The sequence below is a fragment of the Brevibacillus reuszeri genome, assembly GCF_001187725.1.
GTDB lineage: Bacteria > Bacillota > Bacilli > Brevibacillales > Brevibacillaceae > Brevibacillus > Brevibacillus reuszeri.
The window spans coordinates 2,010,863-2,068,533 of sequence record NZ_LGIQ01000009.1 but is presented as its reverse complement, the minus strand read 5'-3'; the positions used below and the strand labels follow the sequence as shown (position 1 = coordinate 2,068,533).

Annotated in this window: 54 protein-coding genes and 1 pseudogene (2 of these 55 running past the window's edge); 3 read left to right on the top strand and 52 right to left on the bottom strand. The window is 49.1% G+C overall.

Going from position 1 to position 57,671, the window contains the following annotated elements; all coding sequences use genetic code 11:
• From atpD to ADS79_RS23955, 25 genes are all read right to left on the bottom strand, one after another.
• A protein-coding gene (gene atpD, locus ADS79_RS24075; RefSeq protein WP_049740876.1) for a F0F1 ATP synthase subunit beta crosses the window boundary here: on the bottom strand, positions 1-1,192 show its 5' portion. It extends 218 nt beyond the left edge of the window; the window shows 1,192 of its 1,410 coding nt (coding positions 1-1,192); it begins with the start codon at positions 1,190-1,192; its stop codon lies beyond the left edge, outside the window.
• 49 nt (positions 1,193-1,241) lie between these two features.
• Complete coding sequence (gene atpG / locus ADS79_RS24070) at positions 1,242-2,105, bottom strand: ATP synthase F1 subunit gamma (protein WP_049740875.1); 864 nt, start codon at positions 2,103-2,105, stop codon at positions 1,242-1,244.
• Between the two features lie 74 nt (positions 2,106-2,179).
• A complete protein-coding gene (gene atpA / locus ADS79_RS24065; protein WP_049740874.1) occupies positions 2,180-3,691 on the bottom strand; it encodes a F0F1 ATP synthase subunit alpha in 1,512 nt (503 codons plus the stop codon).
• 44 nt (positions 3,692-3,735) lie between these two features.
• A complete protein-coding gene (locus ADS79_RS24060) occupies positions 3,736-4,263 on the bottom strand; it encodes a F0F1 ATP synthase subunit delta (RefSeq protein ID WP_049740873.1) in 528 nt (175 codons plus the stop codon).
• Positions 4,260-4,763, bottom strand: a complete 504-nt coding sequence (gene atpF / locus ADS79_RS24055) for a F0F1 ATP synthase subunit B (RefSeq protein ID WP_049740872.1) — start codon at positions 4,761-4,763, stop codon at positions 4,260-4,262. Before atpF ends, ADS79_RS24060 begins: the two co-directional genes overlap by 4 nt.
• 111 nt (positions 4,764-4,874) lie before the next feature.
• On the bottom strand, positions 4,875-5,096 hold the full coding sequence (atpE, locus tag ADS79_RS24050; protein ID WP_049740871.1) for a F0F1 ATP synthase subunit C: 222 nt from the start codon (positions 5,094-5,096) through the stop codon (positions 4,875-4,877).
• A gap of 56 nt (positions 5,097-5,152) precedes the next feature.
• The gene (atpB, locus tag ADS79_RS24045; RefSeq protein ID WP_049740870.1) at positions 5,153-5,974 is read right to left on the bottom strand and encodes a F0F1 ATP synthase subunit A; all 822 of its coding nucleotides are present in this window, start codon (positions 5,972-5,974) and stop codon (positions 5,153-5,155) included.
• A gap of 69 nt (positions 5,975-6,043) precedes the next feature.
• Entirely contained in the window at positions 6,044-6,412 is a 369-nt protein-coding gene (locus ADS79_RS24040; RefSeq protein ID WP_049740869.1) for an ATP synthase subunit I, read from the bottom strand.
• A gap of 11 nt (positions 6,413-6,423) precedes the next feature.
• Complete coding sequence (locus ADS79_RS24035) at positions 6,424-6,633, bottom strand: AtpZ/AtpI family protein (protein ID WP_084766038.1); 210 nt, start codon at positions 6,631-6,633, stop codon at positions 6,424-6,426.
• A 137-nt stretch (positions 6,634-6,770) separates the two neighbouring features.
• Entirely contained in the window at positions 6,771-7,961 is a 1,191-nt protein-coding gene (locus ADS79_RS24030; RefSeq protein WP_049740867.1) for an acetyl-CoA C-acetyltransferase, read from the bottom strand.
• A 141-nt stretch (positions 7,962-8,102) separates the two neighbouring features.
• Positions 8,103-8,921: a malonyl-ACP O-methyltransferase BioC gene (gene bioC, locus ADS79_RS24025; protein ID WP_049740866.1), complete on the bottom strand. Its 819-nt coding sequence runs from the start codon at positions 8,919-8,921 to the stop codon at positions 8,103-8,105.
• Positions 8,922-9,632, bottom strand: a complete 711-nt coding sequence (locus tag ADS79_RS24020; protein ID WP_084766037.1) for an alpha/beta fold hydrolase — start codon at positions 9,630-9,632, stop codon at positions 8,922-8,924.
• A 1-nt stretch (position 9,633) separates the two neighbouring features.
• Positions 9,634-10,869 carry an 8-amino-7-oxononanoate synthase gene (bioF, locus tag ADS79_RS24015; RefSeq protein WP_049740865.1) on the bottom strand — a complete coding sequence of 412 codons (1,236 nt, stop codon included), beginning with the start codon at positions 10,867-10,869 and terminating at the stop codon, positions 9,634-9,636.
• 14 nt (positions 10,870-10,883) lie between these two features.
• Complete coding sequence (bioB, locus tag ADS79_RS24010) at positions 10,884-11,879, bottom strand: biotin synthase BioB (RefSeq protein ID WP_049740864.1); 996 nt, start codon at positions 11,877-11,879, stop codon at positions 10,884-10,886.
• On the bottom strand, positions 11,876-12,622 hold the full coding sequence (gene bioD / locus ADS79_RS24005; RefSeq protein ID WP_049740863.1) for a dethiobiotin synthase: 747 nt from the start codon (positions 12,620-12,622) through the stop codon (positions 11,876-11,878). Before bioD ends, bioB begins: the two co-directional genes overlap by 4 nt.
• On the bottom strand, positions 12,619-14,007 hold the full coding sequence (gene bioA, locus ADS79_RS24000) for an adenosylmethionine--8-amino-7-oxononanoate transaminase (RefSeq protein WP_049741127.1): 1,389 nt from the start codon (positions 14,005-14,007) through the stop codon (positions 12,619-12,621). Before bioA ends, bioD begins: the two co-directional genes overlap by 4 nt.
• 124 nt (positions 14,008-14,131) lie before the next feature.
• A complete protein-coding gene (locus ADS79_RS23995) occupies positions 14,132-17,296 on the bottom strand; it encodes a phosphodiester glycosidase family protein (RefSeq protein ID WP_049740862.1) in 3,165 nt (1,054 codons plus the stop codon).
• A gap of 421 nt (positions 17,297-17,717) precedes the next feature.
• On the bottom strand, positions 17,718-18,866 hold the full coding sequence (wecB, locus tag ADS79_RS23990; RefSeq protein WP_049740861.1) for a non-hydrolyzing UDP-N-acetylglucosamine 2-epimerase: 1,149 nt from the start codon (positions 18,864-18,866) through the stop codon (positions 17,718-17,720).
• A 17-nt stretch (positions 18,867-18,883) separates the two neighbouring features.
• Positions 18,884-19,513 carry a uracil phosphoribosyltransferase gene (upp, locus tag ADS79_RS23985; protein ID WP_049740860.1) on the bottom strand — a complete coding sequence of 210 codons (630 nt, stop codon included), beginning with the start codon at positions 19,511-19,513 and terminating at the stop codon, positions 18,884-18,886.
• A gap of 150 nt (positions 19,514-19,663) precedes the next feature.
• Positions 19,664-20,914, bottom strand: a complete 1,251-nt coding sequence (locus ADS79_RS23980; protein ID WP_049740859.1) for a serine hydroxymethyltransferase — start codon at positions 20,912-20,914, stop codon at positions 19,664-19,666.
• Positions 20,915-20,968: 54 nt separating this feature from the next.
• Complete coding sequence (locus ADS79_RS23975) at positions 20,969-21,538, bottom strand: TIGR01440 family protein (protein ID WP_049740858.1); 570 nt, start codon at positions 21,536-21,538, stop codon at positions 20,969-20,971.
• On the bottom strand, positions 21,539-21,994 hold the full coding sequence (gene rpiB, locus ADS79_RS23970) for a ribose 5-phosphate isomerase B (RefSeq protein WP_049740857.1): 456 nt from the start codon (positions 21,992-21,994) through the stop codon (positions 21,539-21,541). It abuts the gene before it with no gap.
• Positions 21,995-22,134: 140 nt separating this feature from the next.
• On the bottom strand, positions 22,135-22,605 hold the full coding sequence (locus ADS79_RS23965) for a low molecular weight protein arginine phosphatase (RefSeq protein WP_049740856.1): 471 nt from the start codon (positions 22,603-22,605) through the stop codon (positions 22,135-22,137).
• Between the two features lie 49 nt (positions 22,606-22,654).
• Positions 22,655-23,215 (bottom strand): manganese efflux pump MntP, encoded by a 561-nt coding sequence (locus tag ADS79_RS23960; RefSeq protein ID WP_049740855.1) that lies wholly within the window; start codon positions 23,213-23,215, stop codon positions 22,655-22,657.
• Positions 23,216-23,272: 57 nt separating this feature from the next.
• Positions 23,273-24,364 carry an L-threonylcarbamoyladenylate synthase gene (locus ADS79_RS23955; protein WP_049740854.1) on the bottom strand — a complete coding sequence of 364 codons (1,092 nt, stop codon included), beginning with the start codon at positions 24,362-24,364 and terminating at the stop codon, positions 23,273-23,275.
• A gap of 227 nt (positions 24,365-24,591) precedes the next feature.
• On the opposite strand from ADS79_RS23955, the gene ADS79_RS23950 reads away from it, so the two are divergent.
• Positions 24,592-25,386, top strand: coding sequence for a DUF3298 and DUF4163 domain-containing protein (locus ADS79_RS23950; RefSeq protein ID WP_049740853.1), 795 nt, complete (start codon positions 24,592-24,594; stop codon positions 25,384-25,386).
• 71 nt (positions 25,387-25,457) lie between these two features.
• On the opposite strand, the gene spoIIR is transcribed toward ADS79_RS23950, so the two are convergent.
• The 15 genes and pseudogenes from spoIIR to ADS79_RS23880 all read right to left on the bottom strand — a co-directional run bounded on the left by spoIIR (position 25,458) and on the right by ADS79_RS23880 (position 39,601).
• Positions 25,458-26,231 carry a stage II sporulation protein R gene (spoIIR, locus tag ADS79_RS23945; RefSeq protein ID WP_049740852.1) on the bottom strand — a complete coding sequence of 258 codons (774 nt, stop codon included), beginning with the start codon at positions 26,229-26,231 and terminating at the stop codon, positions 25,458-25,460.
• Positions 26,232-26,372: 141 nt separating this feature from the next.
• Complete coding sequence (prmC, locus tag ADS79_RS23940; RefSeq protein WP_049740851.1) at positions 26,373-27,263, bottom strand: peptide chain release factor N(5)-glutamine methyltransferase; 891 nt, start codon at positions 27,261-27,263, stop codon at positions 26,373-26,375.
• On the bottom strand, positions 27,247-28,323 hold the full coding sequence (gene prfA / locus ADS79_RS23935) for a peptide chain release factor 1 (protein ID WP_049740850.1): 1,077 nt from the start codon (positions 28,321-28,323) through the stop codon (positions 27,247-27,249). The genes prmC and prfA overlap by 17 nt, the downstream gene beginning before the upstream one ends.
• A gap of 205 nt (positions 28,324-28,528) precedes the next feature.
• Positions 28,529-29,026, bottom strand: coding sequence for a sporulation protein (locus ADS79_RS23930; RefSeq protein WP_049740849.1), 498 nt, complete (start codon positions 29,024-29,026; stop codon positions 28,529-28,531).
• 103 nt (positions 29,027-29,129) lie between these two features.
• Positions 29,130-29,705: a thymidine kinase gene (locus ADS79_RS36560; RefSeq protein ID WP_169790284.1), complete on the bottom strand. Its 576-nt coding sequence runs from the start codon at positions 29,703-29,705 to the stop codon at positions 29,130-29,132.
• 99 nt (positions 29,706-29,804) lie between these two features.
• Positions 29,805-31,214 (bottom strand): annotated as a pseudogene (locus ADS79_RS23925) (cryptochrome/photolyase family protein); the annotation flags it as partial.
• An 81-nt stretch (positions 31,215-31,295) separates the two neighbouring features.
• Positions 31,296-31,496: a 50S ribosomal protein L31 gene (gene rpmE, locus ADS79_RS23920; protein WP_005827805.1), complete on the bottom strand. Its 201-nt coding sequence runs from the start codon at positions 31,494-31,496 to the stop codon at positions 31,296-31,298.
• Between the two features lie 105 nt (positions 31,497-31,601).
• On the bottom strand, positions 31,602-32,867 hold the full coding sequence (locus ADS79_RS23915) for a radical SAM family protein (RefSeq protein WP_049740848.1): 1,266 nt from the start codon (positions 32,865-32,867) through the stop codon (positions 31,602-31,604).
• A 70-nt stretch (positions 32,868-32,937) separates the two neighbouring features.
• Positions 32,938-33,840, bottom strand: coding sequence for a M23 family metallopeptidase (locus tag ADS79_RS23910; protein ID WP_049740847.1), 903 nt, complete (start codon positions 33,838-33,840; stop codon positions 32,938-32,940).
• A 71-nt stretch (positions 33,841-33,911) separates the two neighbouring features.
• Entirely contained in the window at positions 33,912-35,192 is a 1,281-nt protein-coding gene (gene rho, locus ADS79_RS23905; protein WP_049740846.1) for a transcription termination factor Rho, read from the bottom strand.
• A 63-nt stretch (positions 35,193-35,255) separates the two neighbouring features.
• On the bottom strand, positions 35,256-36,212 hold the full coding sequence (gene glpX / locus ADS79_RS23900; protein WP_049740845.1) for a class II fructose-bisphosphatase: 957 nt from the start codon (positions 36,210-36,212) through the stop codon (positions 35,256-35,258).
• A 28-nt stretch (positions 36,213-36,240) separates the two neighbouring features.
• The gene (locus ADS79_RS23895; RefSeq protein ID WP_049740844.1) at positions 36,241-37,524 is read right to left on the bottom strand and encodes a UDP-N-acetylglucosamine 1-carboxyvinyltransferase; all 1,284 of its coding nucleotides are present in this window, start codon (positions 37,522-37,524) and stop codon (positions 36,241-36,243) included.
• Between the two features lie 81 nt (positions 37,525-37,605).
• A complete protein-coding gene (gene fsa, locus ADS79_RS23890; RefSeq protein WP_049740843.1) occupies positions 37,606-38,250 on the bottom strand; it encodes a fructose-6-phosphate aldolase in 645 nt (214 codons plus the stop codon).
• Positions 38,251-38,265: 15 nt separating this feature from the next.
• Complete coding sequence (gene fba / locus ADS79_RS23885) at positions 38,266-39,120, bottom strand: class II fructose-1,6-bisphosphate aldolase (protein WP_049740842.1); 855 nt, start codon at positions 39,118-39,120, stop codon at positions 38,266-38,268.
• 106 nt (positions 39,121-39,226) lie between these two features.
• Positions 39,227-39,601: a response regulator gene (locus ADS79_RS23880; protein WP_049740841.1), complete on the bottom strand. Its 375-nt coding sequence runs from the start codon at positions 39,599-39,601 to the stop codon at positions 39,227-39,229.
• Between the two features lie 161 nt (positions 39,602-39,762).
• Between ADS79_RS23880 and ADS79_RS23875 the strand changes: the two genes are divergently transcribed.
• Positions 39,763-40,557 carry a lipid II flippase Amj family protein gene (locus tag ADS79_RS23875; protein WP_049740840.1) on the top strand — a complete coding sequence of 265 codons (795 nt, stop codon included), beginning with the start codon at positions 39,763-39,765 and terminating at the stop codon, positions 40,555-40,557.
• A 58-nt stretch (positions 40,558-40,615) separates the two neighbouring features.
• On the opposite strand, the gene ADS79_RS23870 is transcribed toward ADS79_RS23875, so the two are convergent.
• Positions 40,616-42,217, bottom strand: coding sequence for a CTP synthase (locus ADS79_RS23870; RefSeq protein ID WP_049740839.1), 1,602 nt, complete (start codon positions 42,215-42,217; stop codon positions 40,616-40,618).
• Between the two features lie 403 nt (positions 42,218-42,620).
• Complete coding sequence (rpoE, locus tag ADS79_RS23865; protein WP_049740838.1) at positions 42,621-43,181, bottom strand: DNA-directed RNA polymerase subunit delta; 561 nt, start codon at positions 43,179-43,181, stop codon at positions 42,621-42,623.
• Positions 43,182-43,426: 245 nt separating this feature from the next.
• On the opposite strand from rpoE, the gene ADS79_RS23860 reads away from it, so the two are divergent.
• A complete protein-coding gene (locus ADS79_RS23860; RefSeq protein WP_409362408.1) occupies positions 43,427-43,993 on the top strand; it encodes a DUF1572 family protein in 567 nt (188 codons plus the stop codon).
• Positions 43,994-44,147: 154 nt separating this feature from the next.
• Here ADS79_RS23860 and icmF read toward each other — a convergent pair whose 3' ends face one another.
• The 10 genes from icmF to kamA form a co-directional block, all read right to left on the bottom strand.
• Positions 44,148-47,399 (bottom strand): fused isobutyryl-CoA mutase/GTPase IcmF, encoded by a 3,252-nt coding sequence (gene icmF / locus ADS79_RS23855; RefSeq protein ID WP_049740836.1) that lies wholly within the window; start codon positions 47,397-47,399, stop codon positions 44,148-44,150.
• Between the two features lie 77 nt (positions 47,400-47,476).
• Entirely contained in the window at positions 47,477-48,109 is a 633-nt protein-coding gene (locus ADS79_RS23850) for a TetR/AcrR family transcriptional regulator (RefSeq protein ID WP_049740835.1), read from the bottom strand.
• A gap of 207 nt (positions 48,110-48,316) precedes the next feature.
• Complete coding sequence (locus tag ADS79_RS23845; protein WP_049740834.1) at positions 48,317-49,459, bottom strand: acyl-CoA dehydrogenase; 1,143 nt, start codon at positions 49,457-49,459, stop codon at positions 48,317-48,319.
• 68 nt (positions 49,460-49,527) lie between these two features.
• Complete coding sequence (locus tag ADS79_RS23840) at positions 49,528-50,670, bottom strand: acyl-CoA dehydrogenase (protein ID WP_049740833.1); 1,143 nt, start codon at positions 50,668-50,670, stop codon at positions 49,528-49,530.
• Positions 50,671-50,702: 32 nt separating this feature from the next.
• A complete protein-coding gene (locus ADS79_RS23835) occupies positions 50,703-51,554 on the bottom strand; it encodes a 3-hydroxybutyryl-CoA dehydrogenase (protein WP_049740832.1) in 852 nt (283 codons plus the stop codon).
• 13 nt (positions 51,555-51,567) lie between these two features.
• On the bottom strand, positions 51,568-52,746 hold the full coding sequence (locus tag ADS79_RS23830; RefSeq protein ID WP_049740831.1) for an acetyl-CoA C-acetyltransferase: 1,179 nt from the start codon (positions 52,744-52,746) through the stop codon (positions 51,568-51,570).
• 223 nt (positions 52,747-52,969) lie between these two features.
• On the bottom strand, positions 52,970-54,040 hold the full coding sequence (locus ADS79_RS23825; RefSeq protein ID WP_049740830.1) for a hypothetical protein: 1,071 nt from the start codon (positions 54,038-54,040) through the stop codon (positions 52,970-52,972).
• Positions 54,037-54,576, bottom strand: coding sequence for a sigma-70 family RNA polymerase sigma factor (locus tag ADS79_RS23820; protein WP_049741126.1), 540 nt, complete (start codon positions 54,574-54,576; stop codon positions 54,037-54,039). Before ADS79_RS23820 ends, ADS79_RS23825 begins: the two co-directional genes overlap by 4 nt.
• A 112-nt stretch (positions 54,577-54,688) precedes the next feature.
• Positions 54,689-56,767, bottom strand: coding sequence for a (Fe-S)-binding protein (locus tag ADS79_RS23815; RefSeq protein ID WP_049740829.1), 2,079 nt, complete (start codon positions 56,765-56,767; stop codon positions 54,689-54,691).
• A gap of 285 nt (positions 56,768-57,052) precedes the next feature.
• Positions 57,053-57,671: the end of a lysine 2,3-aminomutase gene (kamA, locus tag ADS79_RS23810; protein ID WP_049740828.1), read on the bottom strand. 740 nt of this gene lie beyond the right edge of the window; 619 of the gene's 1,359 nt are visible here — the last part of the coding sequence; its start codon lies beyond the right edge, outside the window; its stop codon occupies positions 57,053-57,055.

Sequence of the window (57,671 nt, the reverse complement as noted above, 5' to 3'; positions counted from 1 at the left end):
CTTGCTTGTCATCATCGCTGAGCTCATCCATACCGAGGATCGCGATGATATCTTGCAGTTCTTTGTAACGTTGCAAGATTTTTTGTACGCCACGAGCTACATCGTAGTGTTCTTGACCTACGACGTCCGGAGACAGAGCACGGGAAGTAGATGCGAGTGGGTCTACCGCAGGGAAGATACCCAACTCAGCGATAGAACGCTCCAGGTTAGTTGTAGCGTCCAAGTGAGCAAACGTAGTAGCAGGAGCCGGGTCAGTATAGTCATCCGCTGGTACGTAGATCGCTTGAATAGACGTTACGGAACCTTTTTTCGTGGAAGTAATGCGCTCTTGCAGCTGACCCATTTCGGTAGCCAATGTTGGCTGGTAACCTACCGCAGATGGCATACGGCCGAGAAGTGCTGATACCTCAGAACCCGCTTGAGTAAAGCGGAAGATGTTGTCGATAAACAGAAGAACGTCGCGGCCTTCTTCATCACGGAAATATTCCGCCATAGTCAGACCGGTCAGAGCTACACGAAGACGTGCACCAGGTGGTTCGTTCATTTGACCGAATACCATTGCAGTTTTCGGCAGAACGCCTGCGTCTTTCATCTCGTGGTACAGGTCGTTACCTTCACGGGTACGCTCACCTACACCAGCGAATACGGAAATACCACCGTGCTCTTGCGCGATGTTGTTGATCAGCTCTTGAATGGTAACGGTTTTACCTACACCCGCACCACCAAACAGACCGATCTTACCACCCTTGATGTACGGAGCCAAAAGGTCAATTACTTTGATACCTGTTTCCAGGATTTCAACAGTAGTTGCTTGGTCTACGAAATCAGGAGCTTTGCGGTGAATTGGGTCACGACGATCTACTTGACCGAGGTCTTGCAGGTCGATCGGTTCTCCCAAAACGTTAAATACGCGTCCGAGGGTAACTGCACCCACTGGAACGGAGATAGCTGCACCAGTATCAACCGCTTCCATACCGCGAACCAAACCATCGGTGGAAGACATCGCAACTGTACGAACCAGGTTATCACCCAGATGAGTAGCAACCTCAACAGTCAATTCGATGTCGCGCTCGCCAGCGCTTTGTGCTTTATGTTGAATCTTGATCGCATTATAAATGGCAGGCAGGTGTCCGCGGTCGAACTCGACGTCAACAACCGGACCCATTACCTGAACCACGCGTCCATTCGCCATCTTACTTCTTCCCTCCTGTAAAACTAAATTGGGAGCTATTCGCTGCCACTTAAGCCTGTGCGTTTGCACCTGCAACGATCTCGGAAATCTCTTGTGTAATGGCTGCCTGACGAGCACGGTTGTAGATCAATGTGTAACGGTTGATCATATCCGTTGCGTTGTCTGTCGCGTTGCCCATTGCTGTCATACGGGAACCTTCCTCGGAAGCCTTCGCTTCCAGAAGCGCACTGTAAACCAGTGTTTCCGCGTATTTTGGCAACAGATCGGCCAGTACTTCTTCCGAGGACGGCTCGTACTCGTAATTGATTGCGCGCACATCAGTGCTCTCGGGAGCTTCCAATGGCAGCAAACGTTTTACGGTAGGTATTTGCGAAATTGCACTTTGGAACTTGTTATAGCACAGGTACAGTTCGTCAATTTGTTCATTCGCGAACAGTTGAACCGCCGCACCGGCAATTTTCTTGATATCAGCAAAGGCAGGACTGGCTGGCAGACCTGTAACCTCTTCCATAATCGGGTAGTTCCGCTTATTAAAGAAGTCGCGACCTTTACGACCGATCACAAAAATACCGTACTCATCCTTGGACTTGTGCTTTTCACCGATCGTTGTAATCACGGCACGAAGCATGTTGGCATTATAACCACCCGCAAGACCACGGTCAGAAGTGATGACAATGTAACCAGTCTTTTTCACTGGACGCGATTGAAGCATCGGATGCTTGGAACCAGAAGTACCGCTTGCGATGCTCGCGATCACTTCCTGAATTTTATCAGCATACGGACGTGCCGCCTCAGCCTTCTCCTGGTTACGGCGAAGCTTTGCAGCCGCCACCATTTTCATCGCTTTCGTGATTTGGCGCGTATTTTTTGTACTTTTGATACTGCGTCGAATCTCACGTATTCCTTTAGCCACTCGTTTTCACCACCTTGAGGACGCATGTCCGGGCCCTCAGCCCGGCATGCATCTGATGTCTATCAGGTTAACGATTAGCGAGTTACCGAAAAGCCTTTTTTGAACTCTTCGATCGCTGCGTTCAATTCTTTTTCATCTGGGAGCTCATGCGTCGTACGGATATGCTCCAACAGTTGTGGTTTGTTGGAATCCAGGTAAGACAGAAGCTCCTTCTCAAAGCGGCCTACGTCTCCTACTGGAATATCATCCAGGAAACCTTTTGTTGCTGTATAGATAGAAGCGACTTGCTTCTCAACAGGCATTGGATCGAACTGGCCTTGTTTCATGATTTCCATCAAGCGCTCACCACGAGTCAAACGAGCTTGAGTTGCTTTGTCCAGGTCAGAACCGAACTGAGCAAATGCAGCAAGCTCACGGTATTGAGCCAACTCAAGCTTGAGTGGACCTGATACCTTTTTCATCGCCTTGATTTGAGCCGAACCACCTACACGGGATACGGAAAGACCAGTATTTACTGCAGGACGTTGACCTGCGTTGAAAAGGTCTGTCTCAAGGAAGATCTGACCATCGGTGATGGAGATCACGTTCGTTGGAATGTATGCAGAAATGTCACCCGCTTGGGTTTCAATGAACGGCAGAGCTGTAATAGAACCGCCACCCAGATCATCAGACAATTTCGCAGCGCGCTCCAGCAAGCGGGAGTGCAAGTAGAAAACGTCACCAGGGTATGCTTCGCGGCCTGGAGGACGACGGAGCAACAGGGACATTTCGCGGTATGCAGAAGCCTGTTTAGACAGGTCATCGTATACGCACAGAACGTGTCCGCCCTTGTACATGAAGTATTCACCCATTGTTACACCACAATAAGGAGCCAGGTACAGCATTGGAGCTGGGTCAGATGCTGTAGCGGATACGATGATGGTGTACTCAAGAGCTCCTGCTTTACGCAGGGTTTCTACGATGTTTGCAACGGTGGATTGCTTTTGACCGATAGCAACGTAGATACAAACCATGTTTTTGCCTTTTTGGTTGATGATCGTGTCGAGCGCCACGGATGTTTTACCTGTTTGGCGGTCTCCAATGATCAACTCACGTTGGCCACGTCCAACTGGAATCATTGCGTCAATCGCTTTGATACCAGTTTGGAGCGGTTCGTGTACGGATTTACGCGCCATAACACCAGGAGCTGGGCTCTCGATAGGGCGGAAACCATCGTTTGCGATTGGGCCCAGGCCATCGATTGGTTGACCCAGTGGGTTTACTACGCGACCAAGCATCGCTTCCCCAACTGGAACTTCCATTACGCGGCCGGTACGTTTTACAGTATCGCCTTCCTTAATGTCGCGGAAAGGTCCCATAATAACGACACCCACGTTATCTGCTTCCAAGTTGAGTACCATACCCATTACGCCATTTTGGAACTCGAGGAGTTCACCTTGCATGGCTTTTTCCAAACCGTGAACGCGGGCGATACCGTCACCTACCTGGATAACAGAGCCTACATCCACAACTTCGATTTCAGATTTAAAGTTAGCGATCCGCTCTTTAATGAGGGAGCTAATCTCTTCTGGTCTGATTGCACTCACTTAATTCACCCCATTCATCCAACTTCTTAAAGAGCCATCGAACTTTACGCTCTTAGCGCAAAGGTTTCCAACTTCGTTTTCAGGCTGCCATCGTACAGACGGTCGCCGATCTTGATAATAATGCCGCCGAGAATCGTAGGATCTACGATCGCTGTTAGACGCAGCTTTTTGTTCAGTGTTTGACCGAACTTCTCAGCAAGCTCCGCTTGTTCTTCAGAAGACAGCGGTTTTGCGCTCGTAACTGTCGCTTCTGCGAAGCCACGTGCATCGTTTGCCAATTGAACGAAAGAGCTATAGATATCAGACAGCTGAACCTCGCGTCCATTTTCAATCAGGACGTTCAAGAAGTTGAAGCTCTCTTCACCTACGTGGCTTTTGAACAGTTCGTCAGCCAGCTTGCTTTTCGCATCTGCTGCAATGTGCGGGTGCTGCATGATCTTTTTCAGATCTTCATTTCCTTCAACAGCCTCCACAATCGCACCAAGGTCAGCTTCCACCTGATCAATCTTTCCACGCTCGCTCGCTACTTCAAAGAGAGCGCGAGCATAGCGTTTCCCTACTGCGCTACTCATAGGCGATCTCCCACTTGTGCGAGAAATTTATCAACAGTAGACTTTTGAGCAGCTTCATCCAGTTCTTTTTCGATAATCTTGGAAGCCAAGAGTACGGAAAGACTAGTCATTTGCTCACGCAGTTCGAGTTTTGCTTTTTCTACTTCACGAGCCAGTTCAGCACTTGCGTCCGCTTTCAAACGCTCGGATGCAGCTTGTGCTTCAGCTACGATTTTGCTTGCTTCATCAGAAGCTTGCTTTGCAGCACGGTCAATGATTGCTTTGGATTCAGCACGAGCTTCATCCAGCACGCGGCGTTGTTCCGCGAGCAGTGCTTCTGCCTCAGTGCGGTTGCGTTCAGCTGAGGAGATTTGGCTTTCGATATGCTGACGACGTTTTTCCATGATACCCACGATTGGGCCCATAGCTAATTTACGAACAAGCAAGAGCAACAACAAGAATACAATTGCCTGAGTTAAGAGCGTTCCCCATTCCAGGGAGACAGCACCAAAGTCTAACATTCGTTTCACTCCTTCCTGCGAAAAGAAAGATGTATCTTTAAGGTTCAAACCTTTTATTTCAAAAATAGAGGCGGGTAACAAGCGCCCGCCTATGTGTTACTAGTTGCTCGCTTACAGACGACCGTAAAGGATGAAACCGATCGCAACAGCGATAATCGGAACTGCCTCTACCAGACCAAGACCCAGGAACATGAGACCCATCAGGTTACCACGTGCTTCTGGTTGACGAGCTACGCCTTCAATTGTACGAGAAATTACCAAAGAGTTACCGATCGCTGCACCAAGAGCAGCCAGACCAAATACGATACCAATTGCTAATGCCAAACCTTCCATTGTTTAAAAACCTCCTTAGTGTTGTAAAACCGAGAATGAAATACAGAAATAGCTGATTAATGATCTTCGTTCACTTGCTGTGACAGGTAAACCATCGCCAGCGTTGTAAAAATGAACGCCTGTACAGAACCGACGAACACGGAGTAGCCCAGCCATACGAACAACGGAATGCTACCGAAGATTCCTACACTGAGCAGGAATGAGATCAAAACCTCACCTGCAAAGATGTTACCGAATAGACGCAAAGGAAGCGTCAGCGGCTTAATGATGAACTCCTCCAAGATGTGAATCGGGTTCAGGAATGTATGTTTCAACCATCCGCCAAAGCTCTTCTTGATTCCCAAATAGTGTGCGTACAGAAGAACGATAAACGCCAGAGCGAAGGTTACGCTCGGAGTTGCGGTTGGCGATTTCCACCAGCCAATGACTACACCGTGGGCGTGCGGATCATTAGAGTTCAACTCTTCCATCACCTTGTCCACTTTTTGCTTTTTCATTTCCTCATTGGTGGATGCTGTCAACCAATCGACAACCTTATCACTAACCACTTCTTGTTTCACCGGATCATTGTGGTGAGCCGTATTTACGTTAAACAGAAGTCCTAGCTGGTTTCCAAGGAAAATGTAAAGGAACAAAGTGAGTGCCAAGGATACAAAACCCGCAGCCTTCTTTGGTGAGATATAGCTTTTTGTGATACCAGTTACAAAGTCAACAATCCATTCCATCACGTTTTGTGCGCCGCTTGGAGTAGCGGAGGTCAGATTGCGACTCATACCGATACACATAAAGAGTACCACCAGAGAGGTAACCAAAATCATGAGAATAGTGGAGATGTCGAATACCATGCCCAGCCATTCAAATCGCAGAGAATAATGCATGTATTTCACCCCTTTCTTCCGCGCGAGTATGTTTCATAAGCTACATCATAAAGAAAGAATCCCTACTATCTATTTAAAGGAGCGATACACAAAAAGGAAACTGAGAATCTGAAAGAGGAACAAACCAATCAGCACTCCAGCGAGTCCGAACAAGTGGGGAAAACGCATGGTCAAGAAGACTGCGAATCCTGCAACAACAAGGCGTTGTAGCATGCCAGTCCCTTTTGGTCGAATACTTGGATCAACAGCCATCTGACCAATGCGCCAAGTTTTGCTAAAGAGGACTGTTCCATTCACGAGACTTCCAGCCATCCCAAGCAGGAGGCTTTGCAGAAAAAAGCGATAAGATGGCAATACCGCCCACAGTATTGTAGCGATTGCCATACAGAAAAAGGCATAGCGAAAAGTGGCTCGCATAGCCGAAGAAAACGTTTGCATGTCCCATCTCCCTAGAGGTAACCGCGAACAATGCGGTAGACGCTGTACACGCCAATACCTAATCCTGCGAGCAATCCAACCATCAGAAACAGAGGGTTGGTAGCAAAGAAGCCATCCAGGTATTTCCCTAGAAGAACCCCGCCGATGACACAAACGGCCATGTCGACACCAATAAGGGTGACTAACGTGATAGCCCGCCAAGGATTATCAATTTTCGACACAGAGCAACATTCTCCTTTCATACATAAGGAGAGGGCAGGTGTCAAGTACCCCTTTGCCCTCATCCATATTAACGAAGAATTATTCCCTTTGTCAATGTTCGGCTTCGTCTGTACACAAAGCGTTCACAATTGAAGCTTTATATTTTTTCAATAATGGTAGCAACCCCTTGACCACCGCCAATACATAGCGTTGCTAACCCATATTTTACCCCTTCTCGTTTTTGTAATTCGTGAACAAGTGTAACCAAGATTCTCGCTCCGCTTGCCCCAATTGGGTGACCTAAAGCGATGGCTCCGCCATTAACGTTCAGCTTTTCACGATCGATTTCAAGTGCGTTTCCAACAGAAAGAGACTGGACGGCAAATGCTTCGTTTGCTTCGATCAGATCCATGTCGGATATTGACAGTCCGGCTTTTGCCATGACTTTTTTTGTCGCAGGTACAGGACCATACCCCATAATGCTAGGATCGACACCCGCGCTTGCATTAGCAACAATGCGCGCAATCGGCTTCACACCCAGCTCATCAGCCTTTTCGCGAGACATGATTAATAAAGCTGCAGCGCCATCGTTGATACCCGATGCGTTGCCTGCTGTAACAGTTCCATCCTTTTTAAATGCTGGCTTCAGCTTGCCAAGATTCTCGGCTGTGACACCTGCCCGCGGGAATTCATCAACAGAGAAAAGAATAGGGTCACCTTTTCGTTGGGGAATCGCAACAGGGACGATCTCTTCCTGGAAACGTCCAGAGGTGAGTGCTTGCTGGGCTTTTTCCTGGCTCCATGCGGCAAACTCGTCCTGCTCCTCGCGCCCGATCTCATATTGTGTGCACAGATTTTCAGCCGTGATTCCCATATGATAATCGTTGAATGCGCACCACAGACCATCGCGAATCATCGAGTCTACGACCTTTTGATCGCCCATGCGATACCCGGTTCGTGCACCTTCCATTAAATACGGAGCCTGGCTCATATTTTCCATGCCGCCGGCGAGTACAACATCGGCGTCTCCGCTTGCAATCGCCTGGACAGCCAGATGCACTGCCTTGAGACCGGAGCCGCATACCTTGTTGATTGTCAAAGAAGGTACTTCATTCGCAAGACCTGCTTGTATCGAAGCCTGACGAGCAGGATTTTGACCGAGACCTGCGGAGAGTACATTCCCCATGATCACTTCATCTACACAATCCTTGGATACGCCTGCACGCTCAAGCGCTGCTTCCAGCACGACTGCCCCCAGCTTGGTAGCACTGATTCCTGCAAGTGTCCCTTGAAAGCTTCCTATCGCAGTGCGCACGGCACTAACAATAACGATCTCCTTTTGACTCATCTTTTACACCCCTTACGAACAGGATAGTCAACCTTCTTAAGATTCCCTCTTTTTTTACAAATTCCTGCAAGAAATCGCTTTCTTTTGGAAACTTATCAGTAAAATAAAATTGTCACACTCGCATGCGCCCCCTTTTGCCTGCTATACGCTCCTTTTTCCGTGCACATATACGATTTCGTACGTTACAGGTACGCCCTGCTCGCTACCATATATCCGTTCATAGCTTCGCATCATCTCCAGCATCAGCTTCCTGCTTCCCAAGCCTCCTGTTTGATCATGACTCGCGTTTGCTCCCACTGCTTTGACAGCATGCAGAAAATCCATCACCGTGGGATATGTCAGAATGACCTTTTGCGAGGACACTCGGATATCACGAAAGCCCGCTCGCCCGATCATCTCGCTCCACTCGCTTGCATCCATCAGGTACAAGCCATGTCTGACGTTCGGCTCACCTAGACTGGCATGTGCATACGCAAAGGAATCATGCAATTCACAAAAGGTAGCTGATCCAAACGTCGAAAAGAAGAGATTTCCCTCTAGTCGCAATAAGCGATACAATCCTCGCAAGGTTCGCTCTGGCTGTGTGAACCATTGAAAGCATGCCCCCGAGAGAATTAGGTCTTGGGACCCTGCCGGCTGACGCCACACCCAATCTTCTGCATCCTCCTGCAAAAATGAGCATGACAAGTGAAGCTTAGCCAATCGCTCCTTCGCTTTTTGCAGCATCCCGGAAGCCACATCAATCGCCTGGTAGCTTGCCTCCTGAAAATGTTTGCGAGCCAAGCAAGTAAGACCGCCTGTACCACAGCCGATCTCAAGCATATGCCTCACGTTCGTTGTGCAGGCAGACTCCTTCACCATCTCAAACAGCCCCGTAGCCATTTGCTTTTGTACCAGAGCGTACTTTTCATAGGATTGGGCCTTTGCACTAAAACGGCTGCCTACAACCGTTCTCCCCATTTATCCCCACCATCCTTTTATCGCTTCGCTAACGGCATTCGGGCAGGTAACAGGCAGCGCATGCCCACTACCGACCATCGGAAAAAATGACGCTCCCGGGATGAGTGCAGACAGCTCTTCGCCTGCTGGCAGTGGACAAATGACATCCTCGGTACCATGAATAACGAGTGTCGGACAGATAATAGAGGACAGTAGTGGACGACAATCCTCCTCAGCCAAATACGAAAGACCTGCCACCAGCGCTGCAAGGCTCCACTCTGACCTGTCTAACGTAAAAGTAGACAGAGCGATAGAAAGCTCTCGTTCTTTTTCCGAAAGCATCCTTTCTACGAAATCCGTCATGACCCTCTCCCGCTCCATCGGTAAAAGCTGCTTCATACGTTGAAGCACAATCTCGCTCCAGCCCCTGTCACGCTCGGCCCTTGTTCGAACAAAGCGAGCGGTGCTGCCGATCAGGACAAGGCCTGTTACCGGATACGATGCAGCCAGTCGCAGAGCCAGCATTCCACCCAGAGACCAGCCGACCACGAGCATAGATCGGGCATCGACACCGATGACAGCCTTTTCGATCACTTGGTAGAAATGATCTGGGCGATCGACCGCGGAGTAATCTGGCATAATAAAACGACAATCTGGAAAATTCGCTCGTACATTGTCCCAACAATCATTCGACATTCCCCATCCGGGAAGCAATAGAATGGTTCTCTCCATCTCATACCTCCTCCGACTGTTCCAAGACGCGTTGGTCGACATGGCCAGAATCAGCGTGCATTAGCTCAGCGCGTATTGCTGCAAGCTGGTCAGCTGCCCATTTTAGCTCGGCGTGTGTGTGCGTTGCCATCACTGTGAAACGGATACGTGCACTACCAGCCGGCACCGTAGGCGGACGGATTGCAACGGCAGAGATTCCTCGTTCAATCAGCATTGTGCTATATCGTAAAGCTAGTTCATTTTCTCCAATCATAAGCGGAATAATCGGAGTGTCTCCATCCCCTACCATAAATCCGTGCTCACGCAGCATTTGCCGAAACAAAATCGCATTTCTCTTTACTGCGCGCCTCCTCCACGTCTCCGTCCGAACGAGCGATAGCGCTTCTAAAACAGAACCGATGACAGCAGGAGGGAGCGCCGTTGAATAGATGTGCGAGCGCGCTTTGGCCGTCAAATAACGGATGATCTCCTGATCCGCACACACATAAGCGCCATAGACGCCAAATGCCTTGCTGAACGTCCCCATCAGCACATCAATCTTTTCAGCTACGCAAACCTCATGACAAAGCCCCTGCCCCTCTTCTGCACGGACTCCGCCTGCATGCGCCTCATCAACCATCAGCATCGCTCCAAAGCGTTCCTTTAGCATCACCAGAGAAGTAAGGCGTGCCATATCCCCATCCATCGAAAAGATGCTGTCGGTAATGATCCATTTTCGCTGGACATGCTCATGCTGGGACAACAGCTCCTCCAAATGGTTTAGATCGTTGTGCCGATAGCGTATATGCTTTGCCCGGCTGAGAATGATCCCGTCTACGATACTGGCGTGATTCCAGCGATCGCTGAACACGACATCCCCACGGCCAATCAGTGCCGAAATCACGCCCGTATTCGCCTGATAGCCGTTTGCAAATACAAGCGCACCGTCCCGCTTTTTCCAGGCCGCCAATTCTTGCTCCAGCTCCTCATACAAGGCGTAGTTTCCAATGACGAGACGGGAGGCAGTACTGCCTGCCCCCCACCTTCTTGCTGCTCTCGTTCCAGCTTCCACGATTCGCTGATCATGAGCGAGGCCGAGATAGTTATTGGAGGACAAATTCAACAGCCTGCGTCCCTCAACCCGAATCCATTTTCCCTGTTCTTCACCACAAGACTCCACAGCCTGCAGACGCCTCGTCGTCGCCTCTTGCTCCATCTGACGCCATTCTTCCTCCAGCCATGCGTATCGAGTATCCATCTAGCTACCTCCTGCTACAACGCGCATAGCTCGATCTCAAAACCGAGGTCTTCAATCATCTGATGGTCAGTCGATATTTCTTGTCCTGGTGTCGTTAAGTAATCCCCAACAAACAGCGAATTGGCAGCGTACAAAGACAGCGGCTGCAGGCTTCGCAGATTGAGCTCGCGCCCTCCCGCTACACGAATTTCTTTGTCCGGGCAAACAAACCGGAACAGGGCGAGAACGCGCAAAGCTTTCTGGGCTGGTGTGCGCCCCATCTTCTCCAATGGAGTTCCCGGGATTGCATTTAAAAAGTTGACGGGAATCGAATCGGCATCAAGTGTGCGCAAGGCAAATGCCATTTCCACGATTTCTTCATCGCTTTCTCCCATGCCGATAATGACACCCGAGCAAGGAGACAAGCCCGCTCTTTTGGCGGTGTCTACCGTTTCCACTCGCTGATCGTACGTATGCGTGGTTGTAATATCTGGATAATGCTTACGACTGGTATTCAGGTTGTGGTTGTAGCGATGGACCCCTGCCTCCTTTAAGCGAGTCGCTTGATCTTCGCTGAGAATGCCTAAACAGGCGCATATTTTCAGTGGCATCGTCGCACGAATTTCCTTTACGGCTTCCTCTACCTGACTCAGTTCTTTTTCGGTAGGTCCTCTCCCTGAGGCTACAATGCAGTATGTACCGGCTTTTCGATTCAGTGCCTCTCGCGCACCAGCCAAAAGCGTTTCTTTATCGAGCATCGTGTATTTAGCCACAGGCGCGGTCGAGACGATAGATTGCGAGCAATAGCCACAGTCCTCCGGGCACAGTCCACTTTTTGCATTCAGGATCATATTCAGTTTGACTTTCTTTCCAAAAAAGTGCTTTCTGACGAGAAATGCTGCATCCATTAAAGGCAGCAACTCATCATCTTCTGCATGCAGCACTTGCAATGCCTCTTCCTGAGTCAATTCTACTTTTGTGATCGCTTTGTTTGCGTAGTCCATCCACTTCATACCGATTGCTGGTTTCATCTTCTCATCTCTCCCTTTTTCACCTGGCTTGTTATGCAGGTACGGATTTTCTCCAGATTGATCTGCTCTCGCACGATGGAAACAAGCTTTTGCTGCTGGAGCGGTTCGTCGATCCACGGGAATGTTCCCCATACGGGCACCTGTCCGTAGTACTCGATCATTTTGGCGTTTGTTTTTACGCTCTCGTCTGTGGTTTCCTCTGGCCTGGTCACATTCAAAATGACGCCAGCCACTTCGATGCCAAGCTTACGGGCGTACCAGACGGACAATAGAGTGTGATTGATCGTTCCTAGCCCAGCTCGTGCCACCAAAAGCAGAGGCAGCTGCAAATGAGCCGCCAGATGCGCCATCATTTCCGCTCGTGTTAGTGGAACTGCCAAGCCCCCAGCTCCCTCAACCAGCAATGCCGTATGCCGCTGCTGAAGCAATCTCCCCCCGGCTACGACCTCATCCATGGTCAAGCTTTTGCCAATGGCCTCGGCAGCCAGCAAAGGGGTCAGCGGCGCCGGAAAAACGAGAGGAGCAATTTCAGTGCAAGAATCCGCTACTCCACTCCATTGCTTCAAGCGAAAGGCATCACTATCGGGGTCATTTGCCAGAGCGCCTGACTGAACGGGCTTCCAAACGCCGATATCCTCTCCGTCTTGCCGCAGTGCAGCAGCGATTCCTGCAGTGACCATCGTTTTGCCTACGCCTGTATCGGTCCCTGATATAAACAATCCGGAAAATGCATCCTTGGTCATGGCCGTCCCACCGCTTTCTGGGTGGTTACCTCCCAGATGGACTCGGAAAGGATCTGGACCATCTCACCCAGCTCCTCGATCGTCGACGCGAGCGGTGGAATCAGGACAATGACATTCCCCAGAGGCCTGGTCAAAAGGCCTTTTTCTCTGGCAAGCTGGCACACGCGCACTCCGATTCGGTCATTCCATGCATAAGACTCCTTGGTCTGTTTATCGCGAACCAGCTCAATCCCGGCCATCAAGCCCTTGCTGCGAATCTCGCCGACATGCGGCTGTTCGGCCAGCGGTGCAAGCAAGCCTTCTAGCGCCTCTGCTTTCTCCGCTACGTCCGCAACCAGTCCACGCTCCTCCATCAAGCGCAAATTCGCAAGCGCTACAGCACAGCCAAGTGGATTGCCTGTAAACGAGTGTCCATGAAAAAACGTTTTCTGCTCCTCGTAATCTGCATAAAAGGCATCATAGATTTTTTCTTTGACCAGCGTCGCAGCAACAGGCAGGTAGCCTCCCGTAATTCCTTTGGCAACAGCCATAATGTCAGGCACTACCTCATCATGCTCGCAAGCAAACATTTTTCCTGTCCGCCCAAAGCCTGTTGCTACTTCATCCGCGATCAGCAGAACATCGTATGCTTGCAGCATCTCTGCGATTTTTTTCAGGCAACCATCCGGCATAATAATCATGCCTCCTGCCCCTTGCACGACAGGCTCGACAATCATCGCCGCTATTTCATGACTGTGCTGGTCTAGCAATTTCTCCAATCGCTCCAGCGTGTTTTCTACTGCTGCCTTTTCTCCCCCGTCTCTATACGGATACGGGTACGGGATGATATGCGGAGAGAAAAGCAGCGGCTTGTACACCTGATGATAAAGCGGGATGGCACCGACACTGGTGGCACCAATCGTATCGCCATGGTAGGCATTGTTCATCGTAATAAAAGAATGCTTGCCGGCGATTCCACGATTTTGCCAATACTGAAATGCCATTTTCAAGGCGATTTCAACGGCGGTCGCTCCATTGTCCGAATAAAAGACTTTGGTTAAGCCCGTCGGAGCAATGCGCACCAGCTGCTCTGCCAACAAAATAGATGGGACATTCGCCATGCCCAGCAGCGTAGAATGTGCCACCTGCCCAAGCTGCCGGGTAATCGCTTCGTTGAGCTGCGGGACGTTGTGGCCGTGTACATTGAGCCAAACGGAAGAAAATCCGTCGTAATAGGCGCGGCCATTCACGTCGTAGAGCTTTACCCCTTCGCCTCGTGCAATAATCAGCGGATCCTCTGCCAGATAGTCCTTCATTTGCGTAAAGGGATGCCAGAGAAACTGCTTATTTTTGGCAGCAAGCTCGTCATGATTATTTAACAACCAGATCACCTCGTTAGTTAACATATATTTGTTAACTAACATTCTATGTTGGTTAACTCATTTTGGCAAAAGGTTTTTTCGTGCGTACAAAAAAGGACCAAGCTTCTCCTGTTACAGGAGGCTTGGTCCTTCTCTATCAAAACGGCACTTATTTCGTAAGGTGCAAAATACGGTACAATGCCACGACGCAAACTGCTCGGCTCGTTGCACTGTTTGGTTGATATTTGCTGTTTACTGGATCAATCAATCCAAGTCCAACCATATTCGTGATGGACGCAGATGCCCAGGAAGGCCACGTTCCCTTATCCGAAACGGTTTTGGCAGCTCCTTTTTTATTCAGGAGACGATCCAAAATAACTGCTGCTTCCGCACGGGTCACGGACTGATCCGGACGGAAGGTATTGTCTGCATATCCCTTTACCAGTCCCTTGGAGACGGCAACCTGAACAGCTCCTTGTGCATAGGCCGGCACCTTGTCTTTGAAATTGAGCTTAGGTGTAGCCGGCAGGTCCCATTCAAATGTTCTCGCTAGCAAGGTAACAAACTGCGCTCTGGTCAAGGAAGCATTCGGTCCAAAGGTCGTTTCTGTCAATCCTTTTACATAGCCCTTTTCAGCCATGTAAGTGATTTCTGCTTTTGCCGGATGGTTCTCGATATCGACAAACGCTGAACCACCTGTACCCGCGTTGTCTAGGTAATATGGCACGTATTTGCCATAGCTGTTCACTTCGTATACCCACTGCCCCTGTGCATTGACAGTGCCCAATAGTGGATCAAGCGTCTGATTGGCTTCATTGACGAACAGAAGACCGATTCCTTTGCCTGCGATCCATTGTTTTGGTGCAAGCGTCAATTGGATTGGTGTTGTCGAGATACGATCTTCCTGACCTTCCTTCAGATCGCCCGGCTTAATCGTAAAGGAGTAATCAGCTGGTACATAACCTGGCAGCTGCTGTGTCACAATCGAGTCAATCTCTACTGTGGCGCTGTCCAGGAACGAAGCTGCATTGACCATGGAGTAGTTCAAATCCAGCTCCTTGCCCAGGGAAATTGTTCCTGGCAGTTCTGGAACGACAGCTGTATTGCTAGGCTGACCTGTTTGATTTGGCAACAGAAGCGAGAACTCATCGAAGTATAGTGTTCCCTGGTCTTGGGTAATGCCATCGTTCGGCTGATCAACGACGTACACACTCTTCAGCTGCAATGGATATGCGACTCCGCTTGGGAAGTACGCTTTAACCTGCTTCCAGCCTGTCCAGTCGATTTCTTTTGCCAGATCGAGGTATACACTTTTGCCGTTTGCGTCAATCGCTTCAGCCCGCAGCCAGTGCCTGCTGTTGTCGCTATACACCCACAAACCTAATCCTAATGGCTTGCCTGGAATGGCCACAGGAGTTGGCCCCAGTATGCCGTATGCGAAGCGCATGCCGCTGCTCGGAGCTGCCGAGAAGTTGTATACCAGCTTGGCTGCTTTCTTCGTTCTGAATACCTGATCGGTAACAGTCGTAAAGGAACCACTTGTGCTGATGCTTGTTGGATTTCCTGCGTGGTACATGCCCACCAGGTTGTCAAAGGTGAGCCATGGCTCTTCAAATTGTCCAACTGCGATTGGTACGCTGGTAGACACGCCATCGTACGTGATCGTCAAGGTAGCATTGCCAGGCACATTTCCAGCTACCAGCTGCAGCTTGTCGTTTATCGTTGCGATATCAGAATTGATGCTTGCCTGAACGCTCAAAGGCGTTGCTTGTACGACTGACCCTTTCTTTGTCTTGATTTTCACATCAAGTGTCAGGGCTTGTCCCGGTGCAATCGTGAGTGGATTTGGCGACACGACGATCTGCTGGACATCATTTCCAGAAATGACTTGAATCTCTTTATTTTGCGACACATTACCCAGTCGTGCTGTCAGAGTAATTTGACCCGAGCGAGCAGGTGTAAACTTCTGTCCATTTACAGTTCCCGCCTCAGACTGACTGGCATCCCAGGTGACGTTGGAAGCATTAATCGCATATGGCTGGTAATGCGTGTCATACCCTTTGGAAGCTGTCAGCGGAATGCTTTGACCAATCAGCACATCGGATGGCACATCAATTTGGAATCCTCTTAATTCTCCTGGCGGTGCTGTGTTGTAAACAGCAAGTCCTGTCGGAACACGCCGTTCTGTCCCGCCACTTGGTTTATTGGACAAGGTGGCGTATGTATCTCCAAGCGATCTTGTTGCCAATGTGGTTGAGCCGCCGCCATCAAAGTTGACTGCGCGATACGAGCCCAGCTCAGCCATGACCTTTGCCAGCTCATCGAGGTAAACCCCGTTGCTTGCATCAATCGTGACCATGTAGAGCGTCTTGCCGTCCTGAGAAACACCGACAGCCGTACGCGCTGTTAGCGAAATAATCGATTTGTCTGCCTGGAAAGAGGTCAATGCCTTGCCCTGATCTACTAGCAGCACGTTTCCGCCTACCGCTTGCGTCAAGCCGATGTTTTGAGGAGTCGTTTGGTACTCGGCGACTGCGCTGGCACCTACAGGAAGATTTTGCTTGAGAAAAGCTGCTGCTTCGCCATGCCCCCACAAAACGAATCCGTTATAAGGAATAGGTGCTCCCGGCTGGTTCATACGCACCTCTTTGACGACATGGTCAACCACAACCACCTCGACAACATCCTTGTAGCCCGTGATAGCACCAAGGCTTGTCTTACCAAAAGCAGGTGTGTACAGGTTCAATTGGTTTTGGTGGCTTTTTCGGCCGTCGCTCGGATTGTAATCTTCCTTGTTTACCCCTTGCAGCGGATAAGTCGCACCACTACCTGTCGTTACCTTTCCACCAAAGCCGAACTTGTCGATAAAGGCAGTCTTGTCACCCTTCAGACCTAAGCTGTACCAGTACGAAATCAGACCCATTGAAGAGATCGTCTGCTCATCCTTCACTACGATACCAAATGGTGCACCGCGCTTGGACATATTGAAAAAGTCCGCATTGACGGCTGCGACTGCACCCGTTTCCCGCGCCATTTGGGTTACGGTTTGTCGATCGGTCAGCTTGCCTGCTGTCCCGTACACAGGCTTCACTTCAACATACTGGTTGTTCAGATCCACCTTGGTTACCATTACCGTAATGGGCTTATCCGCAAAAGATTTCGTGTATTTGAGTAAAGTGGTCCCCTCTCCAATCGGGGTCTGCCACACCATTTGCAATGCGCTGCTTTCCGCTCTGGCCTGTGCAACATTCGTCGCAAGCGGCGCAAACGGAACAAAAGCTCCCCAGGCCATTGTTGTAGCCGTGAGCAGCGTCACTATTTTTCGCGCTCTCATATTGGTGACTCCTCTCCCTTTTCCAATCTTGTGTCTGTAAGTGCGTGTTCAAAAAGTTGGCTTTTCAGCACCGAGAAAATGGCGAGAACCGTACGAAGGAGGAGCGGAATGTAGGCAAACTACATGAGCACCAGACTTCGAAGGTGAACGCCATTTTCGATGTCGAATTAGCTTTCAGGACTCCTTCGTGATCAAAAGACGACTTTTTGAACAACCTCTGTAAGTTATGTACGTGTACAACTAAAATATAGACGCATCATAGTGGGTGATAGTTTCGCATAATCGCTATATTCATAATTAGAAAAACATACCAACTATATACTAACTGGAACAAAAAGAAAACCCACCCGGTTACTTGTACAAACCGGATGGGTTCTCACAGCTTTATATCACTTATTTTGAGCGCTAACATTCTGCTAGATTATTGGCCAGCTTGGAAAGGTTCTGGACGCTCAGCACGTATTCCGAAATGATGCAAGATCGCTTCGACAATTCGTCTGGACGCTTCGCCATCCCCATACGGGTTGGCTGCATGTGCCATAGCATTGTATGCTTCCTGGTTGGTCAGGAGTTCCTTTGCCATCGCGTACACCTGCGCTTCTTCTGTACCAGCCAGCTTCAACGTGCCTGCTGCAATCCCTTCCGGACGCTCTGTCGTATCGCGAAGCACCAGCACTGGAACTCCCAAAGAAGGTGCTTCCTCCTGTACTCCGCCAGAGTCAGTCAGGATCAGATGTGCACGGCGTGCAAAGTTATGGAAATCTGTCGCATCCAAAGGATCAATCAGCTGGATGCGGTCATGACCACCAAGCAGCTCTTGCGCTACTTCCTGCACAGCCGGATTCAGGTGGACAGGATACACAACCGCGATTTCCGGATGCTCGTCCACAAGCCTTCTGACTGCACGGAAAATTTGGCGCATGGGCTCGCCCAGGTTCTCACGACGATGGGCCGTCATCAGCACCAGCTTATGATCACCTACACGGTCTAGCACAGGGTGCGTGTAATTTTCCTGCACAGTCGTTTTCAGCGCATCAATGGCTGTATTTCCGGTAATGTAAATGCGCTCCTCAGGCTTGGCTTCACGGCGCAGGTTGTCCGCAGAGCTTTCCGTTGGTGAGAAATGCAGATCTGCCATTACACCGGTCAATTGACGATTCATCTCTTCCGGGAATGGAGAATACTTATCCCACGTACGCAACCCCGCTTCCACATGCCCGATCGCTACCTGATTGTAAAAAGCCGCCAGACTGGCAACAAAGGTCGTAGACGTATCACCGTGAACCAACACGATGTCCGGCTTGACTTCCTTCATCACCGTATCCAGACTCTCAAGCGCACGGCTAGTCAGACCAACCAAGGTTTGTCGGTCTTTCATAATGTTCAAGTCAATGTCCGGCTTGATTTTAAAAATCTCCAGCACCTGATCCAGCATTTGACGATGCTGGGCGGTAACGCAAACGATTGATTCGATCTCTTCGCTGTGCTTGTTTAGCTCATGCACCAACGGAGCCATCTTGATCGCTTCCGGCCGCGTACCGAATACCGTCATTACTTTACATGTTTTCATCGGTTTTCCCTCTCTAGCTACTTCGTGCCGTACAGACGATCACCTGCATCACCCAGGCCAGGCACGATGTATCCATGGTCATTTAAGTATTCATCTATAGCCGCTACATAAATGTCTACATCCGGATGCTCTTCCTGCACCATTTTGATACCTTCTGGAGCCGCGATGAGACACATCAGCTTCAAGTTTTTCGCACCGCGATTTTTCAATGCGGTAATCGCAGCAACAGCAGATCCACCCGTTGCCAGCATCGGATCTGTGACGATCAGTTCACGCTCAGCGACATCGGAAGGCAGCTTGACGTAGTATTCCACTGGCTGCAATGTTTCCGGATCGCGGTAAAGACCTACATGGCCTACCTTTGCAGCTGGAATCAGCTTCATCAAACCGTCTACCATTCCAAGACCTGCACGCAAAATAGGTACCAGACCTACTTTTTTACCAGCAATTACGTTGGATTTACAAGTAGCTACCGGCGTCTCGATTGTTGTCTCCTCGAGAGGCATCTCACGCGTGATTTCATAGCCCATCAGCGTGGTTACTTCATCCACCAGCTCACGAAATTCCTTGGTTCCCGTATTCTTGTCACGGATAAACGTTACTTTATGCTGAATTAGTGGGTGGTCAAACACATATACACGGCTCATTTAAGCTCCTCCGTTTCCCTATCAATGCATCTTTTTCATAATAGCGAAGGAGTGTGCTGGCGTCAATTTGCCCAATCTTCATTCTTTTATTAAAAAAAGAAAACAGACCCGCATGAAAATCTCCATGGGGCCTGCATTTTGTCGAGCCTATTAAATATTCAAGCCTTCATACATCGGGAAGCGTTGGCACAAAGCTGCCACACGTTGACGTGCTTCTTCGTGTTTTGCTGCGTCTTCTGGATTTTTCAAAGTGAGCGCGATGATTGCTGCTACTTCTTTCATCGCCTCTTCGTCAAAGCCACGGCTCGTTACAGCTGGTGTACCCATACGAACACCGCTTGTTACAAACGGGCTTTGTGTATCGTAAGGAATCGTATTTTTGTTTGTAGTGATGCTTACTTCATCCAGAAGATGCTCAGCTACTTTACCAGTCAAACCGATTTTGCTCACATCAACCAGGACGAGGTGGTTATCGGTTCCGTCAGATACGAGAGTCAAGCCTTCTGCTTTGAGAGCTTCTGCAAATGCACGCGCATTTTTCACAATATTTTCTGCGTACTCTTTGAAATCCGCTTGCAGTGCTTCACCGAAGGAAACCGCTTTTGCCGCGATTACGTGCATCAGTGGTCCACCCTGTACACCAGGGAATACGGATTTGTCGATTGCTTTTGCAAACTCTTCCTTGCACAGGATCAAACCGCCGCGTGGTCCACGCAGTGTTTTATGTGTAGTGGAAGTAACGAAATGCGCATATGGCACTGGGTTTTGATGCTGACCTGCTGCTACCAGACCAGCGATGTGCGCCATATCTACCATGAAATAAGCGCCTACTTCATCAGCAATCTCACGGAACTTGGCAAAGTCGATCGCGCGTGGGTATGCACTCGCACCTGCAACAATCAGCTTAGGCTTGTGCTCCAATGCTTTGGCACGAACATCGTCGTAGTTGATCAAATGTGTTTCCTGGTCTACTCCGTACTCTACGAAGTTGTACAGGGTACCGGAGAAATTCACAGGGCTTCCGTGAGTCAAGTGACCGCCATGGGAGAGATTCATTCCGAGTACAGTATCGCCTGGCTGCAGAATTGTAAAGTAAACAGCCATATTCGCTTGTGCGCCAGAGTGTGGCTGAACGTTTGCATGCTCAGCGCCAAACAGCTCTTTTACACGATCGCGAGCGATGTTTTCCACGATATCTACGTATTCGCATCCGCCATAATAGCGACGGCCTGGATAGCCTTCTGCGTATTTGTTAGTCAGTACAGTACCCATCGCTTCCATAACGGCACGGCTAACGAAGTTCTCAGATGCAATCAGCTCAATCTTGTCGCGCTGTCTTCCCAATTCCAGTTGAATGCCTTCCAATACTTGTGGGTCTTGTTTACGCAAAAAATCTAGCATGATCTATTCTCCTCCTTAGAATACGGGCTTGTCTTTTTGAATAAAGCCCTCTTTTTAGGTACAGCTATCAGTAAGAGGTGTAACTTCGTATACCGCTCGGGCGCCACCAATCAGTTTGGGTCTAGTTGAAGCAGCTGTAACATGCGCTTCACCCACACTTCGGAGCGACGGGCGAACAGGTACCGCGACATGCTTCAGATGCATGCCGATGAAAGTGTCGCCAATATCAATTCCAGCATGAGCCTGGATATGCTCAACAACCACGGGGTCCGTCATCTGTAAATAAGCATGAGCTGCCATGGAACCACCTGCAGTCGGGACAGGCACAACAGAGACCTCGTCCCATCCGTGACGCTCCATTGTATCCCGCTCCAGAACCAGTGCCCTGTTCAAATGTTCACAACATTGAAATGCAACTGCAAAACCAAGCTGCTCCTGTGCCGTGCGAATCCCACGATAAATCGCTGCTGCCACGTCCTTGCTGCCTGCTTTGCCAATATGGTTCCCCAGAACTTCGCTCGTACTGCAGCCGATTACCATGATTTGACCTGCCTTGATTTTGGCAAGGCGGCCTACCTCGTCGACAATCTCACGCACTTGATTTTCGATGGCGGACAGATCCACTTACTTCCCTCCCGCGTGCTTCTCTTCAATCTGGGTGATCTTGTCCACACGGCGTTCATGGCGTCCACCCTGAAATTCAGTTTCCAACCAAATTTTCACGATATCGAGTGCCAGTCCAGGGCCAATGACACGCTCACCCATCGCGAGTACATTTGTATTGTTGTGCTCACGGGTTGCTCGTGCAGAGAACGTGTCGTGCACCAAGGCACAGCGGATGCCAGGCACCTTGTTGGCTGCAATCGACATGCCGATGCCTGTCCCACACACCAATATTCCTCGTTCAAACTCGCCTGCCGCTACTTTTTCAGCTACTGGCAAAGCATAATCGGGATAGTCTACCGATTCCTCACACGTACAACCGAAATCTTCCGTTTGGATGTTCATGGAGGCAAGAAGTGTCTTGATCTCTTCCTTCAGCTTGTATCCACCGTGATCAGCAGCAATCGCCACTTTCATCTGTCATCCCTCGCTCGTTTCATAATCTCATTCATTATACATCAAAATCAGTTAAGTAAAAAGTGAACATTTTTCACTTAACAGCAAAATAATGTTCGTGCTATCGACATAAAACAAGGTCCTGGCTCTCAACCAGCACCTCATTCATCTCCAAATTCACGAAAACGCGGGTCCTTCAGCATTACGGATAGCCTGTCCAGTGATTCTTCAATTTCCTCTGCACAAAGTCGGTAATCCGCAAGTGCACCTCCAAACGGGTCAGCAATATCAGCAAATCCTTCTATCCCCACAAATTCCCGCAATGTATACACCTTGGGAATAGCGATTGGAAAAAACGATTGAATCGCGTGCTTGTGACTATTCGTCATCGTTAAAATAACATCTGACCAATCAATTAGCCCCTCATCCAGTCGGCTCGACGCATGCGCGTGCTCGATTCCTCGTTCATCCAATACCTGTTTGGCGTGCAAGGAAGCCTCTTGTCCCGGAAAAGCCGCTACCCCAGCCGAGCGTACTTCGTAGCCCAGACCTGCTGTTTTTGCGCGAAACATCGCTTCTGCCATCGGACTGCGGCAAGTGTTCCCCGTGCAGACAAACAAAATGCGCTTCACGAAACGCCCCTCCTTGTGTCAGCATCTTTATGCAACCCTTATTGTCTGCCTATAAGATGAATTTTAACCCAAAACAAAACAAAATCAGACCACCTACTAGTTCGCTATAGTCCCCCAGCCATCCTCCCACGCTTTTTCCAAGCCAGAGGCCGAAGTATGACATAGCTCCTCCCATAATACCAAAAAGAGCGATCGCTAGTATCCTGTTTACTTCAATCAAGCCAAAGGAAAAGCCGACGGTCAGAGCATCCAGACTGACGCTGAAAGCAAAAAGCAGTAATCCGAACCCTTTTGTTTTTAACACGCTCCGCTGGTCTCCATGGATAAAACCGTTCCATAGCATATGCACGCCGATCACCATGAGGACCCCGCCACCGATAAAAACGGCTATATCCCCCACCAAATCGGATAAATACGCACCAACAACGATACCGATCACGGGCATGGCAATGTGGAAAAGTCCGATTGTAATACTCACCTTCAAAATTTCCCTCAAGCGGATTCCTACCATACCGACACCGATTCCAAGTGAAAAGGCATCCATGCTTAAGGCAAAGGCAATCATGAGCAAGGTCAAAAATTGCCCCCATTGAAACAAGACTTGATCCAAGCTGCCTCCCCCTCCTTGTCTCTTCACCTTATGCGGACAAGGAGGAGTTTAGACGCTTTATACGGAGAGAATCCGGCCCCCCGCAGCCTTTTCCAGTCGATTCATAACAGCCATGCCCAAGCCATCGCGCGTGAAGGTTTCTCCCACGATAAATTGAACCTTTTGCTCATCAAACTCGCGCAATACCGCATAAAGACGCTGCGCTACTTCCTCTAAATCCGATTGAGAGCCGACAGAGAGAATCACATCCGCTTCAGGCTGTAGCTTCCAATAGGAAAGCGTCTCTTCGGAAGCAAGTACGCCTGTTTTCTGCCCATGCTGTTTCGCCTCACGCAGCATGTCACGCATCTTTTCCCGTGCTTGCCCAGCTTCTCCTGTCACCAGCCATAGCTCACCTTCTGGCGCATAGTGTGTATATTTCATCCCTGGCGCACGAGGTGTTTCCACAGCGCCCACTTGAAAAGACGGGTCCAGCGCGACGGTGCCAATTACAGCTTCCATTTGCTCACGGGTGATTCCACCTGGTCGCAAAATAATCGGCGGATCGACAGTCACATCAATCACGGTCGATTCCACTCCTACACCGGTAGCTCCTCCATCGAGCACTCCCGCTACTCGTCCCTCTAAATCAGTCAGTACATGAGCCGCAGTCGTAGGGCTCGGACGACCAGAACGATTGGCGCTGGGTGCTGCTATTGGTACCCCTGCTTCCTCAATAATGGCAAGGGCTATCGGATGATCCGGCATTCGTACACCGACCGAAGCAAGACCAGCAGTGACCAAGGACGCTACCCGATCTGTTTTGGGCAGGATGATTGTCAAAGGACCTGGCCAAAACGCGTCCATCAGCTGCTTTCCTTTTGCCGGAATGTCTTGGGCAACAGATGAGAGCTGCTCCATCGCACCTATATGCACAATCAGCGGATTATCGCTTGGTCTGCCTTTTGCCAGAAATATTTTTTCCACGGCCTCATTGGAGCATGCATTCGCTCCCAGTCCATATACCGTCTCGGTAGGAAAGGCTACGACTTCTCCATCGCGCAGAAGATGCGCGGCATCCACAATCTGTGTACAACTCCGGAGTTTTTCCACAGTATTTTCCACATCGTTATCCACAGACCAGACTTTTGTCATTTGATTGATTTCCATCGTGAAAATATCCTTTCTCTAGCTCGTTTCATTATCTAAGAGTGCCTTTAGTATAGTTGTGCAGGTAAAAGTTTTCAACAGCCTGTGGGTAACTTGTGAATAACTTTATCCCATGTACGTGGAAAACATGATTGTTACCTGTTTTTAACTTATTTTTTCTGAGCTCTGTAGTAAGATGAGCTTAGAAAAAAAATCTACCTGTCCTCATGAAAGGATTGTGAATTCATATGTCATCTTTTAAATCCGCTGCTACAAGCTTTCTCGGAACTGCTGTCCTGCTCACAGCTGTAGCTGTACCTGCACTCGCTGCTCCTGCCGCTACTTCCCCAGCCAAAACAGTTGCTCCTGCTGTTCAGGTACAAAAGCCACAGGCGCAAGGAGTCGTCATTACTCCGAAAACGATCTTGTCACAAACGAAAGAACATGATATCAAAGTGAGTGTCCCTGTCATCAGCGGACTTGAAGATAAAGCATACCAAGCACAGCTGAACGCTACCCTGCTCAAGCAAGCTCAAGATGCGATCACAGAAACACAGCAGGGAGCAAAGGAAAATGCCGCAGACGCTAAAAAATACGGCTATGATTTGCGGCCATATGCCCTCGATATTTCCTATGAGGTACAATCTACTGGCAAGCTTGTTTCGTTTTCCGTTCAAACCTATGTATATACGGGTGGTGCACACGGGATGGCCGATGTGACATACTACACCATTGCCAATCAGGCAAAAGCAAAACAGCTTACATTAGCTGACTTGTTCCAGCCCGGATACGACTACCACACTATTTTGAACCAAATGATTAAGCTGCAAATAAAAGAGGCGAATACAGCGGAAGGCTTTGATATCTACTCGTTTGAAAATATCTCTGACAACCAATCCTTCTCGTTTGAAAAAGGAGATTTGGTGATCCACTTCGGTCAGTATGAAATCGCGCCGTACGCAGCAGGAATGCCTTCGTTCACCATTCCCGCACACCGCTTCCACAATCTTTTGAAACCGGAAATTGCAGCATTGCTGCGCTAACCAATCTGCCTGTTCATTTGAAAAACGACACCTGACAATCCGTTCGGTGTCGTTTTTGCTTTTCCTGAGTCTTACGAGAACCAGCTCTCCACTTTTTCCCACAGATAAAATCTGACTTCTACTTCTGGCTGCTCTGCTGGCTTTGCTTCTTCGCTGGAAATGCCGAGCTCTGGCTGCTCTACTTTTTCTACCACTGGCTGCCTTTCTTGTTCAAAACGAGCCTGACGCCACTGGTGCAATTCTCCAAGTGAATCATCCTTACTCATGATCGAAGTCGCTTGGTCCACTGGCTCGCTTTCTTTCGTGCCTTCTGCCTCATTCGATTGCTCCTCACTTGCTTTCGCAGTCGCTACTGCATCTCCATTCGACATATCGATAAAGCAGAGCGGCGGGAACAATACGCACCACCAGTTTTGTCCCTTTGCTTCTCCGATTCTGACACGCAGCGCCTCGTAATTACCAGCTGGATACACATACGAGCCGTATAGCTTTGTCGGGAACGGAACTTGGCCGAAATCGACTACAGCTGTATAGGTAAAACCACGTTCACGTATGGTTTTGTCTACGACTTCCTGCAATACTGGCAGATTCGCCTCTACGACTTCCTGCGCTTCGTCAAATGTTTTGATCTCGTCAGCCCAGGTTTCCATTTGCGCGATGAGAGCATCCCGTACTTCGCGCTTCAACCATTGGTCCTGAACCGAATCACTATTGGCAATAATGCGAAGTCTGATAGATTCCTCAGGGATCGGCCCATTATCCAATACATTAGCCGAAGTATGCTGTCCCTCCCAGCTCATCATGAGCACGATCAACGTAAATCCTAATAGCAGCGTCCGTTTCATGGCTTCCCGTCTCCCTTTCTACTGATCTTCCGAGTCTCTTTTTCTTCTTAGGATCAGTATGGACACGATCATGCATTTTCAAACGCTGTCTTAACGAATATTCACACAATTAAAGCAAAAAGACGGAGAAGGACTACTCCTCTACCGTCTTACACCGATGACAACTCGCTCGATACCCGCCAAATCGTTTATGATCTGCACTTCCCCAATAACACCTGAGCCAGTCATCAAATCTGCAACATCGCTTGCTTGATGAATACCAACCTCAAAGGCAACGATTGCCTTTGGCTTCGTGACTTGAGGCAATGCTTCGCAGAGGCGTCGATAGAACACAAGGCCATCTTCTCCCCCATCCAATGCCATGCGCGGCTCGTGAACACGGACCTCTTCGTCCAGATCATCCACATCACGGCTAGGAATATACGGCGGATTCGAAACAAGAATATCGACCCGCTCTCCTGCCGCAAGCAGCGGCTCTACCAAATCCCCCTGCAGGAACCGAACAGTAGCACCCAGTCGCTTAGCATTTTCCCGCGCAATTTCCGTTGCATCCGGGGACAAATCTACTGTCGTCACATCCCAATCTGGACGCTCGCTGGCGATCGTAATACAGATGGCTCCACTGCCCGTGCCGATATCTGCCACAGACAGCTTTTCATCGTGTGACCACAGCTTGTCTGCCAGTCCGAGAATCTGCTCTACCAAAATTTCCGTTTCTGGTCGGGGAATCAGTACTCCTGGACGAACATGGAACAATCGACCGTAAAACTCCTGTGAACCAAACATATATTGAAGCGGTTCTGACTGAGCCCGACGCTTGCAAAGCGTATCCAAGCGCTCCATCACATCATGAGTAATCGGCTCCTGCAAAGAAATCAAAAACCGCGTACGATCCCAATCCAAACAATGCCTGATCAACAGCTCCGCTTCAAATACAGGGTCCTTTGCCCCATGCTCCCGCAAAAAGGAAGAAGCCCGCATTTGGGCTTCTCGAATCGTCTTGACGTCAGACCAATTAAGCTGAGTGTGCATGGCTTTTCAAAAGCTCCGTTTGTTCATGCATAATCAGGTTATCGATCACTTCATCCAGCTCGCCTTCCAGAACAGATTCCAGACGGTGCAGTGTCAAACCGATGCGGTGGTCGGTTACACGGCTTTGTGGATAATTGTACGTACGGATGCGCTCGCTGCGGTCGCCAGTACCAACCAGGCTTTTCCGCGTAGCATCAGCTTCCGCATTTTGCTGCTGCATATAAAAGTCATACAAACGTGCACGCAATACGCGCAATGCTTTGTCTTTATTCGAGTGCTGGGACTTCTCATCCTGACAGGAAACCATGATACCTGTAGGAATATGCGTCACACGTACCGCCGACTTGGTAGTGTTAACGCTCTGTCCACCTGCTCCACTGGAACAGAAGGTGTCGATCCGGATGTCTTTTTCATGTATTTCTATTTCCACGTCTTCCGCTTCTGGCAGAACCAGTACGGTTGCTGTAGACGTATGAATACGTCCGCCAGATTCAGTTGCCGGAATACGCTGCACACGATGGGCACCGCTCTCAAATTTCATTTTACTGTAAGCACCGCGACCGCTGAGGGAGAATACGATCTCCTTGTATCCACCGATATCAGTAGGACTTGCTTCGAGCACCTCGATCTTGAAGCCGCTGCGCTCTGCAAAACGTGTATACATACGGAACAGAACTGCTGCGAACAAGGCTGCTTCCTCGCCGCCTGCAGCACCGCGTACTTCCACGATCACGTTTTTGTCGTCGTTTGGATCTTTTGGAAGCAGCAGGATTTTCAATCTCTCTTCCAGCTGTTCCTTGCGTGCAGTCAATTCAGCGAGTTCCAGCTTGACCATCTCACGCATTTCATCATCGAGTTTTTCTTCCTGCATGGCTTTAGCATCATCAATCTGACTGACAACGGATTTATATTCACGGTAGGTTGTTACTGTTTCTTCCAACGAAGACTGTTCTTTGGAAAGCTCGCGCAAGCGCTTTGTATCACTAATGACGTCGGGGTCACATAGGAGATTCGTTACCTCTTCAAAACGCTCTTCAACTGCGGATAAGCGTGTAAACATTGTACTTCACCCCATAACATAAAGAATGACTAAAAAACACAATCATAACAGATAAATTATAGGAGGAAAGCTGAAATAAGTCAAAGCGCATTATTTTACTGGAATAAGTTTGAGCACATTCAGAATATCACGATTTTCTGATCGTACCAAAAACAGGCCCGGTGTGGCCGAGCCTATCTAACAGGTTTCGCGGATCCGTAAGAGCTTAACGGTGGTACCCTTCATTGGAGGTTACGTGAAAATCATAGCGTGGTATTTTCTTTTTCAAGGCAGCAATTACTTCCTGCTCCACTGTTCGTGCCTGGTTTGCGGTAATGTTGTGCACCAGATCAAGAGTAACATATGCATTTGCGCCATTTAACGTGATGCGCGCTCCCTCCACACCAGGAACCGATTTCGCCATCATTTCCATATTATTCATATCGATTTGCGAATTGCGCACATTGGATTGACCGATAATCATGTTTGGATTTTGATTGCGTCCCATCAAGGTGTCGCGATCTTGTGTATGCGGTACCGGACGATGAAGAATAGCTCCACTTTGCTCACCTGCAATCGTTGCAGGACGCATTCCCTCTACTCTTTGCGTATTATGGGATTTCTCCTGAGTCATGGTTCGTCCGCAGCCTACAGTCAGGACAGATGAAAGAACGAGCACGCCTACTACTGCCAGCCCGCTTTTCCAAACAGACATTCTTCGCATGAAAAAGCCACCTCCTGTTTTGCTTTAGTCTGCGCATCCCTTTCCAGGCTCATGCACATACAAAACCAAGGTGGCTACCTAGCTGTTTATGTTCTATAAAGCGTTAGTTATTAACCGGTGGACGATAATAGTGCTGGCGACAAACACTGCTATATGTATCATTTCCAGCGATTTCAATCGTTTCCCCCATATAAACGGGCTGCCCGTTTTTGAATTTTAAGATATGTGTCGCCTTTTTGTTGCAGTAGACACAGACAGTCTTGATCTCTTCGACCTTGTCTGCTTCGCAAAGCAGAGCGGCACTTCCCGGAAAGAGCTCATTTTTAAAGTTCTTCAATAGCCCATAAACGATCACTGGGATGCCTAATTTATCTACAATCAATACAAGCTGCTCGACATGATGCTTGCCGATAAACTGTGCTTCATCGACCAGGACGCAATCGGGCTTGACTGCCTCCGCTTCCACGATATCATACAGGTTGGTCTCTTCACTGATCGGAAACGCTTCCCTGCTAATCCCTACACGTGAAGCCACTTTTCCCACGCCGTACCGATCATCTACCGCCGGGGTAAACACCATGACTTTTTTTCCTGATTGCTCGTAATTATGAGCAACAGTCAGTAACTGAATAGATTTGGAAGCGTTCATCGCCCCGTAACGAAAATATAATTGTGCCACGTTTCTATCTCCCTTTGCCCAGAAGTGGTTATTCCTTTTCTGTGAAAACCCATGATCGTTTTGTTTCAGATGGCGGTCTTTGGCCTCCTGAAACAAAGACAAGGCCAACTTCCTTCTTTCTGCATGATCGACACATGGTATCGGATAGTCCAAGCCCATGACGCACGTCGCCTGCTCTTGAACCTCCTTAGGCATCTCCCACGGTTTATGAATATATTGTAGAGGTACATCGCGAAGGACGGGAAGATATTTTTTGACAAAGACACCGTCCGGATCAAACTTTGCCCCCTGTGAAATCGGATTGAAAATACGAAAATACGGCTGAGGATCGGTACCGGTAGAAGCACTCCATTGCCATCCTCCACTATTGGCAGCATCATCACAATCAATCAGCTGCTTGGCAAAATAGGCCATGCCCTTGCGCCAATCGATCAACAGATCCTTGGTCAAAAAGGAAGCCGCAATCATCCGCAAGCGATTGTGCATCCAGCCCGTCTCATTCAACTGCTTCATTGCAGCGTCCACAATCGGATAGCCTGTTTCGCCCGCACACCAGCGAGTAAATAAATCATGGCTATTTTCCCATGCTACTTCTTCAAATTGTGGTAAAAACGCATGCTCGGTTGTATGTGGATGAAAGAAAAGAACCTGTTGGTAAAATTCCCTCCAGATCAGCTCCGTAAGAAACGCTTCGATGGAAGACACTTCTTCTCCGCGCGCTTCCGCCAAAGCCTCCTGCACCAGATGGTATACCGTCCTGATCGAAAGCGTCCCGGCTTTTAAGGCAAATGACAAGCGTGAGGTCGCATCCAATCCTGGCAGATCTCTTCTCTCTTTATATCGTTGAATGTCTCCATTCAGAAACTGTTTCAGTCGCTCTCGGGCTGCCCGCTCTCCAAATCGCGCAACTGTCCATTCCTCGCCATCAAGCGTTTTGCGTCCAAATGTGGCAAGTGTTGGCACTGCTTCACCTTGTAATTCCTGCAAGCGTTCAAACATGGGCAAGCTCTCTGGAAATGGATACGGCTGCTCTTTCGGCAATGTCTGCCACACCCGTCGATAAGGCGTGAACACCGCATACGGTGTACGCTGTTTGGTCAAAATCTCTCCGGGCTCATGCAAAACGAGGTCCTTACAGGACTGAACAAAGACCCCTTGGCTCGTTAACGCTTCGTGTACCCTCTCGTCCCGTTTACGTGCATAAGGAGTATAATCCCGATTAAAAAACAGCTTGTCCGCACCTGTTTCCTGGGCCAATTGGCTGAGTACCTGTACAGGATCGCCATGCCGAACAAGCAAGCGTCCACCAGCGTGAGCCAAATTGTTCGCCAGCGACTCTACTGCTGCAAAATAAGCAAATAAACGCTTGTCACCGACTTTATCTGAGCGACAGAACCAGTCATCTAAAATAAAGACAGGAACAATAGAATCACCTGTCTGCATGGCAGCGTGAAGTGCTGCGTGATCATGTAAGCGCAAATCGCGGCGGAACCAGACAATGGAAGTCATCACGTCGCCCTCCCCGAATCAGATGGCCACAAAAACAAAACCAGGTAGATCGCTCTACCTGGTTGCTCCAATCCTTTCCGATTAGGAAAGATTGTATTTGCGTTTGAAACGGTCTACACGTCCGCCAGCGTCAACGAATTTTTGTTTTCCTGTGAAGAAAGGATGGCAGTTGGAGCAGATCTCCACTTTCAACGCTTGTTTCACGGAACCGGATTCGAATTCGTTACCGCATGCACATGTAACAGTTACTACGTTGTACTTAGGATGAATACCTTGTTTCATCTCATCTACACCTCTTTCCGCCCTGAATCGTTTGCCGAAACAGAGTTATATCAACACATATCAGATAGTAGCACGCTGTCAGCAGAAATGCAACAGGTTGACCGATCAAGCCATGTTTTTCCTGCGCTGAAGCTGCTCTGGCGGGATATGTGTGAACGAACCAATTATCACATCTGGCAATTCTTCCTGGTATATCTCAATCGCTTGCTTCATCCCGAATACTTCGCCTTGTGCTTTTGGAATCATCGATAGATAGCTCTCCGGATCGATGTTCAGGTTGCGCATCTGGATCAGCTTGATTCCTGTGCGGCGAATGAAGTTAATCATCGCTTCCATCTCTTCTTCACGGTCAAAAACACCAGGGAAGCACAGGTAGTTAATCGAGGTGTACACCCCTTTGGAAGCCGCGTACTCAGCCGATCGCGCGACATTTTCCAGTGTATAGTTGCGTGGACGATAGTAAGCATTGTAGTGCTCATCGATGGCACTGATAATACTCACACGCATCAGGTCAAGTCCAGCGTCAACGATCCCTTTGATATGATCGGTTAAGCCGGCGTTCGTATTGATGTTGATGAAGCCCATGTCAGTCGTCTCGCGTACGCGTCGCATCGCCGGAACAATGATCGAAGCCATAGTTGATGGCTCTCCTTCACAACCTTGGCCAAAGCTGATGATGCTCTCTGGTGTTTGCAAATGGTGAAGCATCACCTCAACCAGCTCGTCCTCTGTCGGCTTGAAGTTCATCCGGGTTTGCGGTGATGGGAAGCCACTGTCCTCCGGCTGCTCGGAAATGCATCCGTAGCAGCCCGCATTACAGGTATACGACACAGGCAAGCTGCCTTCCCAGCGGTTGAAAAAGTTATTGGAGGCTGTCAGGCACTCATATTCCAATGCACAGTGGGACAAGTGGTTCAAAATCCGGTTTTGCGGAAATAGCTCCAATGTCTTTTCCACTCGCTGACGCAGCTCATCCATCGGGAAATTCAGCGGGTCCCATTTGTAAATGTCATCGCTCGCACGACCAGCGACCCAAAAACGATTGTCTTTCCAAACAACAGCAGAGTAGCCAAACAGTGGAAGCTTGCTATCCCTGTTGCTTTTGACATACCCTGGCAACAGAAGACGTGTAATCCCCTGTGGAACGAGCGCTCCTACTGCCGTACAGCCATCCAGCTTGACCATTTCGCCCGTATCCGGGTTCATCCCGATTGGCACGGTATCTGGCAAGCTGACCAGTGTTGACCCTTCCGGAAGCGGAATCAACTCTTCTTCTAGCACTTCTGTCAATATATCTCCGTTACGAGCCACAGCGAATAAGCCGGGGTGATCGTAAACATTGCCTTTTTCATCTGCGTATACTAAATACATAGGGAAATCGCCTCGCTTCTTTGCTTTGCCCATTGTATCGCATTGAAAAAGCAATGTAAATTGTGAAGGGTTACCTGCCGAGATAAGGAAGCGGATTGATCGGAACATCATCCTGCCGCACTTCAAAGTGCAAATGATACCCGGTTGAATCTCCCGTCTGCCCCATATATCCGAGCATATCCCCGGCATCGACCAATTGTCCGGGAGCTACTGTAATTCTGCGCATATGCGCGTAAAATGTTTGCAGGCCCTCTCCATGATCTAGCACGACCATACGACCGTAACCCGACCGATTTGCGCCCGCCTCCAGAACCGTTCCCGCCTTTGCCGCGTAAATCGGTGTTTGCGCCTCCGCTTGATTCCACAAGTCTACTCCTTTGTGCGCTCTCCCCCAACGAACGCCAAAACCACTTGTGATCGTTGCTTCTTTAACTGGCCACTCCATCCCGCCTCTGACCCTGCCAATAACCTGACGGCTAGCTGCTTGCGTCGTGTTCCGTCTTTTGGCAAGCTCATCTGCCTGCATCGGCTTCGTACCTGCAATAGGGATGTAGAGTACCTGTCCCACATACAGGTTGTCCGACAGCCATTGAAGCAACGGATTACGCTCAATCAGTAGCTCTCTGCTGACACCATAGCGCTGGGTGACGTAATTGAGTGTTTCCCCTCTTTTGACCATGTGGGTCACTTCGTCTTGACTGATAACCAGCTTCATCCCTACCGAAAGCAAATGAGGGTTATTGATTTTATTCGTTTCTACCATTTTTTTCAAAGTCAGACCGTACCGCTGGGCGATTCCGGAAAGAGTGTCTCCCTGACGTACCGCATACATCATCACGTTGCTTTTTGATGAAGCATTCGACTTAACCAGATTCGCATACGGATTAAACGCTTGGAATAAAGCCTGCTCCACAACGGCCGTTTTTGCTTCCTCTCGGCTCGTGATGGGAGCAGTTGCTTGCACATACTCCACTGATCCACCCCTCCTTTATTTACGCCTCCATCCTATCGGTATGCCTGCGGGCAAAAAAAAATGACGGAGAGTCATGAAGAACTCGCCGTCGTATTTGCAGTTTTCCCTCGCCCTTGCTTGGATTCCAGGGTTTGTAAAAATTCGTCGTTTGTCTTGGTATCTGCCAGCTTTTTAATAAATGAATCCACAAACTCGTTTGTTTCGTTCATATTTTTACGGATCATCCACAGCTTATCCAGCTCTTCCTTGGACAAAAGCAGCTCTTCGCGTCGTGTTCCAGAACGTCGAATGTCGATTGCCGGGAAAATACGGCGTTCTGCCAGCTTGCGATCCAAATGAAGCTCCATGTTACCCGTACCTTTGAACTCCTCGTAGATCACATCGTCCATGCGTGAACCCGTTTCTACGAGAGCCGTTGCGAGGATCGTCAGGCTGCCGCCCTCTTCAATGTTACGTGCAGAACCAAAGAACCGTTTCGGACGATGGAAAGCTGCTGGGTCAATCCCCCCGGATAACGTACGGCCACTTGGTGGAATCACCAGATTATACGCACGTGCCAAACGAGTGATCGAATCGAGCAAAATCACTACATCCTTTTTGTGCTCTACCAAACGCTTCGCTCGCTCCAACACAAGCTCGGCTACTTTGATATGATTCTCCGGCAATTCGTCAAAGGTAGAGGCAACTACTTCTCCTTTGACGGAACGCTGCATATCCGTAACCTCTTCCGGACGCTCATCAATGAGCAGCACAAACAAATGGATATCAGGGCGACTCTCCGTAATGCTGTTGGCAATCTCTTTGAGTAGCATCGTTTTCCCCGCTTTTGGCGGAGCCACGATTAATCCACGTTGGCCGAGTCCAACAGGAGCCAGGAGATCCATCAGGCGGGTAGAAACTCGTTCAGGAGCTGTTTCCAACACAAGCTTGGTTTGAGGATACAGCGGTGTCAAAGCGGGGAAATGAAGACGCTCTGCAGCTGTTTCAGGGTCTTCTCCGTTTACTGCTTCTACTTGCAACAGGCCGAAATATCGCTCGTTTTCCTTTGGCGGCCGGGCTTTACCCGACACCACATCTCCCATTCGCAGATCAAAACGGCGAATCTGCGATTGGGAGATGTAGATATCCTCCGAGCTTGGGAGATAGTTGATGGGGCGCAGAAATCCATAGCCTTCTGGCAGGATTTCCAACACTCCCTCCATAAACATCAGACCGTCTTTTTCAGCTCTCGCACGAAGAATAGCGAAAATCAATTCTTTCTTCTTCAGCTGCGAGTAGTAAGGAATGTGATATTCCTTTGCCAGCTTATAGAGATCGGTCAGCTTCTTTTCTTCTAGTTCAGAAAGTAACATACATCCACCACTCTTTTTTTACTTTAACGCTTCTATGAGTCAGACCTACGATCGTGAAACGATCTACAAAGTCGTTTTGCGTTCCAAACGGTGGTTCCCCTCAATGAAACGTACTGTACCCGTTTTTGCACGCATAACCACAGAGTTCGTTGTAGCACGCATTCCTTGGAAGCGAATCCCTTTTAGCAATTCGCCATCTGTGACACCCGTGGCAGCAAAAATGGCGTCATCACCTTTCACCAAGTCGTTCATGAACAGAACCTGATGCGGATTCGTCAACCCCATTTTTACACATCGTGCAATCTCTTCCTCATTTTGTGGCAACAATCTTCCCTGGATTTCGCCGCCCAGACATTTTAACGCTACCGCTGCCAATACACCCTCAGGCGCTCCGCCAGAACCGAACATAATGTCTACACCGGTATTTGGAAATGCTGTGTTGATTGCAGCCGCTACGTCTCCGTCGGAAATCAAACGAATGCGCGCGCCGGCTTCGCGAATTTCATGGATAATTTTTTGGTGACGGTCCCGATCCAATACGATTGCAACCAAGTCACTGATGTCTTTTCCTTGTGCCTGTGCGACAGCCTTTAAATTATCCCGAACGGGCGCATTAATATCTACTTTGCCCACCGCTTGCGGCCCTACTGCAATTTTCTCCATATACATGTCAGGAGCATGCAACAAATTTCCCCGGTCAGCAATCGCAATAACAGAGATGGCTCCCCAGGTTCCTTTGGCGAGAATATTGGTTCCTTCCAAAGGATCGACAGCTACGTCCACGGCAGGAGCTACACCTTGGCCCAAACGCTCTCCGATGTAGAGCATCGGTGCCTCATCCATTTCTCCCTCACCGATTACAACAACTCCGTCCATCGGTACTTTTTCAAACTCTTTACGCATGGCGGTCGTTGCTGCATCATCAGCCTCATCTTTTTTTCCTAGACCCATCCAACTGGCAGAAGCCAAAGCTGCTGCCTCGGTCACTCTAACCAGTTCTAGTGTTAAACTGCGTTCCATTCTGGAAGACTCCTCTCCTGGTGGTTGGTTAACGCTGGTGGTTTTCTAAAGGCTGCAAGCCTATCCGTTGTATTTCGGCTCCCAATGATTGCAGCTTTCCAACTAAGTTTTCATAGCCGCGATCAATGTGGTCCAGCCCTTCCAGCTCAGTGGTCCCGCTAGTCGCCAAACCTGCGATGAACAAAGCTGCCCCTGCGCGCAAATCAGATGCTACGACTTTTGCGCCGTTCAGCTTGCTTCCGCCTTCGATCACAGCGGAGCGTCCCTCTACCTTCAGTGTTGCACCCATGCGTCGCAGCTCGTCAACATGCCGAAAACGCGAGCTGTAAATGTTATCCGTCACAATACTCGAACCTTTTGCCAAGGTTAAAAGTGTCGTGATCGGCTGCTGCAGATCGGTTGGAAAACCAGGATACGGACTTGTTTTCACGTCGATAGAACGGTACCCATCCTGTCCGATCACTTGTATACAATCATCCATCTCCACGACTTGTGCTCCGATTTCCCGAAGCTTGGCGGTTAGCGACTCCAAATGCTTGGGGATGACATTCTCTACCAAAACATTGCCATTGGTAGCTGCTGCCGCGATCATGTATGTGCCCGCTTCAATTCGGTCAGGAATGATCGTGTGACGGCAGCCGCGCAGCTTCTCTACCCCCTGGATACGGATCATATCCGTTCCAGCACCTTTGATATTCGCTCCCATGTTGTTCAGCAAGGTAGCAACATCAACGATTTCCGGCTCACGAGCAGCGTTTTCAATGATAGTCACGCCCTCTGCTTTGGCAGCAGCAAGCATGATATTAATCGTCGCTCCGACACTGACCAAGTCGAGGTAAATGCGCGCGCCTCTCAGGCGACCATTTTTGGCGCGAATGGTCATCACGCCATTCTTGTTTTCCACTTCAGCGCCCATCATCTCAAAACCTTTGATATGCAAATCGACGGGACGTGGCCCTAAATCACAACCACCTGGCAATCCGACCTGCGCTTCGCCAAATTTGGCCAAAAGCGCACCCCATAAATAATAAGAGGCACGAAGCTTTTTAATCCGGCCATTAGGCATCAGCATTAGCTGCATCATGCGCCCATCTATTTCCATCCAATCTTCTTCGAACAGCACGTCAGCTCCCATTTCTTGCAGAAGCTCATGATAAATATCTACATCCTGAATACGGGGCAGATTCTCGATGACAACGGGTCCATCTGCCAGCAACGCGGCTGGAATCAGTGCGACAGCGCTGTTTTTTGCTCCGCTGATGGTAACCGTCCCCGCGAGCGGTTTCCCACCATTGATGATCAGCTTATCCATGCTTTGCTCTCCTCAGGCGTAATCGGGAAAGAAGCACCTTCCCCAATGGAAAAGGTGCTCGGACTTTCAATAGGTGTCCTATTATTTTTGCATGCTTGCCCAGTCAGCCAGGAATTTTTCCAGCCCGCTATCAGTAAGCGGATGAGCAATCAGTTGCTTGAATACTTTTGCCGGGATTGTCGCGTAGTGCGAACCACGGCGAGCCGCTTCTGTCACATGAACAGGGTGGCGAACAGACGCAGAGATAATTTCTGTTTCAATACCATGTACAGAGAAGATCTCTGCGATATCTTCGATCAATTGCATTCCGTCTTGTCCAATGTCGTCCAAACGACCCAAGAACGGAGACACGAAGCTCGCGCCTGCACGTGCAGCCAGCAACGCCTGGTTTGCAGAGAATACCAAAGTTACATTGGTTTTGATTTTACGCTTGGAAAAGTATTTCGCTGCTTTCAGTCCTTCTGCAGTCATCGGCAGCTTGATTACGATGTTTTTAGACAGTGAAGCTAGCTTCTCTCCCTCTTCTATCATGCCCTTAGCATCAACGCTAATTACTTCAGCACTGATCGGGCCATCAACGATATCGATAATTTCTTTCAAAGTCTCTACGAAATCACGGCCTTCCTTTGCTACCAAAGAAGGGTTTGTGGTAACGCCCGCAAGAACTCCCCACTCGTGAATTTCGCGAATTTCTTCAACGTTTGCTGTATCAATCAAAAAACGCATGATAGGCCTCCTTGGTTACGCGCGGTTGCTACTGCCGAATAGACGCATTTTGCCTTTTACTACTTCCTTAATCGCATCGCGAGCAGGACCCAAGTATTTGCGTGGGTCGATCTCATTCGGTTTGGCAGCTAGTGCTTTGCGTACCGCTTCGGTGCATGCGACTTGGCTTTCCGTGTTTACATTGATTTTCCCTACGCCCAGGCTAATCGATTTCACGATTGCATCATCTGGAACGCCGGAACCACCGTGCAGCACGATTGGCGCACCGATGTTGTTCGCTACTTTTTCGATGATATCATAGCGGATTTTTGGAACCCCTTTGTACATACCGTGTGCTGTTCCCACAGCGATAGCTACATAGTCTACTTTGGTTTCTTCCCAGAAGCGAATCGCTTCCTCTGGATTTGCCAGGGTAGCATCTTCCTCGTCAACGGACAGGTCGTCCTCTACCCCACCGATGGTACCGAGTTCACCTTCAACAGAAACGCCAACTGCATGCGCAGCCTCTACAACCTGTTTGGTCAGGCGAAGGTTGTCTTCAAATGAATGGTGGGAACCGTCAAACATAACAGAAGAGAATCCTGCGCGGATGCACTTCATAACCATGTCAAAGTTACTACCATGGTCAAGATGCAGCGCTACCGGAACTCCTGCGCGTTCTGCTGCCACTTTGGCAATGGCTACGGTATAATCCAACCCCATGTATTTAAGTGCTCCTTCAGAAACACCAAAGATTACAGGCGACTTTTCTTCCATAGCTGCTTCTGTAATCGCTTGAGTAAACTCCAGATTGTTCAGGTTAAATTGACCGACGGCGTATTTATGCAATCTGACGTCTTCGGTAAAAGCGGTCATAGGTACCAGTGGCATTATTGTAAATCCTCCTCTAGCAGACTTCAGTCATGTGGCTTATTATACCACAGTCACCCGCTTGTTAACAGGTACGCTTGTACCCATACAAGTGAGGCATAATAGACTAGCAAGCCAGCTGCTGATGAACGGCCATTCGCAGTTCGTCTATATCGAATGGCTTGGTAAAATGCGTCAAGGCACCAAGCTGTGTTGCTTCTTTAATCATGTCCAGCTCTCCGTACGCTGTCATCATGATTACTTTGATATCCTGATTGATTTTCTTGATGTGCTTTAAGATTTCGATGCCATCCATGCCAGGGATCTTCATGTCGAGAATGACCAGATCTGGCGATTCCTTTTCTACGATTTCCAGCGCCATTTTCCCATTTGCTGCTTGAAACGTCTTGTAGCCTTCCTTACCTAGTACCTCATACAGCAAAATACGGATACCGTACTGATCATCCACAACCAGTACTTTTTTATCATGTTTGTCCAACACTTCGATTCCCCCCTGACGAAAGCCTTTTCCTTAAATCATTAGGGTTCGCCTAAATATAGGAAACTCCTGCCGGATTGCATTGAAAATTTCCCTCTTCAACCACTTAAGGTATAATTGGGAATACCATTTTTCAGCTTGAGCGAGGAGTGCTGCTTTCTCACATGGATGCTTTATGGCTGATTTGTTTGTTAACCTTTATTATTCACACGACAGAGACGCTGTCGTATGGAATTCGTTTTGCGGGAGTTGTGACAGGCAGACTCGCCGTTGCCTTGTCGCTTGTCGGGATCGTCCTGCTGATATCGCGTACTTCCAACCTGATTCAGGGACCTTTCACTGGTGGCTTGATGGACCAGGCGTCTATCTCTCATGCGGATCCGAGCTTGAAGCTCCATTTGATCATCGCTGCATCATCACTGGGCACTCTGGCGGCTATTTTTCTGTTTCCGACGTTTGTCCAGCTCTCCAAACGATTGATATCGCATTTGGAGCTTGCCGGGTCGATTCCGCAGATGCTGCGTACCGCAGTGACGATAGATAGCATCAGGCGCGTTCGTCATCACGTACGGATCCCCAACCTGCAGTTTATTTCACGCTTTCGCATCCAGGGAGTCCCGAAAAGGCTTCTGCTTCTCAATGCCCTGGGAACTGCCGTTTACACGAGCAGCGTCCTCGCCAGTCTCTACGCCATTCTGCTGGTCCCAGATTACAAAGCGACGGTACTGATGTCCTCCGGGATGATTAACGGCTTTGCTACCATTTTCATGACGATTCTGGTAGACCCGCAGGTAGCCCTTTTAACAGAAAAGGCCATGCAAGGACAAGCTACCCATGATTCCATCCGCAATATGTATCTTTGGCTTATGATTTCCCGCTTTTTTGGTACGATATTGGCGCAAGTCCTGCTCGCCCCAGCAGCGTATTGGGTAGCCTGGCTCGCTCCACTTTTTCATTAGGTTACAGAGAAAACGCACCAACGACACACGGTCGCTGGTGCATTTTTTATCGAGTTATTTATTTGTTCAGGTTCAGGGAAGCTTTTACAAAATCACGGAACAATGGTTGTGGACGGTTCGGACGAGAAGTAAACTCTGGATGGAATTGGGTAGCCAGGAACCAAGGGTGGTCTGGAACTTCCACGATTTCCACCAGACGGCCATCTGGTGTAGTACCTGCGATGCGCAGTCCTTGCTGAACCAATTGCTCACGGTACTCATTGTTCACTTCATAACGATGACGATGACGCTCATATACTAATGTGCTGCCGTAAGCTTGTGCTGTCAGGCTGCCCTCTTCGACTTTGGAAGGACCAACGCCCAGACGCATGGTGCCGCCCTTGTCTTCGATTTCCTTTTGCTCAGGCAACAGGTCGATAACCGGGAACGGTGTGCTCGGATTGATCTCGGAGCTGTTTGCTCCATCCATACCGGCAACGTGGCGAGCGTATTCGATAACTGCGATTTGCATACCCAAGCAAATACCGAAGAAAGGTACTTTATGTTCACGAGCATAACGCGTAGCGATGATTTTACCTTCAATACCGCGATCACCGAAGCCGCCTGGTACGAGAATCCCATTTACATCGCCGAGCAGTTCGCCTACGTTTTCAGGCGTTACTTCTTCCGCGCTTACCCATTTGATTTCGATATTAGAATCATTGGCATATCCAGCATGGTACAGTGCCTCTGCAACAGACAAATAAGCATCATGCAGCTCTACATACTTACCAACGATAGCAATAGTTGTTGTTTTGGACAGGTTTTTGATTTTGCTAACGAGTGCTTTCCATTCCGTCATATCTGCTTCGTGGCAGGTCAGACCGAGATGGCGGCAAACATAATCGTCCAAGCCTTGTGCTTGCAATTGAAGTGGAACATCATAAAGCGTTTCTGCATCCACACACTCAATAACAGCATTTTTGTCAATGTCACAGAACAAAGCAAGCTTGTCTTTCATTTCTTGCGTCATAGGTTGTTCTGTACGTGTCACGATGACGGTTGGTTGAATACCCAGGCTGCGCAATTCCTTTACGCTGTGTTGAGTCGGTTTTGTTTTCATTTCACCTGCTGCCTTGATGTATGGCACCAAGGTTACGTGAATGTACATAACGTTCTCGCGCCCGATATCACTCTTGATTTGACGGATCGCTTCGAGTACAGGCAAGCTCTCGATATCACCAACAGTTCCGCCAATCTCCGTGATCACCACATCGGCCCCAGTTTCACGACCTGCGCGGAATACACGGTCCTTGATCTCATTGGTGATGTGTGGGATAACTTGAACCGTTCCACCCAAGTAGTCGCCACGGCGCTCTTTTGCGATAACAGTCGAGTAAATTTTACCACTCGTCACGTTGGAGTTCGCACTCAGGTTGATGTCAATAAAACGCTCGTAGTGGCCCAAATCCAGGTCTGTTTCTGCCCCGTCATCTGTAACAAATACTTCACCGTGCTGATACGGGCTCATTGTTCCCGGGTCAACGTTGATGTATGGGTCAAACTTCTGGATGGTTACCTTGAGTCCCCGATTCTTTAGGAGTCGGCCCAGAGAAGCCGCTGTAATTCCTTTTCCTAACGAGGATACGACCCCGCCTGTCACAAAAATATACTTCGTCATCGTTAACGCCCCCTCTTTCCCTAACCCTTAAGTTGTAATAGAAACACCTTTATTGCGGACTGCTCATCAAAGGAACAAACCGCATGCTTGAGGAAGGTCGGTGCAGCAATCATGCCTTCCAGCCCAATAAGAAAACCCCTATCGAGGCTACATCAAGGAGGAGCGACCGCGTATTTGCGGTAAGTTTTCATGCGCTCCAGAATTTATTAGCGTCGCGCTTATAAATTCTTATACGGTAAAAATACGGATGAGGACGGCTCCAAAAAAAAGAAAAACAAAAGCGAGTCCTATCCCGTGCAGACATGGGGTAGGGGCACTTTTGTTTTATAGTTTCCCTTATTTAAACTTCTTCATGTGAAGCCCAAGGAGTATTTTATCTGTCCCTCAAGCGGAAGTCAAGGACTTATAATTTCTCTTCATCCTCATCGAGGTCGTCAGCCGAATCCCCATCTTCCATCTCTTCGTCTTCAAACATTTCTTCCTCGTCTTCTTCCAACTCTTCTTCGTCAATCTCGCCTTCAATCTCTTCTTCCTCAATTTCGGCGTCCTCGTCAACGAAGTCTTCATCTTCTTCAAAAATAACAATATCGTCTTCTTCGAATTCTTCCACGCTTTCATCCTCAGCATCGTAATCATCGAAGTCGTCGTCCATAACCACTTTCTTCTTCTTGGTTCCGCCGCCTTCTTGTGTTTCCTCAACGGTGTCAGTCGGGTACCAGCGCTTCAAGCCCCAGACATTGTCACCCAGGCAAACGAAACGGCCATCAATATTAATTTCTGTGTATACTTGAGCGATGATAGCCATGAGTTGTTCGTTTGTCATCTTACGCAGGGTGACCAGTTCATCCATCAGCTCGCGGAAGTTGTAGGTACGATTGGTTTCACGCAAGATTTCATACGCAATGTCAACCAATGCCATCTCACTCAGTTTCTCGGAATCAATATGAGCAAACAATTGACTCACTCAGGGCACGTCCTTTCCATTAGAAAACTATTGGCTTCAATACAGTCCTCGCCACTTTCAAGAGACGCGGGTTTTGTATAGGTAAATCAATGATAATAGCGAATTCTTCGATTGTACAACATACGAAGGCTATCATACAGTATTCCTTATTTTAGACGAAAATGCAAGGCTTTCAAACGGGGACGAACCATTTATTATCGACATCCGAATCCTTTCCGTTTATTCCCACGAATTGTATCATCATAATGTATACAGGAAAGGAGAGAATGCCGGTGGACCTGGGAAAGGAATTTCTTTCATGTACAACTGAAAAATTTCATGATGTAAAAAAGTTAGCAGAAAAAGCGATGGAACAACTCACACTCGAAGAGCTCAATCAATTACCTTCCAGCGAGTCGAACAGCATCGCGGTTATCGTGCGGCACCTGAGCGGCAATATGATTGCGAGATGGACAGACTTTCTGCACAGCGATGGAGAAAAGGCAGAGCGCAACCGCGACCTGGAATTCGAAGGCAGCTACCCAAGCAAGGAAGAACTATTGTCCGCTTGGGATAAAGGCTGGGATGCGCTGTTTGCGGCTTTGTCTTCGCTTGGTCCAGATGATCTGATGAAGACCGTTACGATTCGAAATGAACCCCATTCTGTGCTAAAAGCGATCCAGCGCCAGCTCTCCCATTACTCCTACCATATCGGTCAAATCGTCTACATCGGAAAGCAGATCAGAGACACTTCCTGGAAAAATTTAAGCGTTCCCCGAGGAAAATCAGAACAATATACGGAGCAAGTAAAAAATTCCCACGCAAACCGCTAGACTACGAGTCAGCAAACAATCCCTCGGCATGACACCGAGGGATTCCCTTTTCTTCAAAAAACGTCTCGAGGTTTTTCACAAAAGTAGATGTGACGCTTGCAGTCAAACACTTTTGTCCCCCTACGAGAGGGGAAAACGGGGCTTGATCGTTTTGTTACATATTTCTGCGATATTGTCCGCCTACCTCGTACAGCGCTGCACTAATCTGTCCAAGGGACGCTACCTTCACCGTTTCCATCAGCTCCGCAAAGATATTTCCGCCTGACATCGCCACCTCTTGCAGCTTGCGCAAGGCTTGCTGTGACTTGTCGCGATTCACATCCTGGAAAGCGCGAAGATTGATAATTTGCTGCTCCTTTTCGTCCTCGGTCGCACGAGCCAGCTCGATCTCATAATCATCCTCGGACGCATTTGGATTAATAAAGGTGTTCACCCCGATAATCGGCAGCTCACCCGTATGCTTTTTCATCTCGTAATACATGGACTCATCCTGGATTTTGCCACGCTGGTACTGTGTCTCCATCGCACCCAGCACACCGCCACGAGAGCTGATGCGCTCAAACTCCTGCATAACCGCCTCTTCAACCAGATCAGTAAGCTCATCGATGATGAATGCACCCTGGAGTGGATTCTCATTTTTCGCGAGACCCATCTCTTTATTGATGATCATCTGAATCGCCATCGCACGGCGCACAGAGTTCTCTGTCGGGGTCGTAATCGCTTCATCATACGCATTGGTATGAAGAGAGTTGCAGTTGTCGTAAATCGCTACCAGCGCTTGCAGCGTCGTTCTGATATCATTAAAATCCATTTCCTGCGCATGCAGTGAACGCCCGGAAGTCTGGATATGGTATTTCAGCTTTTGGCTACGATCATTGCCGCTGTAGCGATTTTTCATCACGGTAGCCCAGATGCGGCGAGCTACCCGACCAATAACCGTGTACTCGGGATCAAGTCCATTGGAGAAGAAAAAGGACAGATTCGGCGCAAAGTCATCAATATGCATCCCGCGGCTCAAATAATACTCCACATACGTAAAGCCGTTGGACAGCGTAAAGGCAAGCTGCGTAATCGGATTGGCTCCCGCCTCGGCGATGTGATAGCCAGAGATGGAGACAGAATAGTAATTACGCACCTTATTGTCGATAAAGTACTGCTGGATATCGCCCATCATCCGCAGCGCAAACTCTGTGGAGAAAATGCACGTATTTTGCCCCTGATCTTCTTTGAGGATATCCGCCTGCACCGTTCCGCGGACAGTTGAGAGCGTATACGCTTTTATTTTGGCGCTTTCTTCCTCTGTAGGCTGGCGCCCTTCGCGTTGGACAAATGCCTCGATTTGCTGCTCGATCGCCGTATTCATGAACATCGCCAAAATCATCGGAGCCGGTCCGTTGATCGTCATGGATACAGATGTGCTTGGAGCACACAGGTCAAAGCCTGCATACAGCTTTTTCATGTCATCCAACGTACAAATGCTTACGCCGCTCGTACCGATTTTCCCATAAATGTCGGGACGATAATCCGGGTCTTCCCCATAAAGAGTTACAGAGTCAAAGGCCGTACTAAGCCGCTTCGCCTCGTCATTTTGCGACAGGAAATGAAAGCGTCTGTTCGTCCGCTCTGGAGTTCCTTCACCCGCAAATTGCCGCTTCGGATCCTCCCCTTCCCGTTTGAACGGAAAGACACCTGCTGTATACGGGAACTCACCTGGCACATTTTCTTTCATTGTCCATTTCAACAGCTCGCCCCAGTCCTCGTAGTCTGGAAAAGCTACTTTTGTAATCCGTGTGCCTGACAAGGACTCGGTAAACAGCTTGGTGACGATTTCCTTGTCGCGGATTTTCGTGACCAGCTGATCTTGTTTGTACGCTGCCTTAAGCTTTGGCCAGTTTTCCAGAATGTGCTTGCACTCTGGGTGGAGCTTTTCCTCGAACAAAGTGATTTGACGATCAAGCACAAGAGCAACCTCAGAGGCAGCGGAATCCCCTGAAGCAAGCAGCGTTTCCTTTGCCCCATGCAATTGGAACAGCTTGCGTGCGATGGCAGACTGCTCTTCTGTATATTGGCGATATTGGCGTACGGTATTGGCGATCTCTTGTAAATAGTTGATTCTTTCTGTCGGAATCAACGAAGTTTTATGAATTTTCACCGGAGTCGTATCCAGACCGTCAACAGCCCAGTCTATACCTGTTTTCTCGACGATTCGGTGCATCAATGCAGCGAACAACACATTGGTGCCCGGGTCGTTAAACTGGCTGGCAATCGTTCCATAGACAGGTACCTTTTCGTCTGGGAGCTCAAACAGCTGATGGTTGCGGCGATACTGCTTGCGCACCTCCCGCAGCGCATCCTCCGAGCCTTTGCGTTCAAATTTGTTAATCGCGATCAAATCAGCAAAATCGAGCATGTCGATTTTTTCGAGCTGAGAAGGAGCTCCGAACTCACTGGTCATCACGTACATAGAGACATCGCACACTTCCGTTACCTGTGCATCTCCCTGACCAATCCCGCTCGTCTCTACAATAATCAGATCAAAATGAGCCGCACGTGCTACCCGGATCGCGTCCTTTACCGCTGCGGACAGCTCCATACCGGATTTACGTGTAGCCAAGCTGCGCATGTAGACGCGTGGTGTGTTATTGGCGTTCATACGGATGCGGTCGCCAAGTAACGCCCCACCCGATTTTTGCTTGGATGGGTCGATAGACAAAATTGCAACCGTCTTATCTGCATAGGTGCGAACAAAACGGCGAACCAGTTCATCGGTTAACGAGCTTTTTCCCGCACCGCCTGTACCGGTAATCCCGAGTACGGGGATCGTAGCTTCTGGTTCACTCAAGCTGCTGTTGAGCGGCTCTGCCCATTCCTTTGCATCGACGGCATACTCAGCAACGGAAATAAGCTGGGCTATCGCCTTGTGGTTTTGCTCGTGCAGTCCTGCTACCTCTTCGCCAAGCTGCTTGACGGTCGGAAAGTCAGATCTCTGAATCATATCATTAATCATGCCTTGCAGACCTAGATGTCTGCCGTCATCAGGCGAATAGATTTTACAGACGCCATATTCTTCGAGCTCTCGAATCTCGCGTGGAACGATAACACCGCCTCCACCACCAAACACGCGGATATGTTCAGCTCCTCGCTCGCGCAACAGATCAATTACGTACTTAAAATATTCCACATGGCCACCCTGATAAGAGCTGATCGCAATTCCTTGCACATCCTCTTGTACGGCAGCCGTCACAATGTCGTCAACGGAACGGTTATGACCCAAATGAATCACTTCTACTCCCGATGATTGCAAAATACGACGCATAATATTGATCGAGGCGTCATGACCGTCATACAAGCTGGCTGCGGTCACAAATCGAACCTTGTTTTGCGGACGATACACTTCGGTTTCCATCGTTCCACTCTCCCCGAGAATCTTTTTAGAAAGCCGTTAAGAAAACCTCTATCGAGGCCACCTTAAACGTTTCCTATTCATTCGGAGACACTGATCTCACGAAGCAACAGCGTAATCTGCTTCTCGGTGTACTCCTCCAATGAATAGTGCTTGTGCAGCGCCCAACGGCGGAATACCCACATCTCACCCAGCACCATGATATTGTCAGCCATCAGCTTGACATGCTTCTCATCAATACGCAGGGATCCGTCGGCGATTCCACGATGCAGGATCTCCACAAAAATTTGCGAAATTTCTTCCTCGCGCCCCAGCACATAGCGAAGCGTTTCTTTTGGAAGCGATTTGGATTCTTGATAAATGAGCAATACGCGGTCGCCCATCTGGTCCATCACACGAATGAGGCTCTTGAGTGCGAGCTTCAAAATCTTCAGACCCGTCCCGTTAAAATTAATGGCTTCACGCAAACGTGTTTCCATCTCGGCATGGATCGCATCGCATACAAGATAGAGAACATCTTCTTTTGACTCAATATATTCGTATAAAGTTCCGATACTAAAACCAGACGCCCGAGCAATCTCTCTCGTCGTCGTTTTATGGAAGCCTTTATGAATAAAGAGATGGACGGCAGCCTCAATAATCTGTTCCCGCCGTTTTTCAATCAGCTTAGGGTCCTTTACTAGGGACGGTATGGTCTTTCTCTTTTCGGACACAATAAATCCACCTTTCCAACCGACTGAGCGTTTGGTCAGACACCTTATAGAAAAGAAAGGTGCAAACACTCTACTCTGTATCGTTTCGCAACCATTATACGCGAGTAAGAGCCTAATGCCAAACCTTTCTTTTCATTGTTCCTACACATCGAAAAACCAGTACCGCCAAAGAAAGTTTTTAGTGCCGACTTTTTTATCGTGGCGCTTCTATTCTTTCAGCAAGTAATTGCTAATGACGACACGCTGAATTTCGTTGGTTCCTTCATAGATTTGCGTGATTTTCGCATCCCGCATGAAGCGCTCCACCGGATACTCGCGCGTGTAGCCGTAGCCACCGAATACTTGCACAGCCTCAGTTGTTACTTCCATCGCTGCATCTCCTGCAAATACCTTGGACATCGCAGATGCTTTTCCGTATGGCAAGCCTTGATCCTCCAGCCACGCTGCTTGGTACGTAAGCAGACGCGCTGCCTCGATTTTGGTCGCCATATCCGCCAGTTTAAACTGGATCGCCTGCAATGCAGCGATCGGTTTGCCAAACTGCTTGCGTTCTTTGGCGTAATCACGCGCATGCTCGAATGCACCTTGGGCAATTCCCAGTGCTTGTGCTGCGATTCCGTTACGTCCTCCATCCAAGGTCATCATTGCAATTTTGAAGCCTTGACCTTCTTCGCCCAGCATGTTTTCTACCGGCACGCGGACATTATCAAAATTCACCGCCAGTGTTGGCGAGGAACGAATCCCCAGTTTCTTTTCCTTTTTCCCCATCGTAAAGCCGTCCATGCCTTTTTCCACGATAAAGGCTGTGATGCCTTTGTGCTTCAGCTCAGGACTGGTAACAGCAAAAACGATGTAGATTTCGGCTTCTCCGGCGTTGGTAATGAAGATTTTGCTTCCGTTTAATACGTAGTGGTCGCCATCAAGTACCGCAGTCGTGCGCATTCCTGCCGAATCTGAACCAGAGCCTGGCTCCGTCAAACAGTAAGCACCCATTTTCTTTCCTTCTGCCAACGGACGCAGGAACTTTTGCTTTTGCTCCTCCGTACCAAACTTATAGAGTGGCCAGCTAGCCAATGAAACCTGTGCGGACAAAGTCACACCAATCGAGGCATCCACACGGGAGAGTTCTTCCACTGCAATGACGTAGCTCAAATAGTCAGCGCCTGCTCCACCATATTCCTCCGGCCATGGAATACCGGTCAGTCCAAGCTCTGCCATCTGTTCGAAAATAGAACGGTCAAAACGCTCTTCCTCATCACGTTCCGCAGCTGTCGGTGCCACTTGGGTCTCGGCAAAGTCGCGGATCATTTTTCGCATCATGTCATGTTCTTCAGTCAGTTGGAAATTCATTTCTATCACTCCCCCATGTGCTGTTCACAAGTCCGTATCAGGAAAAGCTCCCGCCGGATTATGTTTGATTAGTCAGCAAGCAAATGCTTGGCGATCACGATACGTTGAATCTCGTTGGTTCCTTCGTAAATCTGAGTAACCTTGGCATCACGGAACAACCTTTCAACCGGGTATTCCCTCGTGTAGCCGTAGCCGCCAAAAATTTGCACTGCTTCTGTCGCCAGTTCCATCGCGGTATCTGTCGCAAAGCGCTTGGCCATGGATGCTTCCATCCCGCAGGAGATTCCCTGGCTTCTGAGCCACGCAGCACGGTAGACCAACAGGCGAGCTACTTCCGCTTTTGTCGCCATATCCGCAAGCTTGAAGCCGATCGCCTGCTGTTTGCCAATTTCCTGACCAAACTGCTTGCGTTCTTTTGCGTAGTCTGTGGCGTACTGTACTGCAGCCTCGGCAATGCCCAATGCCTGTGCTGCAATCCCGATCCGTCCTGAGTCCAGATTTGCCATTGCGATGCAAAAGCCTTCTCCTTCATCACCGAGCAGATTGGCAGCGGGTACACGCGCATTGTCAAATACCAGCTCTGTTGTATAGGAGCCGTGCAGCCCCATCTTCTTTTCCTTTTTCCCAACGGTAAATCCTGGTGTATCCTTTTCCACAATAAAGGCAGAAATTCCTTTCGTTCCTTTGGTGGAATCGGTTACAGCAAAAGCGATGTACGTATCTGCCTCGCCGCCATTTGTGATAAACACCTTGTTTCCATTGAGGATGTATTCATCACCCTGGCGCACAGCTGTCGTCCGAATACTGCTTGCGTCCGAGCCTGCGTGCGGCTCCGTGAGAGCAAACGCTCCGAGATATTCACCACTTGCCAGCTTTGGTACGTATTTTTTCTTCTGCTCCTCAGTTCCAAAATAAAGAATCGGATTCGTTCCTACTGAAGTGTGCACCGACAAGATTACGCCTACGGTTGCACTTACCTTGGATATCTCATGAATCGCCAAAATGTAGGAGATAAAATCCGCACCTGCTCCGCCCCATTCCTCGGCAATCGGAATTCCCATCAGTCCCATTTCGCCCATCTTCTTCATAATGTGGCGCGGGAACTGATCCGTCTCCTCCATTACCGGGACGAAGGGCGCAATCTCCTTTTGAGCAAAATCGCGCACCATGCGTCGCATCATTTCATGTTCTTCATTCAATCGAAAATCCATGTCCGTCCTACCTTTCCATACGAAATTCTCTGTTAGTTGTACGTGTAGAAACCTCGACCGGATTTTTTACCGAGCCAGCCAGCTTTTACATACTTCCGCAGAAGTGGACATGGGCGGTACTTGGAGTCCCCAAATCCTTCGTGCAGAACTTCCATGATGTAGAGGCACGTATCCAGGCCAATGAAATCAGCGAGCTTAAGCGGTCCCATCGGATGATTCATCCCCAGCTTCATTACTTCGTCAATCGCCTCTGGAGTCGCAACCCCTTCGTACACGCAATAGATCGCTTCGTTGATCATCGGCATCAGCACACGATTCGAGACAAATCCAGGGAAGTCATTCACACTGACAGGCACCTTGTCCATCTGCTTGGATAAATCCTCTGTCAGCTGATATACCTCATCTGCTGTCTGCAAGCCGCGAATGATTTCGACCAGCTTCATCACAGGAACCGGGTTCATGAAGTGCATGCCGATTACTTTTTCAGGTCGCTTGGTCACTGCCGCGATTTCGGTAATAGGCAACGAGGAGGTGTTGCTCGCCAGAATGGTATGTGGTGGACATACCTCATCGAGCTTGGTAAAAATTTGTGTTTTGACAGCCATATTCTCTGTAACGGCTTCTACAACAAAATCGGCATTCTTGCCGTCAGCCAAATCCGTCGACAAAACAAGACGAGAGAGAATCGCTTGTTTTTCCTCTTCACTGAGCTTGCCTTTTTCCACACTACGCGAAAGATTGCCCGTAATCGTTGCCAATCCGCGCTCCACGAATTCCTGACGAACGTCGTTCAAGTAAACCTGAAAGCCAGCCTGTGCTGCTACTTGGGCGATTCCGCTGCCCATTTGTCCCGCTCCGATGACCATAATCGTTTGTACGCTCATGTAAAAAGGCCCCCTACTCCACTTTAATCAGGATGGCGTCACCCTGTGCCGCTCCGCTGCATATCGCTGCGATGCCAAGGCCCCCACCGCGTCTTTTCAGCTCATACGCGAGGTGCATGATGATGCGTGCTCCACTCGCTCCGATCGGGTGACCGAGCGCGATCGCTCCCCCGTTTACATTGACTTTTTCATCATCCCAACCGGCGATTTTCCCGCTTATTAGTGTCACAGCTGCAAACGCCTCGTTGACCTCCAACAAGTCAATATCTTCGATCGAGTATCCGGTCTTTTCCAAAAGCTTATTGATGGAGAGGCCCGGAGTTGTCGCAATATACGGTGCTTCTGCTCCTACCTGTGCATGTCCGAGGATGGTTGCCAAAGGCTTGATGCCCAGCTCTTCCGCCTTGGCGTCGGACATCAAGACCATCGCTGCGGCGCCGTCATTGATTCCGGGAGCATTGCCCGCTGTAATCGTTCCGTCCTTTTTATAAACCGGCGGCAGCTTGGCGAGTCCCTCCCGTGTCGTATCCGGGCGCGGTCCCTCGTCTTTCGTGACCTGCACGGGATCGCCTTTTCTCTGCGGGATCGATACTGCCACGATCTCTTCGTCAAACCTTCCGTTGGCAACTGCCTGTGCCGCGCGCTGCTGGCTGCGAAGTGCCCACTCATCCTGTGCCTCACGAGTAATTTCGTACTCTTCTGCCACATTGCTTCCATGAATGGCCATCGGCACCTGATCAAACGGACAGGTAAGCCCGTCGTACATCATCAAATCTCGAACCGTCGCGTCCCCCATCCGCATCCCGTAACGAGCGTCTGGCAGGGCATAAGGCGCATTGCTCATGCTTTCCATACCGCCTGCGACGATAATTTCGCCATCTCCTGCTCGAATAATCTGATCTCCCATCGTTACTGCACGCATCCCGGATGCACATACCTTGTTGATCGTCTCGCTCGCTACATCCCAGGGCACTCCCGCTTTTCTGGCGGCCTGACGGGACGGAACCTGACCCGCTCCAGCCTGTACGACCATCCCCATGATGACCTCGTCCACCTGGGCTCCCGCGATACCGGAGCGCTCCAGAGCTTCCTTGATCACCACGGCACCCAAATCTACAGCAGACAAAGCTTTCAATGAACCTCCAAACTTACCGAACGGGGTACGTGCTGCCCCCACTATCACTGTTTTCATCGAATAATCCTCCATTCTGCTGCAGAATAGCTCATTTAGAAAACCTGGCTACGCCGTGCTTTTTGGCGATGCTGCGGTTGCACTCATCTGTACAACGAAAATCAAAATGATCGAGCGTTCGCTCATTTTTGTATATCTTTATTTTGCCGTCTTCCATCGGATTAGTCAATGAATTACGAAAAAAAGAACAGCCTGACTTTTCTCGATTGTCAGGCTGCTTGTGCTATTGCAACGGCATCCAGCTTACTTTCCAGATGCGCTGCTTGTTATGGATCATGCGATATCCTAATTTTTTACGGTCATCTTTGAACTTGATCCAGACGATACCTTCCGTTTTATCAGTCCACTGGTACTCCATACTATCCGCCTGCTCCCGGAGCATTTTCACATGTCTCATGGTGTTTTCGGCCCCGATCGGATCTTTTTTCACATCGCTTAAAAATTGTTCCAGAGTCGGCTTCTCGTATTCCTCATCCTGGATATGCAAGGCGTATTGCATCTCGAGGTCTCCGTCTTGCTGCGCTCTTATATACATTTTCAAGATTTGTTCTATCGTCATATCACGTAAAATCTCGTCTTTTTTCTTATCCATGTAGCTGAAATAGAGCTGTTCCTCTTCGGGAGTCAGGTCCAGTATCGATGGGGGTGATTGCGATTCTAAGACCCTACTTTCTGAGACGGTTCCGTTGCTATTCATTTTGTATAAATAAATCTCTTTGCCCTGCGGATAGATCAAGGAATACCAATGAAGCTTCTTATCCTTCCAGGCAATGTTGACGGAAATAGCGGTGTCTCTATTTAGCAATCTTTCCTCGTCAATCATAATCATCGCTTTCGGTGATGACACATATCCTACTTTGCTGAGAAGAGAGTACTCCCAATACTCATCTGCTCCATCATCTCCGCTTCCACCGTTTTCACTTGCCACATGGTCAGGTGTCGAGAGCTGCTCTTTTACTTGCTCCTGCGACAGATCAATGTGCAGCAAGCTTTTCAGCTCCTGTACTTTTTGCATGATCAATGGATCGGATGGAAGAACGGCAGGAGGGACAGTTGTCGCATGACCACCACCGACTGTTTCATTTTGTTTGAAAAAAGGAGCAGCCCCGCCGAAGAGCATGACAATGGCAACCGCTGCACATACCGTGTAGGCGAGATATGGTCGTTTCCTGTTGTGACTGGTATTCATTTTCTGGCGAATTTGCTGCTCCAGCTTCGTCGTATCGTGCAGGTCACGCAGCAGCGTTTGGTTCGCGGTTTCTTTAAATTCCTCCAGCATTTTCTCCAGCTTCACCATGCTCCCTCCTTCTCCAGCCGTTCCTTCAGTTTTTGACGTGCGCGATGCAGCTTGGTGTATACCGCACCTGTTGAAATGCCCAGAATGTCTGCTACTTCTTCAACGGACAGCTCCTCGTAGTAGTGAAGGACAATCAGCTGCCGATAGCTACTCGAGAGTTCCATCACGTGGCGAGCAAAACGAATACGATGCTCGGACAAAATTACAGCCGAGGCGGTGTCCTCTACGATCCCTGCATCCACATCCGGTTTATAAAACAATTTTCGGAAAGACCATGAACGTAGATGCTTCTTTGCTTCATTCACAGCAATTCGGTAGATCCAGGTTTGCATCGAGCTCTCCTCACGAAAGCTGCCCAGGTTTTTGTATGCTTTCAGGAACACTTCCTGTGTAATATCTTCTGCGCTGCTCCGGTCTTTGACGATCAGATAGACGAGCCGCAAAACCTTTTTCAAATAAGCCTGCATCACTTCTTCAAACAGCGCTTCCTTCGTTTTATCCAACTGATGATGTGCCAGTTCCAGCCCCCTCACTCCCCTCCATTCCTTTTGATCCAGCAGCACCGCATTTCTTTCACTTTTTCGCAAAGAAAAGAAAAATCCCTACCTTCGTGAAAACGGTAGGGATCGAACCTATCATACACGCTTAAATCGCGTCAGCCAAAATTTCTGCCACGTCACGTGTTTTTACGTGATCTTCCTGCTCTTTGGTTTTGATTCCATCGTTCATCATCGTCAAGCAGTATGGGCAAGCACTCGCGATCGCTGTCGGGTTGACCTCCAGAGCCTGCTCAGTACGCGTCACGTTGACACGGGAGCCCTCATGCTCCTCCATCCACATCAAGCCGCCACCAGCACCACAGCACATGCTGTCACAGCCGCTGCGCTTCATTTCCACGACCTCTACGCCAGGAATGGCTTCCAGAATTACGCGTGGCTTGTCGTAAATTTCGTTGTAGCGTCCGAGGTAGCAAGAATCGTGGTACGTAATGCGCTCGTTTACTTCCTTGTTCGGCTTGAGACGACCTTCTTTGACCCACTGCGCCAACAGCTCGGAATGGTGATAGACCTCAGCCGTGAGACCGAATTCTGGATATTCGTTTTTGAACGTATTGTACGCATGCGGGTCACACGTCACGATCTTTTTAACCTCATAGCCTTCGAACAAGGCGATGTTTTCTTGCGCCAACTGCTGGAACAAAAATTCGTTTCCAATGCGTCTTGCTGTATCGCCGGAGTTCTTTTCCTCATTGCCGAGAATCGCAAACTTGACGCCCGCTTCATGCATCAGTTTGACGAAGGCTTGGGAAATTTTTTGGCTGCGCAGGTCAAAAGAGCCCATGGAACCGACCCAGAACAAATACTCGAATTCTTCTGCTTGCTTGACCGTAGGTACTTCATATTGCCCGTTCAGACCTTCAATCCATTTCGTACGGTCTTTACGGTTGATTCCCCATGGATTGCCCTGGCGCTCGATATTGTTCAAGGCACGTTGTGCTTCTTGTGGCATGCTGCCTTCTGTCATGACCAGATAACGGCGCATGTCGATAATTTTGTCTACGTGCTCATTCATGACCGGGCATTGGTCTTCACAGTTGCGACAGGTCGTACAAGCCCACAACTCCTGCTCTGTGATGACATCGCCGATCAGATTTTTATCATAAACCGATGCAGTTGCACCCTCGGCAGTCGCTGCCACCTCAGAGGATTGAAACGCGATCTGGTTTGCTGTTGTTTGTGCAAAGGCAAAGCTCGGCATCCACGGCGTACGCGAGGTAACCGCAGCTCCTTTTTCTGTCAGATGATCACGCATTTTCGTGATCAGATCCATCGGAGAAAGCATCTTCCCTGTACCGGAGGCCGGGCACATATTCGTGCAGCGACCGCACTCTACACAAGCGTACAGGTCAATCAGCTGTGTTTGCGTAAAGTCCTCGATCTTTCCGACCCCAAACACCTCTTGCGTCTCATCCTCAAAATTAATGCTGGAGAGCTTGCCAGGCGGGTCCAGCTTTTTAAACCAGACATTGACTGGGGCAAACAGCAAGTGCGCGTGCTTGGACTGCGGTACATATACAGCGAAGCCCAACAAAATAATCAGGTGCAGCCACCAGAAAACGTAAAAGAGTACAGCAGCGGCTGTCGTGCCTACGCCCAGTGCACTGAAAAGCATCGCAAAAAGAGACGAAATCGGAGCAAAGCCAGAAGCTTCATGCCCGAGCCAGATTTGCTCAAAAGCGAGAGAGAGAAGAACCGTCGCCATCAGGGAGGAGATGAGTAAAAGGACAATACCCGATTTGAAGCCTCGCTTCAGACGCCCCAGCTTTTCAATATAACGGCGGTAAAAGGCATAACCAACTGCGGCCAGGATTAAAAAGGTTGTGATTTCCTGCATGACACTGAAGTATTTGTGAGCGCTACCAAAAGGAAGCTCAAAGCCGTTGGAAAGACCTTTGATGACTAGCTCAATTGCACCAAACTGCAAAAGGATAAAGCCGTAAAACATAACGACGTGCATGACGCCACTCTTTTTGTCTTTTAACAGCTTTTTGTGGAAAATGACGTTGTCCAGCATCAAGTTGATACGTGCGCCAAAGTCATCCTTCACATCTGGCTTTTTTCCCAGCTTGATGAACAAATACCGGCTGTACACAACATGTCCTGCCAAATACAGCCCGTAAGCCAATACCAGGAAAAAAGCAATGAGATTAATAAGTGCCAGCATTTTTTCTCCCCCTCATTGCGAGTTGTCTTTAGTAGCTATCTTATCAGAATCAAGGATGAAAATGAATGACTATTCAGTCTGTAAAACTTATTTATTTGAAAAATGAAACAAAACTGAACGATCGCTCACTTTTATCACAACTTGATCTTATCACACAAAATCCAGATCAACCATCCTCAATAAAGAGTTAGGAAAATTCAGACTATCTAGTCCTACTTCGGTCATGACTTTTTCATGGTGCACAAAAAAAACAGCCACCACATACATGGCAGCTGTCCCTTTGTATTATTTTCCAGATGCTTCTTTTGAAGCGGTATCTGTCTCTTCCTTTTTCGTTTTTTGCTCGATACGAACGTCTGCCAAGGATTTGACCTTGGTTGCCTTGATCCGTTTGTTACGCGGCAGATCGGTCGGCTCCAGATTGTCTATTTCGTCCTGCATGAGTGCCGCGATACCAACTGCCTTACCTTTTGCAGCAATGCAGAATTCGCAGTTTTCTTCATCATGCTCATGGTAATGCTTCGGCTCTGGATACGAGGTGATCACACCCTCGAAGTTGCGCAGAACCACTTTATCCGACGCTTGGGAAATGATGTAGTTCGGGCTGACCGGAATTTTTCCGCCGCCGTGCGGAGCATCGACAACGAAGGTCGGTACTGCATAGCCAGAGGTATGGCCGCGCAGGTGTTCAATGATTTCGATCCCTTTGCTGACTGGAGCGCGGAAGTGGCCGATCCCTTCAGACAGGTCGCATTGATAGATGTAGTATGGACGCACGCGAATTTTCACCAAATCCTGCACGAGCTTTTTCATCGTATTGGCGCAATCGTTGATACCAGCCAAAATAACAGCCTGGTTTCCGAGCGGCACACCAGCGTTTGCCAGCATTTCGCAAGCTTGCTTC

What these genes read in the sequence shown, in the direction of transcription:
- ADS79_RS24060 (WP_049740873.1), bottom strand. Translation starts at nt 4,263, where the DNA reads ATGAGTAGCGCAGTAGGGAAACGCTATGCTCGCGCTCTCTTTGAAGTA.
- atpF (WP_049740872.1), bottom strand. Translation starts at nt 4,763, where the DNA reads ATGTTAGACTTTGGTGCTGTCTCCCTGGAATGGGGAACGCTCTTAACT.
- atpE (WP_049740871.1), bottom strand. Translation starts at nt 5,096, where the DNA reads ATGGAAGGTTTGGCATTAGCAATTGGTATCGTATTTGGTCTGGCTGCT.
- atpB (WP_049740870.1), bottom strand. Translation starts at nt 5,974, where the DNA reads ATGCATTATTCTCTGCGATTTGAATGGCTGGGCATGGTATTCGACATC.
- ADS79_RS24040 (WP_049740869.1), bottom strand. Translation starts at nt 6,412, where the DNA reads ATGCAAACGTTTTCTTCGGCTATGCGAGCCACTTTTCGCTATGCCTTT.
- ADS79_RS24030 (WP_049740867.1), bottom strand. Translation starts at nt 7,961, where the DNA reads ATGAGTCAAAAGGAGATCGTTATTGTTAGTGCCGTGCGCACTGCGATA.
- bioC (WP_049740866.1), bottom strand. Translation starts at nt 8,921, where the DNA reads ATGGGGAGAACGGTTGTAGGCAGCCGTTTTAGTGCAAAGGCCCAATCC.
- ADS79_RS24020 (WP_084766037.1), bottom strand. Translation starts at nt 9,632, where the DNA reads ATGGAGAGAACCATTCTATTGCTTCCCGGATGGGGAATGTCGAATGAT.
- bioF (WP_049740865.1), bottom strand. Translation starts at nt 10,869, where the DNA reads ATGGATACTCGATACGCATGGCTGGAGGAAGAATGGCGTCAGATGGAG.
- bioB (WP_049740864.1), bottom strand. Translation starts at nt 11,879, where the DNA reads ATGAAACCAGCAATCGGTATGAAGTGGATGGACTACGCAAACAAAGCG.
- bioD (WP_049740863.1), bottom strand. Translation starts at nt 12,622, where the DNA reads ATGACCAAGGATGCATTTTCCGGATTGTTTATATCAGGGACCGATACA.
- bioA (WP_049741127.1), bottom strand. Translation starts at nt 14,007, where the DNA reads ATGTTAACTAACGAGGTGATCTGGTTGTTAAATAATCATGACGAGCTT.
- ADS79_RS23995 (WP_049740862.1), bottom strand. Translation starts at nt 17,296, where the DNA reads ATGAGAGCGCGAAAAATAGTGACGCTGCTCACGGCTACAACAATGGCC.
- wecB (WP_049740861.1), bottom strand. Translation starts at nt 18,866, where the DNA reads ATGAAAACATGTAAAGTAATGACGGTATTCGGTACGCGGCCGGAAGCG.
- upp (WP_049740860.1), bottom strand. Translation starts at nt 19,513, where the DNA reads ATGAGCCGTGTATATGTGTTTGACCACCCACTAATTCAGCATAAAGTA.
- ADS79_RS23980 (WP_049740859.1), bottom strand. Translation starts at nt 20,914, where the DNA reads ATGCTAGATTTTTTGCGTAAACAAGACCCACAAGTATTGGAAGGCATT.
- rpiB (WP_049740857.1), bottom strand. Translation starts at nt 21,994, where the DNA reads ATGAAAGTGGCGATTGCTGCTGATCACGGTGGATACAAGCTGAAGGAA.
- ADS79_RS23955 (WP_049740854.1), bottom strand. Translation starts at nt 24,364, where the DNA reads ATGGAAATCAATCAAATGACAAAAGTCTGGTCTGTGGATAACGATGTG.
- ADS79_RS23950 (WP_049740853.1), top strand. Translation starts at nt 24,592, where the DNA reads ATGTCATCTTTTAAATCCGCTGCTACAAGCTTTCTCGGAACTGCTGTC.
- spoIIR (WP_049740852.1), bottom strand. Translation starts at nt 26,231, where the DNA reads ATGAAACGGACGCTGCTATTAGGATTTACGTTGATCGTGCTCATGATG.
- prmC (WP_049740851.1), bottom strand. Translation starts at nt 27,263, where the DNA reads ATGCACACTCAGCTTAATTGGTCTGACGTCAAGACGATTCGAGAAGCC.
- prfA (WP_049740850.1), bottom strand. Translation starts at nt 28,323, where the DNA reads ATGTTTACACGCTTATCCGCAGTTGAAGAGCGTTTTGAAGAGGTAACG.
- ADS79_RS23930 (WP_049740849.1), bottom strand. Translation starts at nt 29,026, where the DNA reads ATGCGAAGAATGTCTGTTTGGAAAAGCGGGCTGGCAGTAGTAGGCGTG.
- rpmE (WP_005827805.1), bottom strand. Translation starts at nt 31,496, where the DNA reads ATGAAACAAGGTATTCATCCTAAGTACAACGTAGTAACTGTTACATGT.
- ADS79_RS23915 (WP_049740848.1), bottom strand. Translation starts at nt 32,867, where the DNA reads ATGTATTTAGTATACGCAGATGAAAAAGGCAATGTTTACGATCACCCC.
- rho (WP_049740846.1), bottom strand. Translation starts at nt 35,192, where the DNA reads ATGTTACTTTCTGAACTAGAAGAAAAGAAGCTGACCGATCTCTATAAG.
- glpX (WP_049740845.1), bottom strand. Translation starts at nt 36,212, where the DNA reads ATGGAACGCAGTTTAACACTAGAACTGGTTAGAGTGACCGAGGCAGCA.
- ADS79_RS23895 (WP_049740844.1), bottom strand. Translation starts at nt 37,524, where the DNA reads ATGGATAAGCTGATCATCAATGGTGGGAAACCGCTCGCGGGGACGGTT.
- fsa (WP_049740843.1), bottom strand. Translation starts at nt 38,250, where the DNA reads ATGCGTTTTTTGATTGATACAGCAAACGTTGAAGAAATTCGCGAAATT.
- fba (WP_049740842.1), bottom strand. Translation starts at nt 39,120, where the DNA reads ATGCCACTGGTACCTATGACCGCTTTTACCGAAGACGTCAGATTGCAT.
- ADS79_RS23875 (WP_049740840.1), top strand. Translation starts at nt 39,763, where the DNA reads ATGGATGCTTTATGGCTGATTTGTTTGTTAACCTTTATTATTCACACG.
- ADS79_RS23870 (WP_049740839.1), bottom strand. Translation starts at nt 42,217, where the DNA reads ATGACGAAGTATATTTTTGTGACAGGCGGGGTCGTATCCTCGTTAGGA.
- ADS79_RS23860 (WP_409362408.1), top strand. Translation starts at nt 43,427, where the DNA reads ATGTATACAGGAAAGGAGAGAATGCCGGTGGACCTGGGAAAGGAATTT.
- icmF (WP_049740836.1), bottom strand. Translation starts at nt 47,399, where the DNA reads ATGGAAACCGAAGTGTATCGTCCGCAAAACAAGGTTCGATTTGTGACC.
- ADS79_RS23845 (WP_049740834.1), bottom strand. Translation starts at nt 49,459, where the DNA reads ATGAATTTCCAACTGACTGAAGAACATGACATGATGCGAAAAATGATC.
- ADS79_RS23840 (WP_049740833.1), bottom strand. Translation starts at nt 50,670, where the DNA reads ATGGATTTTCGATTGAATGAAGAACATGAAATGATGCGACGCATGGTG.
- ADS79_RS23835 (WP_049740832.1), bottom strand. Translation starts at nt 51,554, where the DNA reads ATGAGCGTACAAACGATTATGGTCATCGGAGCGGGACAAATGGGCAGC.
- ADS79_RS23830 (WP_049740831.1), bottom strand. Translation starts at nt 52,746, where the DNA reads ATGAAAACAGTGATAGTGGGGGCAGCACGTACCCCGTTCGGTAAGTTT.
- ADS79_RS23815 (WP_049740829.1), bottom strand. Translation starts at nt 56,767, where the DNA reads ATGCTGGCACTTATTAATCTCATTGCTTTTTTCCTGGTATTGGCTTAC.